Below are 57,671 nucleotides of genomic sequence, written 5' to 3' on the forward strand. Positions count from 1 at the left end.
GCAACGTGCTGCCGGAAGAAATCGGCAGCAACGTGGTCGTGTCGCCTTACTACGGTATTAACGGCGGCTTTTTTTACGAATCCAGCCTGCTTAGCCTGGCGGTAGTGAACGACCGGCCCGTCGGCGGGGAACCCGGCGCTTACGGCTCCGGCGGAGAGAACGTCAAGTACGCGCGCGGCACGCTCGTCTGGGACGGAGCGACGGACCGGCTTGGCGTTCAGGTCGTCCGGCAGGCGTCGGAGCTGCAAGTGACGGACCGCGGCCGCTATTGGGCGCAGGGCGGCATCAGCATGAGCCTCGGCCGGGACGATGTCTGGGCGGAGCAGGCCGCCCTGGAGAACGCGCCGTATCCGGATGAGGACCGGCTCCGCTCGGCGGCCGTTTACGACCGGGACGGCAACCTGTATCTGGTCGTCAGCAGCAGCAAAGGGACGCTGGCCGCCTTCCGCGAGGCCATCTTGGCATGCATCGGCAACGGCGGGCTGGCGGACGGCATTTTCCTCGACGGCGACGGCTCTTCCCAGCTTCGCAGCCGCGAACGGCGCTTAAGCGGCGACAATCGCCCGGTGCTGCAGATGCTGCGGATCGTTCGATGACGCAGGCCGGCTTGACGGCGCTTTGGGAGCGCATGAGCGCTGTCCAGGGGACCTGAGCGAGTAACCGGATTGCTCACCTAAGCGATAATCGGCGCGGCAGGCAAAAGAGAGCAACCGGAATACTCACCTAAGCGATAACCGGCGCTGCATCCTTAAGCCTTCGCCGCATAAGCTTCCGCGGCCGCGCACAAATAATACGCGAGCCCGGTCTGCTGCGATTCGAGCATGCCGCGATGGAAATCGTCGTCGAGGAAAAAGCGGCATTGGCCGGCGTAGACGGCCGCGTTCGTCTCGTGTCCGTGCCGCCGCTGGAATTCGAGGTGGCGCTCGATCCGCGCGCCGACCTCCTCGCTCGACGCCTTCGTTCCCGCCCGCAGCGCCGCCGCCATATCGGCCATGAACCGCGCCGCCTCGGCCGCCTGCTCGTTCATGTCCGCCACATCGATCGGTTCCCGGTCCTGCCGCGGATCGAACCCGTACGTTTTCTCCAGATGCTCATCCTGATCCTTCAGCGCTTCCCGCCACTCGGCTTCCGTCGCGAAGCCTTCGAACAATTTCTCCTGATCCATCGGTTCTCCTCTCCGCTCGCTGTCCAGCGATTCATCCAGCGTCCGAATGAGGCGCTCCAGCCTCCGCCTGCGATCGTCCAGCAGCTTCCGCTGCCCGGACAGAATGGACTGCCGTTCCGGCCGCTCGTCCAGCAGCCGTTTGATCGTCGCCAGAGGGAGGTCCAGCTCGCGATAAAATAAAATTTGTTGAAGCTTCTCCAGCTCCCGGCGGCCATACAGCCGGTACCCGGCATCGGTGATCCCGCAAGGCGCGAGAAGCCCGATCTTATGGTAATGATGCAGCGCTTTGACCGTGACGCCGGACAGTTCCGACACTTCTTTGACCGTGCGAAGCAAGCTGTTTCCTCCTTTCGGCTTCAACGATAAGGGCTCCCCCAAGGGGAGAGTCAACCGTCCGCTCCAGGAAAATTGTGTTATGATGAGATTAACCGATTAGCGGACAAAAGCAACAGGAAGGAAGCAGACGATGGAATTTCCGTGGCGAAAAAATTTGTACGTGCTCTGGCTCGGCGTTTTTTTCTGCAGTTCGGCGTTCTCGATCTCGATCCCGTTCATCCCTCTGTTCCTGCACAACGACCTCGGCATCGACAGCCATCTGTCGGCCTGGTCGGGCGTCTCGTTCGGCATTACGTTTCTCGCAAGCGCTTTGATCGCTCCGTATTGGGGCTCCTTGGCAGACAAGTACGGGCGCAAGCCGATGCTCATTCGCTCGGGCTACAGCTTGGCGGTTCTTTACTTGGTGACTTACTTTATTTATGACCCGTACTCATTCCTGGTTTTGCGCATCTTTCAAGGGCTGCTGGCGGGCTATGTCCCGGCGTCGATCGCGCTGGTGGCGACGAACACGCCGGAGAAGCACACCGGCTACGCGCTCGGCATCATGGCGACGGCGGGCGCGACGGGCGGCATCGTCGGACCGCTCGTGGGCGGCGTGATCAGCCATTATACAAGCAACCGCGAGGCGTTCCTGTTCTCGTCGGGGGTCGTGCTGGTAGCGGCTTTGATCGCGACGTTCTTCGTCCGCGAGGAAAATTTCGACCGCAAGGCGAAGCGCCAGTCGATTCGCGAGGACATCCGAACCGCATGGACGAACAAGACGTTCGTCACCTTGCTCGGCCTGGTGGCGATCAGCACGTCGTCCGTCATGATTCTCGAACCGCTGCTGACCGTCTACGTCATGCAGCTTGGCTCCAATCCCGACGAGGCTTCCCTGCTGTCCGGCATCGCGTTCTCGGCCGTCGGCATCGCCACGCTGATCGCAGCGCCTCAATGGGGGCGCATCGGCAGCAAGATCGGCTTCGTGAAGGTGCTCGTCATCGGCCTGCTCGGCGGCGGCATCGGCAATCTGCTGCAATTTTTCGTCGGAAGCTTCGCGGAGTTCGGCGTTCTGAGGTTTGTGTACGGTTTATTCTTCGCAGGCGTGTATCCGGGACTGAACGCCTTGATCGTCAAAGTGACGGAGCCGGAGTTCCGGGGCCGGGCGTTCAGCCTGAACCAGTCGTCGACGCAGCTGGCGACGATGATCGGGCCGATGCTCGGCGGCGTGCTCGGCGGCTGGATTCCGATCAAGTGGGTGTTCGTGCTCAACGGCTCGATGCTGATCCTGTCCGCGCTGCTGCTGCTTCGCAAGCGCAAGCTCGAGGTGCAGCGGGCATGAAGCGACGCCGGAGGCGAGCGTGGGGCGCGGCTTCGCTGCTGCTGGTCTGCGCCATCCTGCTGGCTTCGTGCGCGAAGGGCGAAGCGCACTTGACGGTCCATGCCAACGGCACGGCGGATCTGGACCTGGACCTGTCGATCGACGACGGGACGCTCGGACTTATCGGGCGAAGCGGGCTGATGGACGAGCTGGCGGATCGGCTGAAGTCCAGCGGACTGAACGTTCGAACCTATAGCGAGGAAGGCCGGGAAGGGTTGAAGGCGAACCGCCGGTTCGATCTGCGGGACATGGATCGCGGTCCGCTGAGCTTGCCGGATGGCATCGAAGCGGAGCAGTCGGGAACCGCGCATTTTTTCTACTCCACGCAGCATGCGGTCGTGACGGTCGACATGGATCGGCTGCTGGAGAGCGGGGGGAGCGAGTGGGCGCAGAAGCTGACCGGGCTGTCCGGGCTGGCGAGAAAACTTCTGCAGTCCCAGCTCGATCTCGATTTCGCGCTGACCGCCCCGATCAAGCCGCATTCGAGCAACGCCGACGAGACGCGGGACGGCGGGCGGACGCTGGTGTGGCATCTGCCGCTAAGCGGAACGAAGACGTTCGCGGCGGCCTATGACGTGCCGAACGTGCGGCGCATCGCCTATGCGGCCGGCGGCCTGGCGGCCCTCGCTTTGATCGTGGCGCTGCTGCTCCTATACCGGCGGAGAAAAAGAAAAAACCGGTAATCCGAACGGGATGGCCAAGTTTCTTCCGCCCCCAGGTCAGGAAAGAGAAGATGGTACATATACATCGTAAGAGGCAATAGCGACTCGGCAACGGGCCGTCCATCCTTCGATCCAAAGGAGCGGGCTATGGTCGAACTTTCGGTGGTGGTACCTGTCTTTAACGAGGAAGAGAACGTGGCCAGGTTGTACGAAGCGGTCTCGGAAGCGGTCCGGGGAAAAGTAAGCGACTACGAGATCGTTCTGATCGACGACGGCAGCACGGACGGCAGCGCGCCGCGGATGGACGCGATCGCGGCGGCGGACGCGAGAGTGAAGGCGTATCACTTCGAGCGGAATTGCGGCCAGACCTCGGCCATCTGGGCCGGGCTGCGCAAGGCGGACGGACGCTACGTCGCCCTGATCGACGCGGATCTGCAGACGGATCCGGCGGATATTTTCACGCTGATGCCTTATATGCGGGAATACGATCTGGCCAACGGGATGCGGACGGAAAGGCGGGATACTTGGCTGAAGCGGGTGTCGTCCCGGATCGCCAACGGGTTCCGCAACTGGGTGACGCAAGACCGGATCCGCGATACGGGCTGCCCGATGAAGCTGATGAAGAAGGAAGTGGCGAACAGCTTCTATTTATATGAAGGGTTCCACCGCTTCCTTCCCACTTTGGCCCGAATGAACGGGTTCCGGGTGATCGAGGTCCCGGTGCGGCACCGGCCAAGGGAATACGGTTCCTCCAAATACGGGATGTTCAATCGCCTGTTCGTCAGCCTGATGGACGCGTTCGTCATCGGCTGGCTGAGACGGCGGGTCATCCGGTACCGGATCCGGGGCGAGTAGCATGTGGGCGCAACTGACCGGCCATCTCACCGTGCGGGAGCTGCTCTGGATCGTCTTCGGAATGATCGGCCAGGTGATGTTCACCGGCCGGTTCGTCATTCAATGGATCGCCAGCGAACGAGCCAAAAAAAGCGTCGTCACCCGCTCGTTCTGGCTGTTCAGCATTCTCGGCAGCAGCATGCTGTCGGTCTATGCGATTTACCGTCGCGACCCGGTCTTTATTATCGGGCAGACGCCGGGCATCTTCATCTATTTCCGCAACCTGGTCATCATGCGCAACGAAGAGAAGCGCCGAGCCGAACCGGCTGCGGAGACGTCGGCTCCGCCCGCCGCCGGGGCTGTTCCGCTGCCCAAGGAAGAGGCGTAATCCGCCGCCCGGCATCATATCCATGGAAGGAAAGGAACCTTCCACGGATCGGAGGTGGCGCTACATGGCGATACGCCCGCCCGCGCTGCGCCAAGGCGACACCATCGGCATCGTCACGCTCGGCAGTCCGCTGGACGCGAACGTCATCGACGAGCGCATCGCTTATTTGAAGGGGATGGGCTTCCGGGTCAAGATCGGCCGGCACGTGTACGATGAGAACGGATACTTGTCCGGCACGGACCGGGAACGGGCGGAGGATCTGATGGGCATGTTCGCCGACCCGGCGGTGAAGCTCGTTCTCCCCTCGCGCGGCGGAGTCGGAGTCGAAGGCATTCTTCCTTATCTGGATTACGCGTTCATTCGCCGCTTCCCGAAGCTGATCAGCGGCTACAGCGATATCACCGTGCTGCTCAACGCCTTATACCGCCGTTCCGGCTTGATTACGCTGCACAGCCTGCTTCTCATCGACTTCAAGGCGGAGACGCCGAATTACAATTTCGAGCAGTTTTTCTCGGCGGCGTCTTCGCTCGCGGCTCCTCGCCCGATCGCGAACCCGCCGGAGGTGCCGGCCATGGTCGGCAAAGTGCCCGGCAGCGCCTGCGGGCCGATCGTCGGCGGCAACCTGACGTCGCTCGTCGGTTCGCTCGGCACGCCCTACGAGGTGAACACCGACGGCAAGATCCTGCTGCTGGAAGAGACCCATGAGCCGGTCAACACCGTTTACCGCTACGTCGAGCAGCTAAAGCTGGCGGGCAAGTTCCAAAGCTGCAAGGGCATCGTCATGGGCGAATGCACGAACTGCGTGGACGCCTACGGCAAGACGTACGAGAATTTGATCGACGAGACGATCGTTCCGCTCGGCAAACCGCTGCTGACCGGTCTGGCATCCGCACACGGCAAGTACAAAGCGGCGGTTCCGATCGGCGCCTGCGTCCATCTGGACGCGGACCGGGGCCGGCTGACGCTGATGGAGCCCGCGGTGCAGGGCTGACAGCCGGGCTAAGGGCAATCGGCAGGCGAAACGGTATAGCGGTAGCCCAAGCGCAGAAAGGCCGAGCCGGCTTGGCGCGCATGCGATGCAAAACATGGCATGCGGAGACGTCTGCGGCAGAACGCCGCGACCATGCGATCCGAAACATCGTATCGCATGGTCGGGTTTCGGCTTTTGCCGCATGAGGTACACGAATCCCATTTGAGGCGGCTGCAGCCCGATGAGTCACCCTCAATTGACGAAATCCAAAGCTGCCAAAGGCTGCAGCCGTAAACTTGGGCAAGCGCGGGGCGGCAAGATGACACATTCTTATCTACGCACGAACGGCGCCGGTCCGCCGCCTACTCGTTCAAATACGTGCGGACTCGGTTGGCCACGGCTTTCGCCACCGCGTCCGACGACTTGCCGCCTGAGAAGTAGGAAGCGGTCTCTTCCTTGATCATGCCGATCACTTTGTCGTCCTTGCGCTCGTATTTGCCGACGGAAGGAAGCAAGGCGAGCGCTGTATTCATCTGATCATCGGTAATGGAAAGCGATTGCGCCGGCCCATTGGCTGGCTGAAACATCATTTTGTCACCGCCGCTTTGCAACTCCTTGGAGAAATCATCCATCCTCGTCTTGGCTGCCACTTGATTGACTGGGAACGCCATCATCGATGCAGAGGATTGGATCTCTTCCGAGAGCAGGAATTTGATGAATTCCCAAGCGGCCGGCTTGACCTTGGAGCGGTCGTTGAGCGCGAACGCCAGATCGGAATCGAAAGGAAGCCCTTCATCCTGGCCTGAGCCGGGCGGACTCAGCACTTCGCCGTCGCCCCCTCCGACGACCTTTGGCAGTATGGCCAAATCTTGAATCATCTGCATGGTCATCGGCGAGAACACCTGACTTGTATTGCCGAGGTTGCTTGATGCGGCGCCGCTGTCATACAGTTGCTTCACTTGCTCCAGGTATCCCTTGAATGCCGCTTCGTCAAACGACGAGATGCTGCCCTGCTTGGTAACGAGCCGATCGTACACTGTCGTCGTCAAATAGACGAGCACATCTTCCGGCTTAAAGCCTCCCAACGCCTGCGGCGTCGTTCCGTCCGCGTTAGGCGTGGACGCGATCTTCTGGCATAGGGCGATGAACTGCTCCCACGTCCATGTCTTGTCGTCGACACCGCCCGCCTGATCGATTGCCGGCTTGTTCCCGATCAAGACGTTGAGCGTGTAATCGATCGGAATCGCGTACCAGCCTTTGTCGGCGTCGGTAATACCCTGCAGAACATGAACGTAATAATCGCCCATGTTGAAGTCGGTATCTTGGCTGACGATCGGGCTCCAGTCCGCGAACATGCCTGTGGCCAAGTATTTGTCCACGGGCAAGTAGCTGATGGAGATCAGGTCCGCGGCGTTGCCGGACAAGAGCGCCGTGCCGACGGAGTTGACATATTTGTCTCGGTCCGCCGCCGGAGGTCCTTCTTCGCCGGCTCTCATCTTACTCGTCCCTTTGCCGTCGCTCGTGTCCATCGGCACCGATTCCCGGATTTGTACGTCGATGTCCGGATGTGCCTTCTCGAACCGATCGACGGCATCCTTCAGGAAGCGGTCTTCGGTGAGCGTAGACACGGCGAGCGTCTGCTTGCCGTTCACATCGGATGAAGCCGACGCGGCGGCGGAAGCTGTGCCATCCGTTGCGGCGTCGGGATCGTTGACGCCGGAGCAGGCTGTAAACACGGAGACGATCAGCGCCATCGATGAGGCGCCGGCCGCCCATTTGATTAATTTCTTTCTCATATTCGTTCGTTCCTCCTTCAGGTGAAATGCAAGATTATTCTAATCGAACGCGATCGCCGTCGCTGAGCGGCTCGCTTGCGTCGGTGACGACGCGTTCGTCGGGACCGAGGCCGTTCAAGATAAGGACCGTATCGTCGGTCTGCTCCCCGGTCGTCACGTAGGCTTTCTCCGCGAAGTAGGACGAGCCGAGCGGACCTTCCTTGTCGGTGACGGCGAAAACGTACGTGCCGTTATCATCGGACTTCAGCGCGTCCGTCGATATTTTGAGACCGGGGCTTTGGCTCTGCCGCGGTATGTAGGCGGTCGCTTTCAGGCCCGGCGACAGGTCGGTTCCACTGATGTCGACCGTCACCCGCTTGGCGTCCGAATCGGCGCCGTCCCCGCCCTCCTCGATGGTGGAGATCGTCCCTTGCAGTTGGCGGACATCCGGGCCTGAGAGCGCCTTTTTGCCGCGCACGCCCGCCGCGGTCTGCGTCTGCGGGGCGTCCGCGCCGTCGACCTGCACGGTGACTTTGTCCCCGATGCTCAGGGCGTCTCCGGCATCGCCGGAAGCGGAGATGACGAACTGATAGCCGGAAGCGTCGCTGGCGATCGTGCCTACCGGCTGGCCGGGCGATACGTTCGCGCCCGCCTCGACGTTCAGCGACTCCACGACGCCGTCCGTCGGCGCGCGCAGCACCTGACCGTCGCTAATTTGCCGCTCCAACTCTTCGACTTTGCGCTGCTCCATGTCCAGGCTCAGCTGCTGCGACTCCATATCCCGCTTCTGCCGCTCGATGGCGTCTTGGTCGTCGCCCCTCATCAGCAGCTTCAAGGCGTCTTGCAACTGCTCCAATCGGATTTGCTCCTGCTTGCGGCGCGCCTGCTCGTCTTCGAGCGATCGCTGCGTCGTTGTCGTGTCAAACGTCACTATGGAATCGCCTTTCTTGACGCGGTCGCCCTTCCTGGCCTTCACTTCGCTGACGGTCCAGCTGCCGAGCGGAATCAGCTGCGCCGTATAAGCGGGCTGCAGGTAGCCTTCCGCATCGACGCTCAGGTCGAGGCTGCCCGTGTCCGGCGTCTCGACAGCCACCTTCGGCAGCGTCAGGCTCTGAATGGTGTTGGACAGAAATGTCAGCACAAGCAAACTGCCGAAAAACACGCCGATGGCCCAGCGCAGCGCGATTTTTCTCCGATGCATCGCTTCCTCCTCTCCTCCCGCCGGATCATCCTTTGACCCCGGATCGCTGAATGCCTTCCACGAATTGATCTTCGCCATACAGGAACAGCAGCACCATCGGTGTCATGTACAGCACCGAAGCGGCGAATGCGACGCCCTGGTCTCCTTCGGCGATCTGCGCCAAATAGATGGACAGCGGCTGACGGAACGGCTCCGCGATAAACAGCAGCGGCTGCTCGACCATGTTCCAGTTGTCCGTGAACGCCAGCAGCATGAGCGCGGTCATGCCCGGTTTGACGAGCGGCAGCACGATGTGGACGAAGGAGCGGAAGTGTCCGGCTCCGTCGATCCGCGCCGCCTCCAGATACACGTCGAGAATGCCGGCCGTGAACTGGCGCATCAGGAAGACGCCGAACGCGGCGAACACGCCGGGCCAGATGATGGCGCCGTAGGAGGGCAGCATGCCGAGCTTCTGCGCGACCAGGTAGTTCGGGACGAGCGTCACCTGGAATGGCATGAGCATCGTCAGCAGATACAGGAAGAAGAGCTTGTCTCTTCCCGGCCACGCCAGCTTGGCGAAGGCATACGCGGCCAGTGTGCCGACGACCGTCTGCCCCAGCACGATCGGTGCCGTCAGCTTGACGGAATTCCAGAACAAGGTCAGAAACTTGGCGTGGTTGAAAAGCACGTCGCCGAACGCTTCCAGCGTCGCGCGCTCGGGAATCCAACGAATCGACACATGCTTCGTCGGCATCGCCGAGGCGTCCTTATCGGCGCTCGTATCCCCGCTGTCCGCGAGCGCGCCGTAGTGATGCGATATTTCCCGCTCCGACATGAAGGCGTTCGTCACGGTCAGGGCGATCGGGAACAGGGTGGCGGCGCACAGCGCAATCAATATCGCCAGTTTGGCGCACGCACCGGTGCGGCGCAGAGAGGCGGTCCAGGCCATCATCCTTCCGCCCCCTCACGGACGTGCCGCTCCGCTCGGAACAGCAAATAGACGGCGGCTCCGATGACGATCGCGAGCTGCAAGGCGGCGGAAGTCAGCTTGGAGTAGTCCAGATTTTGAAAGCTGTTGTTCATGAAGTGCTGCAGCGTGTAGATCGCGTCGTTCGGATAGGCGCCGGCGACTAGATACGTCTCCCGGAACACCTTGAACGAGCCGACGATCGACATGACGACCGCGAAGAAGGAGACGGGCGCCAGGCCCGGCCAGGTGATCGACCAAAACCGCCGCCAAGGTCCGGCGCCGTCGATGGCCGCGGCTTCGCGCTGATCCACCGGAATATTGGCAAGTCCGGCGAGGAAGAGCACGAGGTTGTAGCCGACGTTTTTCCAGATATAGACGGCCACCATGACGGTGAACGACCAGCGAGTGTTCATCCAGTCCGTCGGCCGCAGCCCCCATTCGGCAAGCGCGCCGTTGATCGCTCCGTTCCAGTGGAACAGCGCCTGCCAGACGAGCGCGATCGAAGCGACCGGCACGACGAGCGGCAGCAGGAACACCGTACGGAACGTTCGCCGCAGCGGCAGGGCACCGCTCAGCAGCAAGGCGAGCGCGAGCGAGACGGCGAACAGAATCGGAACGCTGACGCCGGCGAAGGCGAGCGAGTTGCCGAACGCCTTGCGAAATGACGCGCTCTCCCACAGCAGCCGGTAGTTGTCGAATCCGACGAAGCGGCTCCGCACAGGCGTGTCGACGAACGAATAGTAGACGACCGCGCCGAACGGCACGAGATAGAACAGCAGGAAGCCGGCCAGACTGGGCCCGAGGAAGGCGAGTATGGAGGCGGCGTTCCGAAGCGAATGCGGACGAAGCTTGAGCAAGCGGTTGCCTCCTTTCCAAATAGGGAGCCCAAACGGTCGCCATCGCTGAGCGGCTCTCTTGCGTCGAAAGTGAATCCATAACTCAGCCGGCATTTATTATGTTTAAATTACTAAGTTTGACTGAATATATGGGCGTTCATAATCAAATGTCATCCTGGATTCCCGAACCGCCTATCCTCGTTACGCAACTCCGGGAATCAAGGAGATATCGCCAGATCGATCCCTCCACGCCTGAGTCCAAGTGAAGCAAAAATGGTTCCTAATGCCATGAATATAACCCCTGTCATACTAAACATTTGGCGGTCCATATCTTGTGAAAAAATGAGTTGCGGTGCATGGGATATGATCATAATAATAAAAACGATTGCTAGAACCAACGAAATGATCATACTTAATGAAATTATGATTTTAGGGATGAACACCCATTTCAGTTCCGACAATATGAATTCGGTTCTTGCAATCATTTGCGATACGGCAACGGTGCCGACTGCAATAAAGAGGAGAGCAAAAAGCATAAGAAATTCATTTAATAGGGAGGGTTGAGGAGTCCGCATTCCCCAAACTGCCGTTACCGCAAATAAAATCAAACACACGATCGCAATCCCGAAGCGTTTTAAAATATCACTTTGCTTACCGGTGACGCCTCGCCTTACCGACATATAAATCAAAAGCAATCCACCCGCCAAAAAAGACACGCTCGCCATACACCCCAAAATGACGATTGCATCAAACACGAATCCAATCGCCGGAAAAGTTGAGGCTTCTTGCTGGAAGATCGGCATCGGATCGGCGATTCTTTGAAGCAAGCATCCACCCGCCCCAAATAACAAGAACGCCCAAAAAATCATCAGGATCCCCGATCGTACGAGGTTCGCCGTCTCGCTTTTCCCACCTTCGACACGGCGGTAATTCAAATGCGCATCTACCGCGCCAATCAACAGATCAAATACGGTAGCCGGTGTGATTTTGTGATCCTCAAGCATCGCCAACATTTCTTCTTCGTAGCGCTCACGCCAAATACGGGGATAAAGACGTAGTAACCAATGCATTATAATCCCTCCAGAGCAGACAAACGGTTTTTCGCTACGGAAACGACTTGTTCCAGCGTTGCGACTTGTTCGCGAAGAACCGCTGCGCCATCTGTTGTAATCCGATACGGCCGCCGTCTTTCCTCTGAAGGAAGGGGTTCAATCCAACCTTGCTTTTCCAGCCGCGATATAGCCCCATAAAGAGTGCCAGGTTCCAATTGCGTACCACTAAACTGCCGTATGTCTTCCATCATGGCGTATCCATGCTTTGGGCCGCTGGATAGGCTTGAAAGAATGAGATACGATGCATCCGAAAACCGTCCAAGCTCCTTTTTTTTCATTCAGCAAGACCTCCCATTTTGCTAAGTTAAAATTACTAATTTAAACTTAATAGTAGGGCGCATTCAACGTTTTGTCAATGAATATGTCAGTCTTAAGAGTCGGTGGAGCGTTGGACCTTGCGGTACTTACGCGGATGCTGGGAAATGTCCCGAAACCTAAATAATGCCCTCAGCCGTTCCTACTGGAGCGACCAAGGGCTGCTGAGTCTAACTTCTCGATATCTTGAAATTCGTTAACCTTTAGGAACCGCCGTATGCGGGCCCCCCCATGTACGGTGATGTGAGAGCTCGGGGGCTAGCCGCCCCCTCGTGCTCGATTCGCTGCGCCATTAAGGCACGTACTGCTGAACGACCTTGACGATCTTGCCGTCCTGAACGGTCAGATGGTACGGGAAGCCCATCATGATCTCCTTGTCGCTCGGCGTGAACAAGGAGACGAACTTCGCTTCGCTGACCCGTTCGTTCCAGTTGATGTCGGCCTCGCTCCATTTGCCCGTGGAATTGTAGTATTGCAGCTCCACCACGGCGTCGGGAGACAACTCGTACGTGTGCGGGTCGACGACGTCGTTGACGATATAGTAGCCGTCCGGCGCCTCGGTCATGTCCGGATCCTGTTCATGTTCGCGGAACGCCTGGTTGGCGGCTTCGCCCTCGTACCACTGAATCGGGTCGGCCGTTACGTAAGTATGGCCGTCCTTCGTCTCGATATCGGTTATATAAACGGTCTGCGTGTCCGGAGTCTGCTTCGTCGGCTGATAGCGGCTGTCGTCGGCCACGACCGCCTGCAGCGGGAGCAGGCAAACGGCGGCTAGCAGAATCCCTCCCCAAAGCTTCTTGCGCATCTCGTACAGCCCCTTTCGGATCGCTTGCTTCTTACATTAATAGACGTTCGGGCGGGCCTAATGGTTGCCGCATACGGAACTTTTTTTCAGATCCGGATGGAACCGAAGAGAACGGATGAACGGCGGCAGATGAGAAAAAGCGTTATAAAGTTTTAACCGTCTCCTCAGGTTTCTAATCAGCCAAAGGGACAATTTGCCCTTGCGGATTTTACTCGCGGCGCCGGGTCCTACACGATCGGCCGAAAGAACGAGTCTCAAGAACCAGATGGGACGGGGCGTCCTCAAACGCCCGTTCAAAATGAGAACTTCCTTAGCCGAGGTTAAGAAACTCTCAGTGTGAAAGCCGCGGGGCGCAGGTATAGTGATTACGTTGTGCTAAAGACGTTGGACAGGAGTGATCGGTTTTGTGCGGAATTATCGGTTATGTCGGCGGCAAGCCGTCCGAGCGTATTCTGGTTGAAGGATTGAAAAAGCTCGAATATCGCGGTTACGATTCCGCCGGCATCGCGCTGTGCACGGAGCAGGGAATGAAAGTGGTCAAGGCCAAGGGAAGGATCGCCGAACTGGAACGCCTTCTCGGGCGGCAGACGCTCCCGCCCGGAACGATCGGCATCGGCCATACCCGGTGGGCTACTCACGGGAAGCCGTCCGACGCGAACTCACACCCTCATACGGATACGTTGATGAAAATATCGGTCGTACACAACGGCATCGTCGAGAACGAGACGGAGCTGCGCAAGGAACTGGAAGAGCAAGGGGCGGTTTTTCGGTCCGAGACGGACACGGAAGTGATCTCCCACTTGATCGCTTTCCATTACGCGGGAGACATCGTGCAGGCCGTGCAGGCGGCGACCCGGCGGATGCGCGGCGCCTACGCGCTGGCCGTCCTGTCCGAGCTGGAGCCGGACAAGCTGGTCGCGGTGCGGCTGCACAGCCCGCTCATTATCGGCATCGGCGACGGAGAGCACTTCGTCGGCTCGGACATTCCGGCCATCCTGGAGCATACGCGGGACGTGTACATTCTGGATGACGGGGAGATGGCCGTGCTGACCCGCGAGGAAGCGCGGCTCATGACGATCGAGGGCAATCCGATCGCCAAGCAGCGGTTCCGCGTCAATTGGGATCTGGCGACGGCGGAGAAAGCCGGCTACGACCATTTCATGTTGAAGGAAATATACGAGCAGCCGAAGGCGTACCGCGATACGTTGGAAGGGCGCCTGTTCCCGCGATATCCGTGGACGTATTTGCCCGAGCTGTCGCTGACGCCGGAGCGGCTGAAGCAGTTCCGGAACGTTCACCTCGTCGCCTGCGGAACGGCCTATCATGCGGGTCTCGTCGGCAAAATGGCGATCGAGCGCTGGGCGCGGCTGCCGGCGGAAGCGGACGTGGCGTCGGAATATCGCTACCGGTCGCCGCTCGCGTCGCCGGAGACGCTCGTCATCGTCGTCAGCCAGTCCGGCGAGACGGCGGACACGCTGGCCGCGCTTCGCGAGGCGAAGCGGCGCGGCGCCCATACGCTCGCCGTCACCAACGTCGTCGGCAGCACGGCGGCCCGGGAGGCGGACGACGTGCTGTTCACGCGGGCCGGCCCGGAAATTTCCGTCGCTTCGACGAAGGCGTACACAACGCAGCTTCTTGTGCTGTATGTGCTCGCGCTTCATCTGGCGCGCGTTCGCGGAACGCTGCCGGACGCGGAGATCGAACCGGTCGTCCGGGCGCTCGGAGAGCTTCCGGAACAGGCCGAGAGCGTACTGCAGCAGGCCGGGGAGATCCGGGGGTACGCGCAGGAGATCGCCTCGCGCGAGCACCTGTTCTTCCTGGGTCGCGGATTGGACTTCGCGGTCGCGCTGGAAGGCTCCCTCAAGCTGAAGGAGATTTCCTATATCCATTCGGAAGCGTACGCCGCCGGGGAGCTGAAGCACGGGACGCTGGCGCTGATCGAGGAGGGCACGCCGATCGTGGCGCTGGCGACGCAGCCGGAGCTGATGAGCAAGACGGCGAGCAACGTTCGCGAGGCGATGGCCCGCGGCGCCGACGTGCTCGGCATCGTCGGCGCGGGCTCGCCCTCCCTGTCCGAACGGCAGCTGACGCTTCCCGATACCCATCCCGCGCTCATGCCGGCGATCGCGGTCGTTCCGCTGCAGCTGTTCGCCTATTACGCGGCGGTCGCCCGGGGCTACGACGTGGACAAGCCCCGCAATCTGGCCAAGAGCGTCACGGTCGAGTAGGGGGTTCCGGCGATGAACGGAACCCGAAGAAGGCCGTGGTGGAGAAAGCGCCCCGCCTTGATCACAGGCGTCGTCGTGCTGGCCGCCTTGCTCGCCGGAGCCGGCTTCTACGCCCGCGAGCGCGCCGTCTTCGCCGTTCCGTCGGTGGAAAGCCAGAAGCTGGCGGACGGCACGCAGCTGAAGTTCAAGACGGCGGGCGAGAACGTCGAGGTTTACCGGGACGGAAGCTGGCAGCCGTTCTTCGCCCAGGGCGTCAACCTGGGCGCGACGCTTCCGGGTTATTTCCCGGGAGAACTGCCGATCGCGAAGAGCGATTATTTGCGCTGGTTCGGGGAGATCAAAGCGATGGGCGCCAACGTCATCCGGATCTACACCCGGCACGAACCGGTCTTCTATGAAAGCTTGGTCGAATACAACCGGAAGCACGCGGACGATCCGCTTTATTTTATCCAAGGCATCTGGTCTCCGGAGGAGGAGCTGATCTCCAAGCAGGACGCCTACGATTCGGACATCGAATCGGCGTTCCGTCAGGAGATCGAGAACGACGTCAAGGCAGTCTACGGGGACGTGACGCTCCCCGAAGCGCAAGGTCAAGCGTCAGGGACGTACAAAGCGAATGCGGGGCCGTACCTGCTCGGATGGAGCGTCGGCACCGAATGGGACCCGGAGATGGTGGCGAACACGAACAAGAAGCATCCCGACAATGCAAGCTATGTCGGTCCGTTCTTCGCGACGACCGCCAAGGCGACGCCGTTCGAGGCCTGGCTGGCCGAGATGGTCGACTACGCGGCCAAAACGGAGGCGATTTACGGCTGGCGCCACCCGATGAGCTTTACCGACTGGGTGACGACCGACGTCCTGTCGCATCCGAACGAGCCGCTGTTCACCGAGGACATGGTCAGCGTGGACGCCACGCATGTGAAGCCGGTCCAGTGGAGCGCGGGCTATTTCGCCACGTATCACGTGTACCCTTACTACCCGGACTTTTTTCGCTATGACGACAAGACCGGGAAGACGGACACGTACGCCGCATATCTGCAAAAATTGAAGGCCTACCATAAAGGAATGCCGATCATGGTGACGGAATACGGCGTTCCTTCGTCGGCCGGCATCTCGCACGCCGCGCCGCTCGGACGGTCGCAGGGCGGCCAGAACGAGACGGAGCAGGGCAAGGTCGACGCCGAGCTGACCGGACTCATTCACGATTCGGGTTACGCGGGCGCGATCCTGTTCATGTGGCAGGACGAATGGTTCAAGAAGACGTGGAATACGATGCCGATGGAACTGCCCGAGGATCGGAGAGCTTATTGGCTCAACGTGCTGACCAACGAGAAGCAGTTCGGCGTGCTCGGCATGTACTCCGGACTGACGGGCAAGCTCATTCTCGACGGCGAAGACGGGGACTGGGACAAGCTGAAGCCGGCGGACAAGACCGAGCTGAAGGCGGACGTTCCCGGCATCGTCAAGCTCGAAGCGGCCCACGATGAAGCTTATGTCTATCTGGGGATTCATCTGGACCACCCGTTCGACCCGGCGAAGGAGAAAGTCGAGATCGGAGCGGACACGCTGCCGGGCGGCAACCGCCACGGATCCGAACTGCCGGACAAGACGCTCGACGAGGGTTTGGAGACGCTGGTCACGATCGGCTCGGATCGGGAGACCGGGGTGAAGATCGCCGCCAGGTACGATATGGAGAAAAGGTTGTACGGCTACGTCTACGGCATGATCGACATGTCCAAGCAGGAGCTTAAGGACGACTCCGGGCTGTTCAACGACTGGAAGCTGCCGGTCAGCCTGAAGATGGAGCCCCCGGATACGAAGTACGCCCATCCGTTCGAGGATTCGAACGCGGGCAAGCTGCGGCGGGGAACGGACAATCCGGCCAGCGCCGCTTACGATTCGCTCGCCATGTGGCAGTACAAGGGCGGCTTCATCGAGCTGCGCATCCCGTGGATGCTGCTCGGCATGGCCGATCCGAGCTCGCTGCAGGCGGTCAGCTACGACATGCCGCAGAAGGAATTCAAGACGACGAAGATCGACGGCATCCGCTTCGTCCCCTGGATCGTCGACAAGGAGACGAACGAGGTGAAGGGTCTGGAGGCCGAGACGGCCGAAGGGACCTATCCCGCGACGAAGCTGCCGAAGTATACATGGAAAGGCTGGGACACGGTCACTTATATGGAACGGCTTAAACCCAGTTACGACGAGATGCGCGACGAATTCGAGAAAATCGGCGGGAAGCCGAAGACGGGGGGTTAGCGGGAGATGCATTCGAACTTGCAGATCGCTTACGGATTCATCGGAGTGCTGGCCGGCATCATCTTGCTCGGCTTGATCGTCCTGTACTCGCTGAAGCTGCGGGACGTTCGCCGCCGCCGCGCGGAGGAACGCTGCTCCGCGAAGCACGGCGACTGGCTCGACTACGTGTTCGCCCATCTGGACGGGGAGGATCCGCTGTACCCGCCGCCCGAACCGCTTCAGGGAGCAGAGAACCGGCTGGTGCTGGATCGTCTGATCGCTTGGATCGAGCAGTTCCGCGGCGAACCGCGGGAGAAGCTGATCGCGCTGTGCGAGCGGATGGGATTCGCGGAGCGGGAGCTGAAGCGGCTGGACAGCCCGCTTCAATGGGTGAAGCTGGACGCGGCCTACCGTCTGGGCTGCTTGCGGGCGCACGAGGCGGTGCCGAGGATGCTGGAGCTGCTCGGCCGGATGCGGAGCGGGCCGCTCGTGTTCATCGTGGCGCGGGCGATCGCCAAGTGCGCCCGCGATTCCGGGGAGCTGCGCGAAATGGCGCATCTGCTGCTCGCGCATAAGAAGGAGGCGGAGCCGCTCATCGCCGACATTCTGCTCGAATCGCCGCTCGATTACACGGCGATGCTGCAGACGTTTCTGCGCAGCGGCGACCCGGAGCGGATTCGGCTCGCGCTCGCCGCGATGCGGAAGGTCGGACCGGCCGGCTCCGGCGACCGGCTGTTCGAGCTGACGCGCTCGGAGCATGCGGCCATTCGCCGGCAAGCGGCGAAGCTGCTGCTGCGGGACTGCGCTTCCCTGGCGGAAGCGCGAATCCGCAGGCTGCTCGGCCATGCGGACCCGGAGATCCGGGCCGAAGCGGTGCAGGCGGCCGGCGGGCTGCGGCGGCGGGAATATGCGGGGCTGCTTCGCGCTTCGATGAACGACCCCGACTGGCAGGTCCGCATGAACAGCGCCTTCGCCCTGGCGAAGCTGGGCGAGGAGGGGCTCGCCGTCCTGCGCGATGCGGCCGACCGGGGCGCGGAGGCGCAGGCGGAAGCCGCGCGCGCCGCGCTGAGGGAGAGCGGCCGCCGGCGCGAGGCCGGATCGCTGCGCAGAGGCGCCGACTGGGTGCCGGTGCGAAGCGTATAGCCGGAAGCCTGGCCGGGAGCCGGCGGCATCGGGGCGATCGCCTCGGGCAAGCCGCGGGCTCGCTCGGCCGGGCCTTCGGGCCGAACGAAGGAACGGAGGATTTTTGCCATGAGAGAGTTGCTGCTCGTCTACGGAACCGTCGCCATGTACGCCGTCATGACGGTGACCTTGATTTATTTTACGATTCTGTTTTTCTCGTACAAAGGAATCTACGCCATGATCAAGGGAGCGTCCTACTCCCGATTCCGCTCGCTGTCGGGCTCGGAGTCGGCGCCCCCGGTGTCGATGATCGTCCCGGCCTACAACGAGGCGCTCACGATCATCGACAACGTCAAATCGCTGCTGACGCTGAACTATCATACTTACGAGGTTATCGTCGTGAACGACGGCTCGAAGGACGATACGATCCAGGTGCTGATCGAAGCCTTCGGGCTCGTCCCTAAGGAAGACGAGACGATCCGATACGCGATCGACTGCACGCAAGTTCGCCATGTCTATCACAATCCGGCGTATCCGAACCTGTACGTCGTGGACAAGCCGAACGGCGGCAAAGCCGATTCGCTGAACGCGGGCATCAACCTGTCCCATTACCCGCTCATCTGCTCGATCGACGCCGACTCCTTGCTGGAGAAGGACGCGCTCATCCGCATGGCCCGGGTGTACATGGAGAACCCGGCCGAGACGGTCGCCATCGGCGGCAACGTCCGGATCGCCAACGGCTGTACGATCCGCGACGGCGTCGTCGCCGAGGTTCGCCTGCCCAAAAAGCTGTGGCCGATGATGCAGACGCTCGAATACATGAAGGCGTTCCTGGGCGGCCGGATCGGCTGGAGCCATATCAACGGCCTGATCATCGTCTCGGGCGCGTTCGGGATGTTCCGCAAGGACGCCGTCGTCGATGTCGGCGGTTACCGGGACGGTTATCCGGGCGAAGACATGAACATCATCATCAAGCTTCACCGCCAGATGCTGGATCTCAAAAAACCGTATCGCGTCGCCTATTGCCCGGATGCGGTCTGCTGGACCCAAGCGCCCGACACCTACCGGATTCTGAGCAGTCAGCGCAAGCGCTGGGGACGCGGCAATCTCAAGAACATGCTGGAGAACCGCGACCTGCTGTTCCGGCCGAAATACAAAGTATTCGGACTGCTGACGGTGCCTTATAACATTCTGTTCGAGACGCTCAATCCGTATTTCAAGCTGACCGGCCTGCTGGCGCTGATCGGCTACGTCGCCTTGGACATGACGCAGTGGCCGGTGTTACTCACCTTCGCCGGAATCAACTTCCTGAGCGGCTACTTGCTGGCGATCGGCTCGCTGGTGCTGGAGCAGCTGGCGTTTCGCCGCTATCCCCGGATGAAGGACCTGGTCAAGATGACCGTTTTCTCGGCGCTCATGTTCCTCGGCTATTACCAGCTCGGCGTACTGTGGCGTTTCCAGGGCCATATCGAGTTCCTGCGCAAAAACAATTCGTGGGGCGTCATGACGCGGCAGAGCTGGAACCAGGAGTCGTCCGCCGCCGTGAATCAAACGCAATAAGAAGGGGGTACCGTCCATGGGCATCGATACGAGACCGGAACCGACCCGCTGGCACGAGCGGATGTATCAGGCCGTGCTGGAGCGTTATTGGAAGCAGGGAGAGGGGAGCGGTTCCGAGGAGCTCCGGGAGCCGGCCTCCGGCGAAGCGGCGACGGAGCCGTTCGGCCTGCTGCTCGTCCGCTTCAACCCGACGGATGACGAGACGATGCGGCGCGTCGTGACCCGGATCCGGGACGAGCTCGAACTGGAACCGGAGCCGGCCGGCGCGCTCTCGGCGATCTACGATCCGGCCGGCCGGCAAGCCGCGCTGCTGCTGTTCGGCTTCACCCGGAGCCGGACGCACTATGCGGCGCTGATGGCCAAGCGGATGCTGCTCGAGCTGGCCCCCGGGCCGTTCGCGCTGCTGGCGGCCGAGGCCGGGGCTCAGCCGGAGCGGGACCCGCTTTTTTTCGAGAGGCTGGCGGACCGGTTCGCCGCGCAGCCGGAGCAATCCGGGCTGACGGTATGGAATGAGCCCGATCCGGCGGACGAATCGACCGGACAATCGCTGCTGCTGGTCGACGGGGACGAGGACATGCGCCGATTTTTGCGGCAGCGGTTCAGCCGGAAAGGGTACCGCGTGCTGGACGCGGGAGACGGGCCGGAAGGGCTTCGCCTGTTCCGCGAGATGAAGCCGGACGTGGTCGTGACCGACCTGAACGTGGCCGGGATCGACGGCTACCATCTGCTTACGCTGCTTCAGGAAGAGGACCCGGAAGCGCGGAGCAAGATCGTCGTGTTCACCGATATCCGGACCGAAGACGCCGTTCGCCGCTGTCTCGGATTGGGCGCGGACGACTACTTGACCCGGCCCTTTTCTCCCGTCGAATTGGAAGAACGCATCGAGAAACTGCTGGCTTGATTTTCGGCCAACACCCGCTTAAAGGAGGAAGATGGATGAACATTTATTCCGCGCGCTTGCACCGGATGATCGAGAATAAAGAAGCGAAGCTCGGGGTCGTGGGCCTCGGCTACGTCGGTTTGCCGCTGGCGGTGGAGATGGTGCGCCAAGGCTTCGAGGTGCGGGGGATCGACCTCGATGAGCGGAAAGTGGAACGGCTTCAGCAAGGACGTTCGTACGTGAAGGACGTCTCCGACGAGAGGCTGTCGGCGGCGCTGGCCAGCGGCCGGTTCGTGCCGACCTCCGACTACGACGCGCTGTCCGAGGTGGACGCCGTCTCCATCTGCGTGCCGACGCCGCTCAGCGCCAACCAGGATCCGGACACCTCCTACATCGTCAGCGTCGTCTCCGAGATCAAGCAGCGCTTCAAGAAAGGGCTGCTGATCGTGCTCGAGAGCACCACGTACCCGGGCACGACCGAAGAGCTGATCCAGCGCGAGCTGGAGCGGATGGGGCTGACGGCGGGACGGGACTTTTTCCTCTGCTTCTCCCCCGAGCGGGTCGATCCGTCGAACGAGAAGTATGCCACCTATAACACTCCCAAGGTGCTCGGAGGGACGACGCCGGAATGCCTGCGGCTCGGCTCTCTTCTGTACGGCAACATCGTCGAAAAGGTCGTGCCCGTCTCGTCCCCCAAAGTGGCGGAAATGTCCAAGCTGCTGGAGAACACGTTCCGCAGCGTCAACATCGCTTTCATTAACGAGATGGCGATGATGTGCGAGCGGATGGGCATCGACATCTGGGAAGTCATTCAGGCGGCAAGCACGAAGCCGTTCGGCTTCATGCCGTTCTACCCGGGACCGGGCATCGGCGGCCACTGCATTCCGCTAGATCCGATGTATCTGTCCTGGAAGGCCAAAGGGTACCGGTTCTACAGCAGCTTTATCGAGCTGGCTCAGTCGGTTAACACGAACATGCCGTATTACGTGTTCAACAAGACGGCGAACATCCTGAACGAGGATTCGAAGTCGCTGCGCAATTCGCGCATCCTGATGCTCGGCATGGCTTACAAGCCGAACGTGGACGACCTGAGGGAGTCCCCCGGCCTCAAGGTGTACGAGCTGTTCCGCGAAGGAGGCGCGATCGTGGACTATTACGACCCGCATGCGGCAACGTTCCGCGATACCGACGGGGAGACGGTTCGCTCGGTTCCCTACAACCTCGAACAGTTCCGCGCTTACGACATCATGGTGCTGATCACCGATCACGACGCCTTCGCCTACGGCGATCTGGCCGCCTTGGGCGTCCCGATCGTGGACACGCGCAACGCGATGCGGTCGATCGGCCTGCCGCACATTCACAAGCTGGGCGCGCCGGTCGAACGGACCCCCGAGGCGGCTTCGGTTCAGACTTCGGCGGGCTGACGCTCGCGTTCCGAGCCTGTCGTCCGGCTGAGCCGGCTATGGCCGCCGGCTTTGGCGGGGGAAACGGGAAAAACTCCCTTTATTCGCTACTGCTGAGACGAATTATGCTTACGAACGGGAAAACCTCCCTCTATTCTGGCGGTTTGGCCTCATTTCGGCCAATTCGGGCGCCATGAAAGGGAGGTTTTCCTTTTATTTTGGAAAATAAGCGTTGCGGGGTCAGAATAAAGGGGGATTTTCCCTTTAGGGTGTTCGATGTGAACGTGCGGGGGGCGCTCCTGCGGCGGGGGGAGACAGAATAAGTGCCGGAAAGCAACAACTCGAGCGTGAACGGGGCGTGGCGGGCATGCCCGGCGATACGGCAAAAAGGAGCTCGCATCCGATAAGCGAGCTCCTTTTTGCTTAGGGCTTGTCCCGCTCCAACGCCATCCAGGCGTCCAGGTCGTGGACGGCGATGCCGCCGAATGCGGAGGCTTTGCCATAGGCGCGCCGGATCTGGGACGATACCCGATTGAAGGGAGCAATCCCTTTGTTCTTGAAAGTCAGTTTGGCGTCCGTGTCCGCGGCTGCGTTCAGCCCGATATAGACGCGGCAGTCCGAGTCCGCCGCCGCATGCTCCATTTCTTGGCGGACGAGCGCGAGCACGCCGTTGTCCCCTTCCGCTTCGGTGCGGTAAGACATCAGCGCGACGGAATCGCTGTTCGCCATCATCCACGCGTCCAGCGTTTTCGCGGAATCGCCGTCCGACCCGGCGGGAATGCCGTCCAACCAGAACGGCAAGTCGACGCCAAGCGCGAGCGAGTGCGCCCATGCGAACTCCCGGGCCGTCGAGACGACGCTTTTCCAATTCCGGATCACGTCGCTTTGATCGCTGTCCCACTCGGGCAGCGAGTACGGCTCGACGTCCAGATGGACGCCCGTAAACCGGGCTTCGGCCGGCACCGAATCGTTATAGTCGGCCACTCGCTGAAGGAATGCCGTCAGCCCGGGGCTTTGCTCCTTCAGCGCCCATTCCCGTTCCCCGCCCAACGCGTGAACGTCGATGTTCTGCCCGCGCGCCGCTTCGATAAAGGAGCGGTACAGCGGAAGTTCCGCAGACTCTACGATAGACCCGGGGGCGTATAAATAAACGGCGACGACCTGGTGCTCTTTCAGAAAAGAGACCGCGGAATCAACCTTGGCCGAGTCGCCGCCAAGCAATCGGTTCAAGTCCCAAACCCAAGTCACGCTGTCCGGGCGCTCGTCCGAATGGCTTGTCCGGAAGGAGATCCAACCGGCCGCGATCACGGCGAGGATGATGATCGCTCCAAATACAAGAAACGTATAGCGATAAATTCTCATAATATCGATTTACCCGTTCCGGAGGCGGCGCAAACCGGCCAAATAAAGGAAGCTCCCGAAGCGGAGCGCTTGGGAACTTCCTTGTCCGGTCGCGAGGCTGCTGCATGCGCCTGCTCGCTTCGGTATGACCTTTAGCAGGCGCTCAGTGATTGTTGCCCGAGCCGTTGCTTTTTTTGTCGGACGATTTGGTCTGGGTGTTCTTGACCCCGTGTCCTTGCTGCTTCGCCATCCGCGGGTTCCTCCTTCCATCGCCGGATGGAGGTAGTTTGTCAAGCGCAGAAAACGTTATGCAAGAGGACGGCCGCCGGCGACGACCTGCCAGTTGTCGTTCACGGACGCACGGATCGTTCCCTTCGCCAGAATGTGGTTCGCCAGCAGCTCCGACACGTCGATCTGGATGTCCCGAACGAGCGGCTTGTCCTTGAACATCGGATACTCCCCGCCGCCGACCGCGCGGTAATTGTTCATGACGACGTCGTACGTTCCGTTCGGATCGAGCGGCATTCCGTTCCGTTCCAATCGGACGACTCGCTCTCCGACCGGACGCGCGATATCGAGCGTATAATCGACGCCTTCCCACATGTCGTAATTGTAATGCTGGGGCTTCGGATCGGAAAAAGCGGCGCTTACCCGAACCTCGCCGCCTTCGCCGAGTTCGAAGTAAGCGGCCGAGCGTTCCAGAGCGTCCTGAATGTCGCGGCCGGACACTCGCAGCACCTTGAGCGTGTTCGGATAAATATAGTTGGCCACGATCTCGCGCATCGTGATCCGGCTCCCGAAGCCGGGAGACAGATTGTCGAACAGCGCCGTGCAGCTGATGTCCGCCCCAGATGCCTCCATCTGCACCCGGTTCAAAAATTCGATATACGGATGTTCCCGCAGCCGGACATTCATCGGATCGTCGATCGTCATCTCGCCCTCTACAAAGCCGATCGGCTGGTCGAGCCATTGCTGCGTCTTTTCCTCGTTGTCCTTGACGATGTCGAGCACGGCGGGGTCGAGCGGCGCCGATTCGTCGGGGAGCAATAGATCCGATTCGGTATCCGCCACCTGCCAGCGGTCGCCCTGGCGATCCAGACGAACGAGCACTCTGCCCAGGTGCTTGCCCATCCCCCCGGCTTGGATCACCCGTACGCCGTTTATCGTCGCGCCTGCAATCTCCCGGTGCTGGTGCCCGGTCAACAGTACGTCGATGCCAGGCACTTCGCGGCACAGCTCATAACCTTGATTTTCCCCGGTCATCTGTTCCGTCGGCTCGCCCGTCTCCAAGCTGCGCTCGAAGCCGCCGTGATACGCGACGACGAGCAAGTCGACCCGTTCCCGATCGCGCAGAACCGGGACCCATCGTTTGGCCGCCTCCGCGGCATCCTGGAAGACAAGCCCTTTCAGGTTGCCGGGATGCTCCCAATTCGGAATGTAGTGCGTCGTCAGCCCCAGCACGCCGACTCGCAGTCCGCCCTCGAATTCCTTGACCAGATAGGGCGGTCCGAAAAAGGGCTCTCCCGTCTCCGCGTCGACGATGTTGGCGGACATCCACGGGAAGGCGGACTCTCGGACGGCAGCGCCCAGGAAATCGAGCCCGTAGTTGAATTCATGGTTGCCGAGCACGGCCGCATCGTAACCAAGCTCGTTCAGAATGCGAATCATCGGATTGGGCGCATCTCCGCCGAACCGCGCGAAATGATATGAGAACGGGGTACCCTGAATGAGATCGCCGTTGTCGATCAGCAGATGATTCCGGTGGAGCTCCTTCTGCCGCCGGATCAGCGGCGCCAGCCGAGCGAGGCCGGTCGGGCTGGGGCCATTGTTCGCATAATGAATCGGCAATACGTTGCCGTGTACGTCCGTCGTGTAAAGAAGCGCGACCGAGACCGAATCCCGGGATGGTTCCATAAGGCAGCATCCTTCCGCTTAATAGGTTCATTCTCGATCATACAATAAATAAACCTTCGCGGCACCCCGATCAGCTCTAAAACATTCGCCAAGGTCGAGGTACGGAGACATCGGGAGTTTGAGGAGGATTGATCCTCCAATTTTTTTTGGCTCAGCCCTGCTCCGGGCGCAGTGCCGCCTCAAGCAGCGCGGCTCCTTTGGCTCCGAGCCAAGCGTCAAACGTCATCAGAGCCGGGTGAAGACGGCGAAGCTCGTTGAAATTCACTTCGTAACTATCCCCGTTCAGCCACTCGTATAGATCGGCCAACGTTTCGTTCCGGCTGCGGATCGCTGCGATCGGAACATTGGCGTAGCGGACCGGCCGTCGAAGGGCCTTGGAGATCGAAGCCGCCATTTCAAGGGGCGTCGGCGCGTCGCCGGCGAGCTCGATCGTTCGCCCGACGAATTCCTCCGGCCGCTCGAAAGCCAGCGCGGCAAAGGAAGCGACGTCGTCGACGGCGATCAATTTGACGGGAACGTCCGGCTTCGTCGCTTCCGCCAATATTCCATCGTTCAGGCCGAACAGCGGATTCGCGTAGCTCTCCATGAAGCCGGCCGGCCGCAGCACCGTCGCCCGCAGTCCGATCTCCCGGATATGCTTTTCTATCTCCCATTTGGCCGAATAGCGGAAGCGCGCTTGCCGGTCCGCGCCGCCGACCGACGAATAAACGAAGTGCCGAACCCCTGCCTGCATTGCGGCGTCGGCCACATTGCGGCCCAGTTGGATCTCCTTATCGGTCGCGGCGTCGCTCGGGTCCCACTCGGGCGGCTGAACGCTGAACACGCCGTACGTCCCCTCCATGGCCGCATCCAGCGCATCGCGGTCGTTCATATCCCCGGCGCAAAGCCGGGCGCCTTCCCGGGCCAACCGCTGCGCGGCTTCGTCTGAAGGGGCGCGGGTAAAGGCCCGAACGCTCCACCCGTCCGCCAGCAGACGCCTCGCCGTCGCTCCGCCTTGCCGCCCGGTTGCCCCCATCACCAAGATCGTTTTTCCCGCATTTCCCATTGTCTCTTCCTCCTTCGGTTCATTTATGGCAAGCTTAGAAGAAGCGAGCGGTTTTGATAAGAACGCAATTCATTTCGTCTTACTTTCAAAAAGAAAGCAAGGGGGCGATCTCATGAGCTCTAGCGAGGATTCCATGTGTCGGGCCGCGGTCGACGAGGCGCTGCAGACCGTAGGCGGCAAATGGTCCTATGACGTCATATCCCGGCTCTATTACGGTCCGCAACGCTTTAATCAGCTTCGCCGAGCCTTGGGCGGCATCACGGTCAAATCTTTGACGGACGCTTTGCGTCAACTGGAGCGGCAGGGAGTCGTCCATCGCGAGGTCATTCCGACCTATCCCGTGAACGTGGAATACTCCTTGACGGAGAAGGGCAGAGATTTCCGCGCCGTTTTGTTCCAGATGCGCGCCTGGGGGGAGAAGTGGCTCCCCGGCGAAAAGGATGAGAAGGCGGAAGGCTGAGCTGAGTTCCCGCCTGCGCGGCAAAGGGACACGGGCAGACGGAGACGCTCGCGATCCCATAACCGCCATCCTTCATTCGGGCCCGAACTCGGGTCGGATTCGGCATCCCTCCGCGGATTAGGGTCTGAATCCAATCTCTGCTACAATGAGGATTAAGCACAAAAAAAGACTGCGCAGGGAGGGAAATGCCATGACTGACGTCCATTCCGAGCAAGACCGATATGAGGTGGCGACGTTCGCCGGGGGCTGCTTCTGGTGCATGGTGACGCCGTTCGAGGAGATGCCCGGCATTATCCGCGTCGTATCGGGATATACCGGCGGACATACGAAAGCTCCGACCTACGAGGAAGTTTGTTCGGAGACGACCGGCCACGCGGAAGCGGTGCAGATTACGTTCGATCCGGAGCTGATGCCGTACGAGAAGCTGCTGAACATCTACTGGCAGCAGATCGATCCGACCGACGAGGGAGGCCAGTTCCACGACCGGGGCTCCTCCTACCGGACGTCGATCTTCTACGCGAACGAGGAGCAGCGCCGCAAGGCGGAGCAGTCGAAGGAGGAGCTGGAGCGAAGCGGGCGCTTCGACCGGCCGATCGTGACGCCGATCGTTCCGTTGCAAGAGTTCTATCCGGCGGAGGATTATCATCAGGATTTCCATAAGAAAAATCCGCTTCGCTATAAAATGTACCGGAGAGGGTCCGGGCGGGACGACTTTATCGCCGCGCACTGGAACACGGCGAAGGACAAGGAGAAGCTCCGCGGGAAGCTGACGCCGCTCCAATTCGAAGTGACGCAGAACAACGCCACCGAGCCTCCTTTTCGCAACGAGTTCTGGGACCATCACGGCGAGGGCATCTACGTCGACGTCGTCTCGGGAGAGCCGCTGTTCAGCTCGCTCGACAAGTACGACTCCGGCTGCGGCTGGCCGAGCTTCACGAAGCCGATCGACAAGGGAATCGTCAAGGAGAAGGAAGACTACACCCACAACATGATCCGCACCGAAGTGCGCAGCGGCGAAGCGGACTCGCACCTGGGACACGTGTTCCCGGACGGCCCCGGACCGGCGGGCCTGAGGTACTGCATCAATTCCGCCGCGCTGCGTTTCGTGCCGAAGGAAGAGCTGGAGCGGGAAGGCTACGGCCGCTACAAGAAGCTTTTTGAATAAAGACAAGACCGCTTGTCGGCCCGCCAACGGCCGGAGCGGTCTTTTATTATTAATCAATCTAATTAAGTCCCGGGGTCCCCGCAAAGTACCTGGGTAAGCTTCGAAGCCAAGCCCTACTTTGCGGGGGGATCTTACCGTAAAAATGCACACGCTTTGCATGGAACGGCACCCGACGGGGCCGGGACGAATGGGATATGATGGAGGGGATAAGCGAACGGAGGGAGCTGACCATCATGCCCCAAGTAACCGATAAAGGGCAAATCGAGCAACGGTTGAAACAAGTGATCGCGCAGTTCGACGAGGCGGGACGGAATCACTATATGCTGCGGAACTTCGACGATTATCTTTTTCATCGCAGGCATTTGGACCGGCTTCTGTACATGCTGGAGCTGCTTCTGCCTTATTGCGGAGCGGACAAGCGCATCGCGGATCTGGGCAGCAACATCGTGTTTCCCTATCTGGTCAAGCTGTGCTCGGACGCGGAGGCTTGCGACGGCGTTGCGAAAACGTTGGAGCGCAGCGAGTACTTCGTGTTCCGGGAAGACGGTTCGACGGTCGTTCGGCCGCTCGAGTACCCGTTTACGAACATGGCGTCGGAGCCCGGCGGCATTGCCGTTCCCCTGATCCATTGCGATCTGTCCAGAAATCCGCTTCCCTACCGGAACGCCTCGCTCGATGTCGTGACCTGCTTCGAAACGCTCGAGCATCTTCACAGCGATCCGATGAACCTGATGGCGGAAGTCAACCGGACGTTGAAGCCGGACGGAATCTTCATGCTGACGACTCCCAACGCGAACTCCATCTCCAATCTGAAACGGTCGATCCGCCACGAGTCTCCGAATTTTTATCCGCCTTTCATTCGCAATATGGACTTTATCGAGCATGTGAAGGAGTATTCCGTCAAAGAGATCCGCTTGCTATTTCAAAGCGCCGGCTTCGAGATCGAGCGGCTGGAGACGTTCGACCATGTCCGTTCGGACGAGTTCAATCATTACGAGGCTTATCAGATCGACTATGCCGACGCCGACGAAGCCGAGCTCAGCCGCCTGAGGGAACGGGACGCCGAGCTGGAAAAGGCCGTCGTAAAGCTGCTGGAACGGGATGAGGGGGCGAGTCTTTACCGGGGGGATTACGTTCTCGTTTTCGCCAGAAAAGTCTCGGAAGTCAACAACCGTTATTGTTTTCCGGTTTACGAGAAGTTCGAACTTTAGTCTGCGGCGCCCGCTGCGCCCGCCTTCCGGACCGCCCATCGTAGAAAATCGTCCCTTCGAAGGAGTTGATGTACGTTGACTTCGGAAGGAAAGTTGAGTATACGTAAGAAGATGACTTGCATGAATAAGAGGCGAGAGGTGCAGAGCGAGTGGCGATTCGTTACGATGAGAAAAATCGGACTTTTTATCTTCAATCCGGCAAGACAAGCTATGTGATGCAGATCGTCAAGGACGGCTACCTGGCGCATTCCTTTTGGGGACGGACCATTCGCGGCACGGCGATCCACGGCATGACGCCGAGCGCCTACCGGCCTTCCTTCAACCCGAATCCGTTCCCGGAGGACGAGCGGTTCACGCTGGATGCGCTGCCGCAGGAGTACCCGGGCTACGGCACGAGCGACTTCCGCTCCCCGGCCTACCAAGTCCGGCTGGCGAACGGCACGACGATCGCCGAGTTCAAGGTGAAGGAGCATCGGATCGTGGCCGGCAAGCCGGCGCTCGCGGGGCTGCCTTCGGTATATGCCGAAGGGGAAGACGAGGCGCAGACGCTGGAGATCGTCCTGGAGGACGAAGCGGCCAAGCTGCGGCTGATCGCCCGCTATACGGCGTTCCAGGACCATGACGCGATCGCCCGTTCCGCCGAGATCGTCAATCTCGGCGACGAGCCGGTGCGCGTGCAGCGGCTGCTCAGCGCCAGCGTCGATTTTCCCCGCTCCGACTACGAGGCGGTGCATCTTTGGGGAACGTGGGCCCGGGAGCGCCATGTGGCCCGCCGCGCGTTGATGCCCGGCATCCAGGCGATCGAGAGCCGCCGGGGCTCCAGCAGCCACCAGCACAACCCGTTCCTCGCCGTCGTCTCCCCCGACGCGAACGAGGACCATGGCGACGTCTACGCGTTCAACCTGGTATATAGCGGCAGCTTCCTGGCGCAAGCGGAAGTCGACCAGTTCGCTACGACGCGGGTATCGATCGGCCTGAACCCGTTCGACTTCGAATGGCTGCTGGAGAGCGGCCAGTCTCTGCAATCTCCGGAAGCGGTGCTCGTCTACTCCGCGGAAGGGCTGGGCGGCATGTCCCGCTCGTTCCACAAGCTGTACCGCACCCGGCTGTGCCGCGGCGCGTTCCGCGACAAGGAGCGGCCGATCCTGATCAACAACTGGGAAGCGACCTACTTCGACTTCAACGCGGAGAAGCTGATGAACATCGTGCGCGCCGCGAAGGAGCTCGGGCTGGAGCTGTTCGTGCTCGACGACGGCTGGTTCGGCCGGCGCAACGACGACAAGCGCTCGCTCGGCGATTGGTTCGTCAACACGGACAAGCTTCCCGAGGGACTGGACGGGCTGGCGGCGCAAGTGAACGGGCAGGGGCTGTCGTTCGGCTTGTGGGTCGAGCCGGAGATGATCTCTCCGGACAGCGACCTGTACCGCGCGCATCCGGACTGGTGCCTGCACGTGCCGGATCATCGCCGCACGCTGGGCCGCACCCAGCTGATTCTCGACTTCTCCCGTCAGGACGTCCGGGATTACATCACCGAGCGGTTGACCGCGATTTTCTCCAGCGCTCCGATCGCTTACGTCAAATGGGACATGAACCGCAACATGACCGAGATCGGCTCCGCCCTGCTGCCGCCGGAACGGCAGCGCGAGACGGCGCACCGCTACATGCTCGGCCTGTACGAGGTGCTGGAGAAGATTACGTCCTCGTTCCCGGACATTCTGTTCGAGAGCTGCTCGGGCGGCGGCGGCCGCTTCGATCCGGGCATGCTCTACTACATGCCGCAGACGTGGACGAGCGACGACACGGACGCGATCGAACGGCTGAAGATTCAATACGGGACGAGCCTCGTCTATCCGGTCAGCTCGATGGGCAGCCACGTGTCCGCGGTGCCGAATCACCAGGTGCACCGGACGACTTCGCTGACGACGCGCGGGCACGTCGCCATGTCCGGCAACTTCGGCTACGAGCTGGACCTGTCCAAGCTGCCGGAGGAGGAGAAAGCCGAGATCGCCCGCCAAGTCGAGGAGTACAAGGGACTGCGCGGACTGGTGCAGCAGGGCGACTTCTACCGGCTGCTGAGCCCGTTCGAAGGCAACGACACGGCTTGGCAGTTCGTCTCGGCGGACAAGTCCGAGACCTACGCCGTCTTCGTCCGCACGCTGGCCGTGCCGAACGGCCCGCTTACCCGGCTGCGGCTGAAGGGACTCGACCCTAACCGCGATTACAAGCTTCGCGGCACCGACCGGGTATACGGCGGGGACGAGCTGATGTACGCGGGCCTGCCGATCGAGAGCCTGCACGGGGACTTCAGCAGCCTCGCGTTTTATTTGACGAAGGCATAATATTTTGCAACCGAAAGGCCCGGCCGCGGATCGCGCGGTTCGGGCCTTTTTTCCTATATTGTCATTCCTCCGATTTGCATGTACGATGGGCTCAAACGACTAAACGAAGGCAAGGAGCAACGAGAGATGACCCTGCGAACGAATTCCGAACCCGACAACGTCGTCGACCCCGCCCTCTGTCCGCTTTGCGGGCAGGCGAACGGCTGCGCCCTGACGGCCGGACGGACGATCGACCATTGCTGGTGCGTGCAAACCCTGATACCGAAGGAGCTGCTCGAACGCATTCCGCCGGAGCGCCGCCGCCGGGTCTGCGTCTGCGCCGATTGCGCGGCCCGCGGATGATGCGCGTTTTTACGGATATCGTGCGCGATGCTACCGAATCTTCTGCATGCGCTTACTTGGCGGAAAAGAATTCTTCATACTGGTAAAGGTTCAAGATCCGGGGGTGCGCCGCCTTGCGCAAGCTGCATATCCACAATCCGCTGACGAAGATGAAGCTGAACCGGCAGCTCATTCTGCTGTTCGTCATTCTCGTCAGCCCCGTGTTCCTGCTCAACTGGTACGCCAACAACCAGACCGAGCACATTCTCAAGCGGCACGTCACGAACGCTTATATGGAGCTCAACAAGCAGAACCATCTGCTGATCAACCGCGATATCGATACGGTAAACCGGGTGATGACGAACATCATCATCAATCCGGTCGTGCAGCAGCTTCAATCGGGAGCCGGCCAAGTCTACGACGAGGCCAACCAGTACGATCGGGTGAAGCTGTACGAGACGGCCGACAGGCTCATTCCGACGTTCTCCATCGGCATCAGCGGCGGCGAGGCGGTCGGCTACTATTTGTACGTGTACGACCCGCTCGACCGGTACGACTTCGCTCCGCTCAACGCTTCGCGGTTCCGCAACGGGGGCGTCTACTTTTATACGGACCGGACGAAGCCTTCGTGGGCAGACGAAGCGATCTCCCGCAAGGGCAGGGGATTCCTGAAGATCGTGAACGGCATCGGCGGCGGGCGAACGGAGACGCTGGCTTACATCCGCGCCGTGAACAGCACGATCAGCGGGAAAATGATCGTCGGCGTGCTGGTCGCCAGCAATATGGATAAGAAGATCGAGCAGTCGCTCCAGTCGGTGTCCCTGCCCGACAACGGCGAGATGTTCCTGACCGACTACGACAACACGATTCTGGCTTCGACCTTGGACGGCAGCATGGGACGGAAGCTCGATCTGCCCCCGAGCATGGTCCATGGGACGAAGGGAGAGGAGACGACCGACGCCATCTACGGAGATTCCATCTACGTTCAGCATGCCGATTACGAGATTCAGCAGAAGCTGGTGTACCGGATCTCCGCCGCTTCGCTCTTGCGGCAGCAGAGCGAGCTGAAGCGGGCGATCCAATGGATCTCCATGGCGTATTCGCTGTTCGGCATCGTCGTCATGGCGTATTTCTGGCGGTCTTTGCTGTCCCCCTTGCAAAAGCTGGCCGGCTTCGTGCGCGGCTACGAGCCCGGCCGGAAGGTTCCGAGCTCGGAGGCGGTCGATCGCAACGACGAGGTCGGCGTGCTCATTCACGCGATCTACAGCATGGCGCGGCGGCTCAATTCGCTGATCGAGGACCGCTACATGATGGATATCAAGCAGAAAGAGACGCAGCTGCAGGTGCTGTACCAGCAGATCAATCCTCACCTTCTCTACAACACGCTGGAGAGCATCTACTGGAAGTCCTCGCTGGAAGGCAATTCGGACTCGGCGGAGATGATCAAGGAGCTGTCGAAGCTGATGCGGATCAGCCTGAGCAGAGGGCGCGAGCTGATCACCCTCGAGGAGGAGCTGGAGCATGCGACGGCTTATACCCGCCTCCAGCAGAAGCGATACGAATACGAATTCCAGGTCCGTTGGGAGACGGAAGAGGAAGCGTTGACGAATCCGATTCCGAAGATCACGCTTCAGCCGCTGATCGAGAACGCGATCTTCCACGGCGTCCGGAACATGGGCGAGGACGGCCTCATCGTCATCCGCGCGTTCCGGCGGGACGGGCGCGTCGTCGTCGAGGTCGAGGACAACGGCTACAAGCCGGTCGATCACGAGGCGCTCAACCGGTCGATTCGCGAACCGCGCACCGACGACCGGCAGGGCTACGGGATCCACAACGTTCACGAACGGATCCGGCTTCATTTCGGAAGCGATTACGGAATTCATTATTCGATGCCCCCGGGCGGAGGCACGCTCGTCTCGATCGAGCTGCCGATCCGTCCGGCGGAAGAGGCGCCGGCGCCCGCCGAGGCGGGATGATCCGGCGCGGGGAGAGGTGATTGGATCGATGTATACGGTGCTGATCGTCGACGACGAACCGCTTATTTGCAAGGGGCTGAGCTATCTGCTGCAGAACTCGGGGCTGGCGATCGGAACGATACTGACCGCGGGCAACGGGCAGGAGGCGCTCGATTATTTGCGCCTGGAAGACGTGGACCTGCTCGTCACCGATATCCAGATGGGGACGATGAGCGGCATCGAGCTGATGCACCAGGCGAAGATCGTCAAGCCGTGGGTGGAGACGATCGTCATCTCCGCGCACGAGACGTTCCAATACGCCCAGATGGCGATGCGCCTCGGCGCCAAGGATTATCTGATCAAGCCGCTGAACAACGATCACTTCCTCGATATCGTCCGCAACGTGCTGCTGAAGATCGAACGTCCCGTCCGTACCGGAGAAGAAGAACTGTCGTTCATTCGGACCGGCTTCCAGATGGAGCAGCCCGACGAGGAGCGCAGCGCCTGGCTGAACCGGCTGATCGCCGGCGAAGGGCAGGAAGCGGCCGCGACCGCGGCGGAGCTGAAGGGGCGGTTCGGCATCGAGATCGGCGGGCCCTACTTCGCCGTCATTCGGATGCGGCTGCCTCTGCAAGGGGACATCGACAAAGACAAGCGGCTGATGCAGTACGCCGCGCTGAATATCGTCAGCGAGCTGCTCGGCCAGGATTGGAGCCACCAGGCGTTCTATGCCCCGGACTACGAGCTGTGCGTGCTGCTCGATTGGAGCGAGCGGGCGTACGAGGAGACGAGCGCGAACCGGATCGAGCAGCTGGAATTCGTCGGGCGCAGCCTTTTTTTCAATATCGAGAAATATTTGCATTTGAAGTGCGTCGTGGGCATCAGCCAGATCCTGCGGGACGCGGCGTTTATTCCGCTGCTCGGCCTGCAGGCGCGCAAGGCGATGAAATGGAACGAGGAGCATCGCGACCATTATATCTTCTACTATGGCGACTTTAAGTGGGCGATGAACGAAGAGACGTCCACGGAGGACGAGTGGGTCGCCCAGAGCAACGTCATCGTGGAGCAGGCCAAGCGCTACATCGACGAGAACTTCGCCCGCAAGGGCATTACGCTGAACGAAGTCGCCCAGCAGAACCACGTCAGCCCGAACTATCTGAGCTATCTGTTCAAGAAGTACATGCAGTGCAACCTGTGGGAATACGTCATCAAGCTGCGCATGGAAGAGAGCAAGCGCCTCATTCTGAACACCGACCTGCGCCGCTACGAGATCGCGGACCGGGTCGGCTACGAATCGCCGGAGCATTTCAGCAAGATTTTCAAAAAATATTACGGCGTCAGCCCGAGCGATCTCAAGAAGTAAGATCGAACACGATCGTCATAGAAACGCACATGTTCACTCCTTCCTCCCTTTCCTACAATAGAAAGGCAGACAGACATAGAGAAGGAATGAGGGAAGGACATGGAACACACCGCAGTCTCGACGGCCGGTCCGCCGGCGGCGACCGGCAGAAGCAAACCGTCCAAGTGGAAAAAGTACAGATCGGGGTACTTGTTCCTGCTGCCGGCGACGGTTTTGTTTATTTTGTTTTTATGGGTTCCGATCGTGAAAGGGATCGTCTTCAGCTTCGAGAACGTCGATTTCGTCAAAGGGAATACGTTCGTCGGACTGGATAATTTTCGCACGGTGTTCCAGGATCCGGAGATCGGCGTATCGGTCAAGAACACGCTCTACTACATGGGGCTCTGCCTCGTCATCGGCTTCTGGGTTCCGATCCTGTTCGCCGTCATCATCTCCGAGATCCGGCGGTTTCAGGGCTTCGTCCGCATTGCGGCCTACCTGCCCAACGTCATCCCGCTCGTCGTGCTGTACGGCCTCTGGCGCTGGATCTACGATCCGGTAGGGCCGATCAACGCCGCGCTGCAGTGGCTCGGGCTCGGCCAGGTTCTGTTCATGACGGACACCCATTGGTCGATGGCTTCCCTGGTCATCATGGAGACGTGGCAGCAGTTCGGCTCCGCCATGCTCATCTACCTCGCGGCCGTGCTTAGCGTTCCGAAGGATTGGTACGAAGCGGCGGAGATCGACGGAGCCGGCATCTGGGCACGCATTCGCCACATTACGCTGCCGTCCATCCGGAACTTGATCGGACTGCTGTTCATCCTGCAGCTGATCGCCACGTCCCAAGGCTACCAATCCCAGCTGGCGATGCTGGACGGCGGGCCGATGAACGCCACGATGACGTACGGGCTTAAGATCGTCAAATATGCCTTCACCCAGCAGAATTACGGCGTCGCCTCCGCCATGGGCGTTCTGATGTTCATCGTGCTGGGCTTCCTGGCCGTCATCCAATTCCGAATGAACAACCGGGAGGACCGATAACGATGAAAGCGATCGAACGTGGGATTCTGTCCTCTTACGATTACAAGAGATCGTCGACGCGGGTCTTGATCGTCATTCTGTCGATCGTCGTGCTGGCGATGGTGCTCAGCATGCTGTACCCGATCGCCGTCACGTTCCTGAACTCGTTCAAATCGACGGTGGACGTCAATACGTTCCCGCCGAAGCTGCTGCCGCGGGACTGGATCGGGACGAACTACAAGGAAGGCTGGAACTTCCTGAACCTGCCGCTGTTCCTGCGCAACTCGATTTATATTTTCGCCGGCAACCTCTTCGTCTCGGTGGCGGCGCTCGGCGGGGCCGCCTTCGCGCTGTCCAAGCTGAATCTGCCGTACCGGAAGCTTATCTTCTTCTTCTTCCTGATGACGCTGTTCATTCCGCCGTCCACGTACATCGTGCCGAACTTCGTCAACCTGAAGGACCTCGGGCTGATGAACTCGTTCTTCGCCTTCTGGCTGCCGGCCGGGGCGAGCGCGTTCAACATGCTGCTGCTCAAAAGCTTTTTCGACGACATCAACAACGAGCTGTTCGAAGCTTCCCGCATCGACGGAGCCTCCGACTGGTACGGATTTACGAGAATCGCGCTGCCGCTGGCGCTTCCGATTATTTCGACGCTGGCAATCTTCATCTTCTCGGCCGCCTGGAACGATTGGTTCTGGCCGTCGCTCGTCATGCACGGAGATAACCGTTATCCGATGGCGACGGGGATTTACAAGCAGGTCATTCAGGCGAGAGGAATCAAGCTCAACATCAAATTCGCGATCTTGTCCATGGTCTCGATCCCTCCGATGATCATCTTCCTGGTATTCCAGCGGTTCATTCTGAGAGGGCTGCATCTGGGCGGAGTCAAGGGCTGACAGAGTTCGAGCGAATCGTAAACTTGCACACGATGCGAATAGGAACGCACATCGCCTTCGCAAGCGGGTATCCATTATGATGAAGCCGTAGCACTTCATTCCATGAGATAAGGGGAGTATGTATGCAAAAGAAAAAATTGCCCGCGCTGCTGCTCAGCGTAGCCATGCTGGGCGCGCTGGCGACGGCTTGCGGCAGCAACAACAACAATAACGGCGGATCGTCGGACGCCAGTCCGTCCGCCTCCAGTCCGCCCGCTTCGTCTCCGGCGGCTTCGCCCTCCTCCTCGGAACCGGCTTCGCCGTCCGCGAGCGCTTCCGACGAGAAGGTGACGATCAAGATCTATTATCCGACGGCCGACAAGCCGGAGCTTCGCGCGATCGAGGACGCCAAGATCAAGCGGTTCGAAGCCAAGTATCCGAACGTAACGGTCGTGCCGGACGACTGGCAGTACAACGTCAACGAGATCGGTCCGAAGATGGCCGCCAACGAGGCGCCGACTTTCTTCAACACGTTCGCGACGGAAGCGAAGATGCTGGTCGAGAAAGGCTGGGCCGCCGACATTACCGATCTGTGGAACAATTACGAGCATAAGGACGACATCAATCCGGTTCTCCAGAATCAATTCAACCTGGACGGCAAAGTATACGGCGTCACCCAGAACGGCTACGTGAGCGAAGTCGTCATCAACAAGAAGATGCTGGCGGACAAGGGCGTGGCGATGCCTTCGTACGACTGGACCTGGGACGATCTGTACAATATCGCCAAGCAAGTGGCCGATCCGAAGAAAGGGATCGCCGGCATCGCGCCGATGGCCAAAGCGGGCGACGGCGGCTGGAACTGGACGAACTTCCTGTTCGAGGCGGGCGGCGAGATTCAGACGGTTGCCGACGGCAAAGTGACCGCGGCGTTCAATTCCGACGCCGGCGTGAAGGCGCTCGACTTCTACAAGAAGCTGCGCTGGGACGCCAACGCGGTGCCGCAGGACTGGGCGCTCGACTGGGGCGGAGCGACCGGGGCGTTCGCGCAAGGACGCGCCGCCATGGTCATCGCCGGCGCCGACGGCCCGCTGCAGCAGGCGCTGCAAGCCGGCATCAGCCCGCAAGACCTGGCCGTCTATCCGATGCCGGCCGTGCAAGCCGGCGGCAAGCATACCGGCGTTCTCGGCGGCAACTATCTCGTCATCAATCCGAACGCGACGAAGGCGGAACAGCAAGCCGCATTCAACTACATCGTGTTCGACTACTACTCCGACGACGCGCTGGCCTCGCTGGAGAAGAGCATTCAAGATTTGAAGACCAAGGGCCAATATTACGTTCCGCCGCACATGGACTACTACAAGCCGGATTCCGAATACGGCAAGAAGGTTCAAGACCTGCTCGCCAAGTACGACAACGCGTTCAAGTACGATCCGTCGGAAGCCGCCCTGCTCGACGGCAAGCCGGAAGCGCAATACAACACGCAAGACTACTACAGCACGATGACGAACGTCATTCAGGAAGTGTTCTCCAAGAAGAACTCGGACTCCAAGGCGGTGCTCGACAAGGCGGCCGCCGACATGCAGAGCAAGTTCTACGACAACATCAAAGTGCAATAAGACGGGCGGAATGCCGGTCGGAACAAAACGGGACGGAGCGGACGGGAAGGTCCGTTCCGTCTCCGTTTTTTATGAAGACGAAGAGGTGATGCCAGATGTTGACCAGCGAGGCCATCCAGCCGGGAGACGGCGGCCGGGAGAAAGGACCGGGCGACGCGACCGTTCATCGTATCGGCCGAATCGCGAGAACGGAGACCGGCTCCGGCACGGTCCGGGTTTACGGAGAAAAGGCCGATTTGGCGCTAGATTTCTATACGGAACGAATGGTTCGAATCCGGGTCCTGCTCGCGGATGAGCCCGACGGGAGCCCGACGCCCGCCGTCCTTCCGCAGCAAATGGAGCAGGTAGTCGAGACCGCGAAGGACGGGGACGAGTTCCGCTTTCGCTCCGCTAACGGGCTGACCGTCTCGGTGGATGGGGAACGGGGCGTTTTCTCGGTTCGGAACGAGCGGGGAGAGGAGCTGCTGACGGGTCTCGACCTTGCATGGGACGCCCGGCGCCAGCTAACGCTGACGGCGGCGATGGGGGCGGATTCGCATTTTTACGGGCTCGGAGAGAAGACAGGCTTCCTGGACAAAAAAGGCGAGCGCTACGAAATGTGGAACAGCGACGTCTACGAGCCGCACGTGCCGGACACGGATGCTCTCTACCAGTCGATCCCGCTGCTGATCCACTACCGGTATGGCGCTCCGGCATGCGGGGTGTTCCTGGACGATCCCGGCCGCACCGTTTTCGACATGAGGACGAACGGCGACCGGTATGCGATCCGGTCCGAGAACGGCCGGCTCGATCTATACGTCTGGGAAGGACCAAGCTTGAAGGATGTCGTGCGGCGCTATACCGCGCTGACCGGACGGCCGCCGCTGCCGCCCCGCTGGGCGCTCGGCTATCAGCAGTCCCGCTACAGCTACATGGACCGGGCGGAGCTGCTGGACGTCGCCCGGACGATACGCGCGAAGCGGATCCCGTGCGACGTGCTGTATCTGGACATCCACTACATGGACGAGTACAAGGTGTTCACCTGGCACCCGGACCGGTTCCCCGATCCCCGCGCCATGATGGAGGAGTTGGCGGGCATGGGGTTCCAAGTCGTCCCGATCGTCGATCCCGGCGTCAAAAAGGATCCGAAGTATCCGGTCTACCGGGAGGGCGTGCAGGAAGGTTATTTTTGCGCGAAGCTCGAGGGTGAGTTGTTCATCGGCAGCGTCTGGCCGGGGCCGAGCGCTTTCGCCGACTTCACCGACGATCGGGCGGCGCGGTGGTGGGGCGACTTGCACCGCTTCTACATCGACAGCGGGATCAAGGGCATCTGGAACGACATGAACGAGCCGTCCGTGTTCGATACGGCCAACAAGACGATGGACCTGGACGTCTTGCATGCGAACAACGGCAACCCGAAGACGCACGGGGAATGGCACAACCTGTACGGCATGCTCATGTCCAAAGCGACGTACGAAGGCATGGTCCGCGGGCTTGACGGCGAGCGGCCGTTCGTGCTGACGCGCGCCGGCTATGCCGGCATCCAGCGTTATGCCGCCGTCTGGACCGGCGATAACCGCAGCTATTGGGAGCATATGGCGATGAGCATCCCGATGGTGCTGAATCTCGGACTTTCCGGCGTGGCGTTCGCGGGCCCCGACATCGGCGGCTTCTCCCATCACGCGACCGGGGAACTGGTGGCGCGCTGGACGCAGCTGGGGGCGCTGCTCCCGTTCTGCCGCAACCATAGCGCCATCGATACGTCGCGGCAGGAGCCGTGGCGGTTCGGCGAGCGAGTGGAGGCGGTCTGCCGTGAGGCGCTGAACCTGCGCTATCGCCTGATGCCGTATCTGTATTCGCTGTTCTACGAAGCGTCGGCGAGCGGCCTGCCGATCGCGCGTCCCCTGCTGCTCGAATATCCGGACGACCGCAACGCCGCGAACTTGTGCGACCAGTTCCTGCTCGGTCGCGATCTGCTCGCGGCGCCGATCGTACGCCCGGGGGCGACGGCGCGGGCCGTCTACTTGCCGGCGGGCGTCTGGTACGACTATCGCACCGGGGAGCGGCTGGAAGGCGGCCGACACGTCCTCGCGAATGCGCCGCTCGAGACGATGCCGCTCTACGTTCGCGCGGGGGCGATTCTTCCCGAGCAGCCTCTGCGCCAGTATGCGGACGAAGCGATCGGCGGGGCGCTCACGCTGAACGTATACGCGGGCGGGGAAGGCAGCTTTCGGCTCTATGAGGATGACGGCCGCACGTTCGGCTACGAGCAGGGGGCCTATCGGCTGCGCGAATTCGGCTGGACGGAGTCCGGACGCGAGGGCGTCTTGAAGCTGCGCACTCTTCATCAAGGCCTGCCGGATGGGGGAGAGCCGCTGAAGATCGTCGTTCACGCGCTGCCTGCATCTCCGGTGGACGTACTCTTCCCGGATGGGGAAAAAGCCGCCCGGTGGCGGTATGACGAAGCGGCGCGGCGGCTCGAAGTCGAGCTGCCGGAGACCGCGGAGTTCGCGCTTCGCATCGTTTGGTAGAACGGGCTCGGTCCGGTTCGCGCCTCTCGCGGCCGGGCCGGCTTCTTTTCCCGAATCGAAGGAGGAATGACGCCATGCGCCAAGCCCCGTCTCGGCAATCTTTGAACCTTCCGCTGCAGAACGAAGTCGTCTCTTATTTGAATGTGGCCTATCCGCTGATTTTCCTATTGGCCGAGCCCCGGCTGCGAGGATGGTATTTGGAGCGCTTCGTTCACATCTTTTCGCAGATTTGGTTCGGCAATTACTTGCGCACGGACTATACCGATTCGAGCCGGTATTTCGGCGATCTGCTGGAACGGCAGGCCGTTTCGATGGAGGAGGCGCGAGCTTTCCCCGGCGAAGGAGGGCCGATCGCCCTGATTCGGCAAGCGATTGCGGACGGACGGGCGGTCAACGTGTTCGCGCTGGACAAGTACTATTTGCCGGAAAGTGCAGAATACCGGACGGAGCATGCGATCCACGAGACTCTCGTCGACGGCTACGACGAAGCGGAGCGGAAGCTGTTCGTCATCGGTTACGGAAGGAACGGCCGTTTCGCCCGGCTGTCGTACGATTACGGCGATTTCGAGAGAGCGTTCGAAGCCGCCGTCGCCGCCTCCCCCGCCCATCTGACCGACGCGCTTCACCTGATCAAACCGCGGTCTCTGCGCAGGGAGTATCCGTTTGAGCCCGGCCGCTTCGCCGGGGAGCTGCGCAAGCTCGTCTTCTCCGAACGCGACGACGCCAAGCTGTTTTTCTCGCTGGCGGACGAGGGTGAGGCGCGCTTCGGGTTTGACGTTTACGAGCATATTTTGACGCAGATGCGGCTGCGGATCGATGGTTGTCCCGCGGCGATCGTCAACTTCACGGCCATTCATTTTATCGCCGAACACAGCAAGTTGCTTGGCGACCGCTTCTCCTACTTGCAGGAGCGGTACCGCCCGGGCGTGGCGCTGTCGAGTCTGCTGGACCGCTATTCCGGAACGACCGGCCGGTACGAGAAGCTCAAGTATCATTATTTGAAGCGGGCGACGGCGGAGTCGGGTTTTCGGGACCGGTTCGCCGTCCGGGATCCGGACGCGTTCGAGAGCGTTTATCGAATGCTGAAGGAGATCGTTGAGGGGGAAAAAGAACTGCTGACGGAGACGGTCGGCGCATTGGAACGGGAATTCGGTTGAAAGGAAGGAAACCCTCCCGATTGCGGGGAGGGTTCTCTTTTCTAAGACGGCAGAATGAATGAATACTTCCCGATAACAGTATACAGTACCGCTCTTCGGACATCGGGCCGCCGGCGACCATAGCGGCACCGCGTGCCGTTAAGCCCTTCGGGCAACGGGCTGCAGGTTCCTTCCGTTTCGTTTGTCAGTTATGTCCTCCTATTTTTTTTCAGGAGCGGCTGGCCGGCGCCGGCGTCAGCCGCGACAACTCTGCGATCTCATCGGACAAATAACGGAAGGGATCGGGGCCGAACCATTCAAGCGACGCGTCGAGGCCGGGGGCGTCGGCGGCGATCGTCGGCAGGAGGCCGGCGTAATCGACCGCCCCTTCCGATAGCGGGACCATGCCGGTACGGTCGCCGCTCGGGGAATAGACGTTATCGGGCGCGAAGACGCTCGGCTGGCCGGAACGGGCGACGTTTTTCAGGTGAAGGTGCCGCACCCACGGCTTCAGTCGCTGCCAGGCCGCGAGCGGGGACGTACCCGTCTCCCACAAGTGAAGGAAGTCCAGGTTGATCCCGAGATAGGGGTGGTTCGCTTCCTCCATCAAAAGGGCGGCGGTGTCCAGCCGGTCGGCGTAGGTCTGCGGGTGGGTTTCGACCAGTGTGAAAATACCGTGTTCCGAAGAAAGTTCGGCCAACAAGCGCAGCCTGCCGACGACCGTCGCCCAGTCCGCGGCGGACGCTTCGAGGCTGCCGCCGCTGCCGGCGAAAATGCGAATCTTGGCCGTCCCGAACGTTCGGGCGAGCCGAAACAGCTCCCGCCACTTCTCCGTCACGGTCTCGAATCGGGACGCGTCGGCGTTCAGATCGACGTAGTCGCTGATCATCGCGACACCGACGCCGAGCCGGCGCATCTCCCGGATCAGCGGCGGAATGTCGGCAGGACGCTGGCGCAGCAACGCCCGTCCGTGCGGGCCCCACAGCTCGAAACCGGCGAAGCCTCGCCGTGCGGCGAAGGGCAGCAGTTCTCCGAGCGATACGAGCTCATGGCGGAACGAGATCGTGCAAATATGGTAATTCATGCGGGAGAGCCTCCTTCCGCCACGGCGTGCAAATCGTATAGGAACGCTTCCTCCGCGCGCCGCAGCTTCTCCATGCGAGCGTCAATCTGAACCGCCAACGCTTCGGGATCCGGAGGATGGCGGCCCAGCTTGAACAGCAGCAGGTTGAGCTGGGTCCAGCCGGCGACGATCGGCGCGAACGCCGCTTGTGCCCGCGCGCGGTCGTCTTCTCCCCAGCATCCGACGGCGGCGAGGCTGTGCCACACCAGCTTGCGGTTCTTGATGACGGTCGCCACCGCCACGTTATTGCGGCTCGCCCAATCGTCCAGCTCGGCGGCAGAGCCTGCTGCGAAACGGCGAAGATCGGCCCGAAAGCGCTCGAAGGCGGGTCCGTTCAGGGGACAACGCCGATAGTTGCCGAGGCAGGCGACGCGCAACCGCTCCGCTGCGTCCGCCGGCCGAACGCCGGGATCGGCCGCAAGCTGCCACAGGCGAAAGCCGCCGTCCGCTTCCGGATTCGCCCCGGCCAGCTCCTCGGACGAGAGCTCACCCGAGAAGCCAGCGGTCGGGTCCGCGACCTGAAAACGGTCGCGCGCCTCGTCGTAGCCGCGAACGATGATGAAGTGCTCGAAGCCGCGCTCTTCGAAGGCAAGCAGCTGCCGCGGAAAATAGGGGAGCCGGGAAGCGAGCGTAACCAGCAGCAGGCAGGTTCTCGCCGGGACGGCGAGCTTGCGGCAGTCCTGCAGCGAAACGCCGTCCAGCCGGCGCTTGCTCACGCCGAACGGAGCCAGGTCGATCGCCTTCAGGTTCCTACCCGCGAGCAGCGTGCCGGATTCGTAGACGAGGTTCCAGTAATCCATGAAAAAGGAACGGTAATCGAGCCCGCATTCGTCCAGGAAGGTGGCGACGCAAGATTCCGCGCAAGTCATCGGCCCGAACGACACGAGCGACGAAGCGCGCGGCGGGACGGACGCCCCGTTCATCGGCCGGCGCTCCCTTGCTTTTTGGATAGGAGAAAGTCGTGCAGCACCAGGTGGTCGAGGTCGATTTTCAAAAAGCAGGCGACCGCGTCGGCGGGAGATTCGACGATCGGCTCGCCGTTGTCGTTGAACGAAGTGTTGAGCAGCACCGGCACGCCCGTAAGTTTGCGGAAGTCGTTCGTCAGCTTGTGCAGCTTCGGATTCAACGCCGCGGACACGGTCTGAACCCGGCCGGTTCCGTCCCGGTGGGTAACGGCAGGAATGACCGAATGCTTGTCCTCCCGCACCTTCGGCACGAGCAGCATGTAGTAGGAAGGATGGCTCAGCTCGAAATACTGCTCCTGATCCTCCTCCGGCACGATGGGAGCGAACGGCCGGAACGGCTCCCGGTGCTTGATGCGCGCGTTGATGACGTCCTTCATCCCGGCGCGCCGGGGATCGGCCAGGATGCTGCGGTTGCCGAGCGAGCGCGGGCCGATCTCCGAGCGTCCCTGGAACCAGCCGACGATCCGGCCCTCGCTGAGCAGCCGGGCCGTCTCCTTGCAGATGTCGTCCGGCCGGACGATGTCCAGACGGTCCCGAAAGGGCGCTAGCGCCTGTTCCACGTCGGCGTCGTCGTATTCCCGCCCGAGGTACGGATTGAACGAGGGCAGGGAAGCGGCATCGCGCGGCTGACCCAGCAGGCTGTGCCAGCCGTAAAGCGCGCTGCCGATCGCCGTGCCGTTGTCCGAAGCGGCCGGCTGGACAAAGAGGCGCTCGAACGGCGTCCGCTCCAGCACGATCCGGTTCGCCACGCTGTTGAGCGCGACGCCGCCGGCCAGGCACAGGTTGCGCGAGCCGGTCGCGCGGTGCAAATAGTCGCAGAAGGCGACGAGGATGCGTTCCAGATGGAACTGCAGCGCGTAGGCGATGTCGGCCTTGATTTGGAACAGCTCGTCCGCGCCGCGGCTCGGCCGCAGCAAACGCAGCTCGAACAGCGTCCGGCGGCGGGCATGCCGCTCGTCGCACCGGAACCGCCCATCCTCCGTCAACTCGTAAAAGTCGTAAAAGTCGCGGACGTAGCGGTCGGTGCCATACGCGGCGAGGCCCATCGTTTTGCCCTCGTCGAACCGCTTGAAGCCGAGCGCCTCCGTCACGGTCGTGTACAGGCCGCCGACCGAATCCTGCACCTTCGGGTAGGGAGACACCTGCACCGCTTTTCCTGCGTCCTTGCGCAGTTCCCGGATATTCGCATTCTCTCCGCAATAAAACGTGACGGTCTCGTTTAGCCCCTGCTCCGGATCGATCAGGCTGCCGGAGCCGTCGACGACGAGAATCGCCGCTTCTTCGAAATCCGACGGATAAAAGGCGCTGGCGGCGTGCGCCAAATGGTGGTTGATCGCGCGAACGGGAATGCCGGCCCGCGCGAGCGAACGGCCGTAGCGCGGGTCCAAAATATCGTTGCCGACGAACAGATCGACGTCTTCGGCGGACAATCCGGCGGCGTCCAGGCAGTAGCGGGCCGCCAGGCCGCTCGCCAGCGCCGCCGCGTCCAGGCCGTCGGAATGCTTGATCCGGCTCAGCCGCTCGTCTTCGACGGCGAAGCGGATCGTCCCGTCCGAGACGAGACAGGCGGAGAAGTCGTGCATGGACCCTCCCAATCCCAATACGTTCATGACAGGCCTCCCCGGTGGCGAATTTTTTTGAACCGTTCGGTATGCAGCGGCTCCCGCCGCACGGCGACATACACCGGAACCTGATGGCGCTCCAGCTTGCCGCGGCAAAACTCCCGGATTTGCCGCTTGAGCTCGGCGGCACCGATCTCTTCGCGGACGTTGACGACCGCTTCCGGCACTTGGCCGAGCAGCGGGTGCGGGCGGCCGGAGACGACCGCGTCGGCGATCTGGGGCATGCGCAGCAGCACCTCCTCGACATCGAGGGGATGTACCTTCAGTCCGCCGACGTTGACGATCTCCGATCGCCGGCCGACGATCCGAATGGCATCGCCGCTCACGACGACCTCGTCCTGCGTGTTGAACCAGCCGTCCGGGTCGAACGGGTTCGGCGCGTTCAAATAGCCGAGCATGGCGCTGTCCGAACGGATGTGGAGCAGGCCGTCCACGATTCGGGTCTCGATGCCTTCGCCGCCTACCTGCATCCAGAGCGAGCCCGGACCGCACGGTCGGACGCGGAGAATGCCTAGCTCGGACAGACCGTACGTCTGCCGGAAGCTGACGCCGGGGAAGGCGTTCAGCAGCTTTTCCAGCGTGCCGTCGTGCATGACCTCGGTTCCGTATGTGACGATCTTCAGCGTCGACAGGTCGAAGCGCCGGTGCGCCTCCGTCATCAGCAGCAGCTGCAGGAAGCTGGGCGTGGCGGGCAGCAGCTCGACCCGGTGCCGCTCGATGGCGGCGGCGACGTTCTGAGGCGCGCGGCCGGCGGGGCAGACGAGCGTGCCGCCGTTGGCCAGCGTATGAAGCAGCGTGTTGATGCCGCCGATGTGGTCGAACAGCAGCAGCGACAAGGTGCGGAGCGCTTCCCGCCGCCTCCGGTACTTCGCCAGCAAGCGGCCGAAGTCATGGACGATCGCTTTCGGCGTGCCGGTGCTGCCGGAGGTGAACAGGACGAGGCCGGGGCGGCCGGCCCCGGCTAACTCGCGCAGCAGCTCATGCCGGGCCGTGCGGCCATATTTCTGTACGCGCCAGCCTTCTCCGTCCGGATGCAGCGATACGCCGGCTTCCGCCAGCTCCATCCATTCGGCGTCCCGCTCCGGGAGACCCGGAGACCAGGGCACGACGATGGCGCCGCCGGCGATGAGCGCGAGCAGAGCGGCGCACGTGCCGGGACCGTAATCGCCCTCCAGCCAGACGACCTCTCCCGGCCGGACGCCGCAGCCGTGCAGCCGGTCCCGCCAGTCCCGGGCGCGGTCCAGCAGCTCCCGGTACGAGCAGGGGCGGTCGCCGACGATCAGGGCGTCGCGCTCCGCCGTCTCGGCCATCCGTTCGAGCAGCCAGTCCGCGATCGTCATGCGTCGTCCTCCGGCGGGGCGGTCCGCGCCCGCGCGGCCACGTACGATTGGAACTTGTCATAGCGGGTGAGCAGACTCAGCGTCTCCTCGCTGGCGGGAATGTCGACGCCGAATTCCTCCTCCAGATCGGCCAGCAGGTTGGCCAGCGCCAGAGAGTCCATGGCCAGATCGTTCAACAGATCGGTATCGTCGCGAATGTCCTCCGGGGTTCGGGGGACGGGCAATTGGCGAAGAATAAGCTCCTTCAGCGCAAGATCGGTCGGCATGGCAGATTTGCCCTCCTTTTACGATTCGATTGCGGCCGGCTCGACTTCCTCGTTCGGTCCGGGGAGCGCGTCGCCCGCCTCGCATAGCCAGCGGAGGAAGCCGTGCTCCCCGTCGCGGATATCGTCCAGCAGCGGGGCGATATCCGCCGCCGCGTCGACGCCGGCGCGCGCGCCGGTGCGATAGACGTGCAGCCGGTAGTTCAGCGACTGCCAGAGCCGCACGATGCGGCGAACCCGGTCGCCGCCCTCCCGAAGCTGCGGATCCGTCATAACGCCGAGATCCGCGAAGGCGTGCCATACCTGGGAGCGCAGCTTCCAGACGGAGGCGATCGTCAGGTGGTGGCGCTCGATCCAGCGGTCGACCGCCGGTCGCGGCCACTCCCGCGTCGCCTCCAGATCCTGGCGGAACCGGTCGAACGCCCGGATGCCGCCATTGCGGCCGGCGAACCATTCCGCCCAGGCCGCCCGACGGTCCCCCGGCCTGCCCGGTTCCTCCGCTTGCAAAGCACGGTCTGTCTCGGCGGAAGCAGGCTCGCCCTCCCGCTCGAAGCGGACCAGGTTCCGGCGGCTGGCGTGCCGGAAGATCCGGGCGGGGGCGGGAGGCGCGAAGCCGGCGGGAGGCGCGCTGAGCGTAAAATAGTGCAGCTCCTCCCGGCCGCTCCCGCCGTCCGGCTTGCCTGCGAGCTCCAGCTCCCGGCAGGCCAGCTCGCCGACGAAGTCGGCCATCGGATCGGCGATCTTGCAGCGCTCCCGGTCCGGATCGAGCCCGAGGAGCAGCACGCAATGCCGGAAACCGGCCGATTCCAGCCCCAGCATCGACGGCGGAAAATAAGGAAGCCTGGACGCCGAGCAGAGCAGGATGGCCGCGCGGTCGGAGGAAAGCTCCCCGTACAGGCTCCGGGAACCGCCCCTCTCGAACGCCAGGCGGATGCCGTAGTGGAACTCGAGCGTCATCTGCCGGTAGTCCAGGCTGGAGAGCAGCGTCCGGAATTGGTAGCTCAGGTTCCAGTAATCGGGCGGGAGCCGGGGTCCGGACGGTTGAACCATCCGGGCGTAAGTCAGCGCGCAGGAAGCGAAGCATTCCATCGCCGCCAGCTTCACCAGGTCTCCGGGCGAGATCGCCCGCTCGAATGCGTTCATGACGTCTGCCCCCATTCGGTCAGATGGTATAAGTCTCGGGATCCTCAAAATGCCGGAGCCAGCCGGTTTCGGAGGAGTCAAGCTCCGCATGGCGCGGAGCTTTTATCCCGCATAAGTCGGCGAGCGCTCCGGGTCGTGCCGGTATGCCTCCGCCAGCAATTCCCGGTACAGCGGGCAGCGTGCCGCAAGCTCCTCGTGCGTGCCCGCGTCCGCGACGCTGCCCTTGTCCAGCACGTAGATAACGTCCGCCGCCCGAACCGTTTCGACCCGATGGGTGGACATCAGCACCGTCTTCCCTTTCATCCGCTCCCGCAGGGAAGCGAGCACTTCTTCCTCCGTCGCCCGATCGAGCGCGGACGTCGGCTCGTCCAGAATGAGCAGATCCGGCCGTTTCAACAGCGCGCGGGCGATCGCCACCCGCTGCCGCTGACCTCCGGACAGCTGCAAGCCCTGGTTGTCGATGCGCGTCCGCAGCCCGTGCGGCAGCGCGTCGACAAACGGCTTCAGGCCGGCCAGACAGGCGGCCTCGTAGATTTCCTCTTCGGCGGCGGACAGCCGGCCGATCGCGATGTTTTCCAGCAGCGTGCCGGCGAACACGAACGTCTCCTGGAACACGACGCCGACCCGCCGCGACAGCTCCCGCCGGGTCCAGGCCGCGAGCGGGCGCCCGCCCAGCAGCAGCTCGCCGGAATCGGCGCCGGCGAGGCCGAGCAGAGCTTTGAACAGCGTCGTCTTCCCGGAACCGCTGCGGCCGACGAAGGCCGCGAACTGTCCGGGGCGGACCCGGAAGCCGACGCCGCGCAGAATGTTCGCGCCGTCGCAGGAGACGCGCAAATTCCGCGCTTCAAGGCCGATCGGCAGCCCGTCTTCGGAATTGTCGGGCTCTCTCTCGTTCGAGGCACCGGAGTTGTTCCCCGCAGAGGCCGTCTCGGCCGGGATGCGCAAGAAGTCCTCGATCTTGTCTAGCGCCACCTCGCCTTGCTTGATGTCGCCGAAATAGTTGCTCATGATCGTGATCGGATGCAGCAGGCTGTTGAAGTATTGGATGGCGGCGACGAGGCTCCCGACGGTCAGCGCGCCGCTCTGCACCTGGCCGCTGCCGAATCCGTAGAGGAACACGATGACGGCGCCGATCGCCAGCACGCTGGTCTGGCCGGACAACGTCCGGAAGACGGCTTCCCTCGTGCTGTTGGCGACGAGGTTCCGGTACATGCTGCCGTTGCGCTCCGACTCCCATGCTTCCAGTCCGAACGCGCGAATCTCCCGCGAGCCCTGGATCGTCTCGTACATGAAAGCGCCGATCTCCTCGTTGTGGGCGCGCAGACGCCGGGCATAGCGGGAGATGGGCTTCCCGTACAGCCGCGGCACGAGCACGAGCAGCGGCGCGCTGAGCAGGGCGGCGATGCCGAGGCGCCAGTCCATGTAGAAGATCATCGCCAGCGCGAACGCCATCGTCGCGCTCTGGAACGCCAGCTCGACGAGCACGTTGTCGATAAAGTTGGAGACGGTGGCGGTGTCCCAGCCGAGCAGGGCGGAATATTTGCCGGGGCCGTGCTTCTCGATCTCCGGAAGCGGGATCCGGCGAAGATGCGCCAGTACGCGCTCGCGCAGATCGAGAATGTGCTTGACGCCCAAGTAGCGGAACGCAGCTCCCCGGGCGATTCCGAGCAGGGCGCCGGCGAGCGCGAACAGGAACGACAGCGTCAGGAGCGGCGCCAGCCACTCCGTTCGGCCCCCGGTGAGCACTTTGTCGATGAGCAGCGAGAACAGCATCGGCTGGGCCGTGGCCAGGGCGATTCCGAGCAGCATGCAGAAGTAGCCGAGCGCGACAAGGCGCCGGCGCGGCGCCAGCAGGGGAAGCGCCCGTCTCAGCAGCTTAAAGCTGTGCATAGTCGCTCCTTCCGGCGAAGTGGCCGATGATCGGCCGGACCAGCGGCATCCAATCGGCCGGCGGCGTTCGCCCGTTTTCCGACAGGAGGGTCAACAGCGAGTCTCGGCAAAAAGGAAGCTGGCGAACGAATTCCAGGCGATAAACGTCGGGAAGCTCGATCGGCGCGGAGCGGGCGAGAGCCGCCGCGTCGCGGATAGGGGCCGCCGGGAATGCCCGGCTCTCGGCCGTCGCTTGCACGATGCGGGGGAATACTTGCCGGACATCGTAGGCATCCGCGGCTTCGAAGGCGCGTCTGGCCATCGCCTGGCGGCAGCCCGAATCCCGGAGCAGGCCGACGATCAAGCGGACCGCCTGGTCCCGATCGATGGCGGGAACGCCGTCTTCCTCCCAGGTACAGTCGACCAGATAGCCGTCCTCTCCGTGCCGCACGAGCTCGCGAAAGCCGTCCCAATTCGTGCATACCGCAGGAAGCCCCCACGCCTTGGCTTCGACGAGATTGAAGCCGAACGTTTCGCCCGGATCTGTCGACAGGTTGACGAGAACGTCCGAGGCGTGGAACAGCGCTTCTTTCCCGGCTCCGTCCACCGGTCCCGGAAATTCGACGGCGTCCGCCAGACCGAGACGGGCGACGAGTCCGTCCAGCTTTTCCCGATACGCCTGGACGCGGTCCGGCGCCGAGCCGGTGAATTCTCCGGCTACCGTCAAACGGGCATCGGGGACCTGCTCGCGAACCGCTGCGAACATCTCCAGCAGCAGATGGATGTTCTTGACGTCTTCGATGCGGCCGATGGCCAGCAGCCGGCGGCCCGTCCGTTCCGCGGCGATCCGCTTGAACGCTAGGGTCCGGTCCACGGTTAGGCCGAGCGGAATCGTCCGGGCGCGAGCGTAGGCCCCCGAGATTCGCAGCAGCGCCGCGCGGCTCGTCTCCGTGCCGGTCAGCAGCGTGTCGCGGGCGGTCAGCCAGGGAGCCAGGAAGAGCCACTGGCGCAGCCACGGCTCGGAGCCGACGCAATGGGCCAGGAACAGGAAGCCGACGTCCAGGCCCGCATGGCTACGCGCCATCATCCAATAAGGCAGCAGTGCCGGCAGATTCATATAGATCGTGTCGATCTTCCGCTCCAGGCAAAGGGCGCCCAGCCGTTCCGCCAGCTCGTCGAGCGAAGACGGAAACCGCGCCTGCCAGTCGCCGGTCGTGCCGCCGAGCAGCTTGAACGCCGCCATAGGAGAGATGGGGACCGGCTCGGCGAATTCGCTCAAGCCGCGCAGCCATTCACCGTCGATGACGCGTTCGTTGACGCGCCCGGGCCGGCCGGCCAAAAATCCGATTCGCATCCGCAGATCTCCTTTCGTCCTGCGCTCAGACTTGGACGGCTCCCAGCACGGCGCGGATTTCCCGCGCGACGGTCTCGACGGCCGCTTCATCCATCGCGATGTGCATCGGCAGCGACACGATTTCGCCCGCGAGCCGCTCCGCGTTCGGGAAGGAACCCGCCTCGCCGCCCAGATGGGCGAAGGCGGGCGTCCGGTGTACGGGAACCGGATATTGCACGGCGGTCAAGATGCCTTTCTTCTGCAACTGCCGGCGAAGCGCGTCCCGCGCGTCCGGATCGACCCGGACGACGTACAGATGGTACACATGGCTGTCGTCCCCCCGGTCGGACGGAAGCAGGACGGAGCCGGTTCCGGCCAGGCAGCCGCCATACAGGCGGGCGATCCGGCGGCGGTGCCGCGACCATTCGTCCAGATGCGGCAGCTTGAGCGACAGCGCGAGCGCCTGCAGCGGGTCCAGCCGGCTGTTGAAGCCCGGCACGTCGTGCCGGTAACGCGTCTCGCCGCCGTGATTGCGAAGCTTGCGCAGCTCCGACAGGAGCGACGGGGAGGAGACGGCGACCGCGCCGCCGTCTCCCAGAGCGCCGAGGTTTTTGTCCGGATAGAAGCTGAAGCAGCCGAGGACGCCCCAGCTCCCGGCGGGCCGGCCCCGCAGCCGCGCTCCGGCCGCCTGCGCGCTGTCCTCGACGATGGAAATGCCGCGCGCCTCCGCCCAGGGAAGCAGCGGCTCCACGTCGACCATCTGGCCGTACAGGTGGACGGGGATGACCGCTTTGGTGCGGGAAGTCGTCTTCGCTTTGACGTCCTCCAGATCGATCAGGAACGTATCGGGGTCGCAATCGGCCAGCACCGGCGTCGCCCCGGTATGATGAATCGCCTCCACGGTGGCGATAAACGTGTTGGCGGCCGTGATCACCTCGTCGCCGACGCCGACGCCCAGCGCCTTCAGGGCGAGGAACAGCGCGTCCGTGCCGTTGCCGACGCCGACGGCCGCCCCGGTTCCGAGAAAGGCGGCGAACGCCTCCTCGAACGAGATGACGGCGGGGCCGCCGACGAAAACGCCGCGGCGGCCCAGTTCCCGCACGGCATCGAACCAGGGCTCCCGAATGAGCTCGAACTCGGCCTGAGGCCCGGAAAATAAAACGCCCATCGCACACCTCCTATAGATGACGCTCGTTCAGCGCCTGCAAATCGCCCAGCGCCTTCATCGTTTGCGCCGCTTCCTCCAGGGTGACCGCCAGCGGGCCGCCTCGCAGCAGACAATCCGCGAAGCTCTCGTAAATCCGCTGCGGCCCCAAGGCGCGCTTGGCCTCCTCGGGCTCAAGGACGGCGTGGCGCGGCGGCTTGCCCTTTTCCAATATCGTCGCTTCCCCATTCGGCAAAATCTGCAGCGTGGCCCGGTCGCCTCCGACGATCCAGAGGGGAGGCGAGGCGGCGGAGCCGAAGTTGACCTCGAAGCTCAGGAGCACGCCGCTGTCCAGCCGGAAGCTCGCTTGCACGTAATCGTCCGCGTCCCCCTGCTCCCAGCGCAGCGAACCGATATGGGCGGCCAGCGGCCGTTCGTACCGGCCGAGCCCGAGATGAAGCAGCTGATCCGCCAGATGCACGCCCCAATCGAGCAGCGCGCCGCCGCCGAATCGGCGTTCGTTGCGCCATTCCGGCCGGAACGATTTGACGCCGAACCAGGCGCCGGAGCCGAACGAATGATGGCGCCGCTCCGCGAACAGCACGCGGCCGAGCGCCTCGTCGCGAAGCGTCTGCCGGACGAGCAGGGCGTCCGGATCGAAGCGCCGGTTGTGGAAGACGCCGACCGTCCGGTTCGCTTCGGCGGCCAGCGTCAGCAGCCGCTCGGCTTCCTCCGCGGTCGGAGCGACCGGCTTCTCGATCATGACGTGCAGGCCGCGCCGCAGCGCTTCCGCCGCCGCCGCGAAATGGCTGCTCGGCGGCGTGGCGACGAGCACGGCGTCCAACTCTGCGCCGAACAGCCCGTCCAGCGAGTCGAACGCGGGAAAACCGCGCCTGACCGCCAGCTCCCGGCGCTGCGGGGTCAGATCGTAAATGCCGCGCACGGCGAATTCCGAAAGCTTCCGAAGCGTCGGCAGGTGGACCAGCTCGACGATTCGGCCGAAGCCGACGATGCCGAGACGGATCGGGGCGTCCATCGGCTTAGGCGACCGCCGCGAGCAGACGCTCGATGAAGGAGACCAGTCCGCCCAGCGTCTCGAACGAAGCGGGATCGATGTCCTCGTCGGGCACCGCGACCCCGAACGACTCTTCGACGTAAACGAGCAGCTGCAGGGTCATGATCGAATCGATGTTCAGATCGTCGTACAGGCGGGCGGATTCGTCCGTCTCCGCGGGCACGGACAGCTCCAGATTTTCCGCGATGATAAGCTTGAGACGGTTCAAAATGTCGGAACGGGTCATCGCCTTTCCTCCTCCAATGTTTGCAATAGCCGCCGGCTGATTTTGCCGGACGGCAGCCGGGGAATTTCGTTCGTCAGCCGGATCGCGCCGGGGACCTTGTACGCAGGCAGGCGCTCGGAGCACCAGGCCCGGACGTCCTGCTCGCGAAGAGCGCCGTCCGCCGGAGCGATCCACGCCTGGACCGCTTCGCCCCAGACCGGATGCCGGCTTTTGCAGACGACGACCTCGCTTACGCCCGCCATGGCCGTAATGACGCTCTCGACTTCCGACGGCATCACTTTGAGGCCGGACACATTGATCAGATCGTCCGCTCTCCCCGACACGAACAGCGAGCCTTCGGCGTTCAGGAAGCCGATGTCGCCGGTGCGGACGACGGTCCGCGCCGAGGCGGCGACGATCTCCGTCAGAGGCTCTTCCGAGCGGCTGCCGGGAAGAGGCTCGCAGCTCACCCGGAAGCGGCGCAGCGGACGCCCCATCTCCTGAGGAGAGGAGGGGGCTGCGCCCAGCGCGATGCAGCCCGCCTCGGTGCAGCCGTACTGCTGCCAGATGCGGCTCGTCTGCCGTTCCAGCCGGCGCAGAAGGGGTTCCGTGAGCGGAGCGCCGGAGCTGACGACTTCGTTGAGCCGCACCTCGTCCTTGCCCAGGGCCAGCAGAAGATGCAGCAGGAACGGAACCGCATAGGCGAGCGAGCCCGCCGTATCGCGGATCTCGCCTAGGATTCGCTTCGGATTGCGGCCGTGAAGCAGGTTCGGCTCGACTCCGCGCGCGATCGCGGCGAGCGTCCCGGTGATTAGTCCGAACGAATGGAAGACGGGAACGAGCACCTGCGTCGGAAGCTCTGCGGCGCCCGCTGCGGCGAGCCGCTCGTTGTAGCCGGCGATCTCTTCGTCGATGTCCTCCCAGGTTCGGCGGACGAGTTTGGGAGCGCCGGTCGTGCCGGAACTGAATTGGCAGAGCGAAGCGGGCTGGGATTCGGTCATGAAGGATACGGCTTCGAACCGCTCGGCCGTTCCGTAGACCAGGTAAGCCGCGCCGGCCAGCCGTGCCGATTCGCGAGCGCGTTCGTAAGGCGTATCCTCGTGCAGCAGCAGCGCGCCGGCGCCGCGCTCTCGCAAATAAAGGCACAGGCCGACGATGTCCGCCGGCTGCTTGACGCACAGCGCATACAGCTTGCCTTCGGCGTTCCGGCACTCGGGCATTCGATCCCATTGGCCGAACAGCTTGTCCACATCGTCGCGTTCGTAACGCACTTGGCCGACTCGGAAAATAAACACGCCCCCTCTCGCGCCGGCGATCCTCTCGGGGATGCCGTCGATCTGCCTAGAAAGTAGCACGATCTTGGCGTTTTGCGGAAGAAGCTGGAGGAGATGGCGTAAGATCGCTCACACATCGCTTAGAAACGCACATACAGGCAGCGCCGAACTGCGTAGAATCCCACCTAACTCTTATAATCTTGCACATCGTTCGCGGCAGCGCTTCCATTTTATGATAAACGGGTATGGACATTTCTCTTAGGGGGAACAGGCATGAGGAAGCTGAAAACGTGGCTGGCCGGCCTTGCGGCGGCGATGCTGCTTTTCTCCGCAGCTCCCGTTTATGCGGACGAGACGCAGCCGGCGGATCAAGGGACGGGCCCTGCCGTTGCGGAAGCCGCGGCCGATGCGGCACCGTCCTATGTGCGCATCAAGAACAGATGGCAGAGCAACTATCTTTACGAAGCGTCGGACCATCGGGTGCTGTACGGCAGGACGGCTCCCGAGGACGCATCCTCCCATTGGATCGTCGAGGACGGCGAGAACGGCGCCAAGCGGATCAAGAACGTCAAGACGGGCGACTACATCACCCTCGACGGCGTCGCGCAGCGCCGGGACGCGCTGATGGCCCAGCCGGCGGAGACGAGCTCGCCTCAGGATCAATGGTATATCGAGAACGCGGTCAACGAGGGCTTCGTGCTGATCAAGAGCGCGGCGGTTCCGTCGTCCGCGAACCTGGTCGTTCACGAAGAGGACCAGCTCGGGTATGCCGAGGTCAGCAACGATATCAACGTGACGTTCGACAGCCCGCAGTGGGCGCTCGAGCCGGAGGGAACGGCTTCGGAGATCGCGCCGGTGCGGATCGTCAACTTCACGACAGGAGCTGCGGGCACCGACTATTTGTACGAGGATGCGAGCACCGGGGAGATCAAGCACGGAGATTTGTCGGCTGCGGATTCGGATCACCTCCTTTGGAGGCTGGAGGATTACGACGGGAAAAAGCGCATCCGCAACGTCGCCACCGGCCATTACGCGACGGCGGGCGATCCGGCGTTGGGAACGGCCGGCACGTCGGACGCCGCGAAGGACGACCAGTGGACGATCGTGGAGTCCGAGCAGTATGACGACTACGTCGCCCTCCAAAGCGTGTCCGATTCGACCCGATATTTGAACATCGGCGGCGAAGATGGCCTTGCGCGTTCCGGCAGCGTCGATCCGAATTCGGACGCGGCGCAATGGATGCTGGAGGACCCTGCCGCGGCAGCCCAGCCCGAATATGTCCGGATCAAAAACGAATGGCAATCGTTTGTCCTGTACGAGGACGAGAACGGCGACCTGAAATACGGCAACGAGCGGACCGACGGGCGGGATCAGTGGCACATCGTCAAATACGACGGCCGCAAGCTGTTTGTCAATCGGGCGACCGGCCACTATCTGTCCATGCCGGGTACGGACGGGCGCCTGAAGGTCGTGGCGCACGACCCGGCCGCGGCGCCGGCGCCGGAACTGATCTGGAGCGTCAAATCGATGGGCGGCGCCTCGAAAATCATCCGCAACGTCGGCGATCCGCTGCCGGCGGGAGACAACGCGCGGCTGATCAACCTTCAGAACTTGACCAAATACGCGGAGTATTCGATCATCAACCGCAACTGGGGCAGCCCGAAGTGGGACTTCATTCCGGTGACCGACAGCGGGCCTGCAACGGTCCGGTTCGTAAGCGCGGACGGTTCGGCGCTGTACGAGAAGGCGACGGACAATCCGGACGTCGGCATCGTGCAGTACGGCGGCGTTCCGGCGTCGGACCGAACGTCTCTTTGGCTGCTTGCGGCGACGCCGGACGGAGCCTACTGGGTGCAGAACGTCGCCACCGGCCATCACCTGTCTCTGCAGAACATTGCAGACAACCCCGCTGCCGCCGACGATCCG

General features: G+C 62.2%; 48 protein-coding genes (2 of these 48 only partly in view). 25 read left to right on the top strand and 23 right to left on the bottom strand.

Going from position 1 to position 57,671, the window contains the following annotated elements:
* Positions 1-596 carry the 3' portion of a hypothetical protein gene (locus H7C18_RS03460; protein ID WP_185127607.1) on the top strand. It extends 220 nt beyond the left edge of the window, so only the last 596 of its 816 coding nucleotides appear in the window; its start codon lies beyond the left edge, outside the window; the stop codon is at positions 594-596.
* Between the two features lie 152 nt (positions 597-748).
* Here H7C18_RS03460 and H7C18_RS03465 read toward each other — a convergent pair whose 3' ends face one another.
* Positions 749-1,501 carry a MerR family transcriptional regulator gene (locus H7C18_RS03465; protein ID WP_185127684.1) on the bottom strand — a complete coding sequence of 251 codons (753 nt, stop codon included), beginning with the start codon at positions 1,499-1,501 and terminating at the stop codon, positions 749-751.
* Positions 1,502-1,631: 130 nt separating this feature from the next.
* On the opposite strand from H7C18_RS03465, the gene H7C18_RS03470 reads away from it, so the two are divergent.
* The 5 genes from H7C18_RS03470 to H7C18_RS03490 all read left to right on the top strand — a co-directional run bounded on the left by H7C18_RS03470 (position 1,632) and on the right by H7C18_RS03490 (position 5,736).
* Entirely contained in the window at positions 1,632-2,822 is a 1,191-nt protein-coding gene (locus H7C18_RS03470) for an MFS transporter (RefSeq protein ID WP_185127608.1), read from the top strand.
* Positions 2,819-3,544: a hypothetical protein gene (locus H7C18_RS03475; protein ID WP_185127609.1), complete on the top strand. Its 726-nt coding sequence runs from the start codon at positions 2,819-2,821 to the stop codon at positions 3,542-3,544. Before H7C18_RS03470 ends, H7C18_RS03475 begins: the two co-directional genes overlap by 4 nt.
* Positions 3,545-3,670: 126 nt before the next feature.
* Positions 3,671-4,378 carry a glycosyltransferase family 2 protein gene (locus tag H7C18_RS03480; RefSeq protein WP_185127610.1) on the top strand — a complete coding sequence of 236 codons (708 nt, stop codon included), beginning with the start codon at positions 3,671-3,673 and terminating at the stop codon, positions 4,376-4,378.
* A gap of 1 nt (position 4,379) precedes the next feature.
* Positions 4,380-4,745 carry a lipid-A-disaccharide synthase N-terminal domain-containing protein gene (locus tag H7C18_RS03485; protein ID WP_185127611.1) on the top strand — a complete coding sequence of 122 codons (366 nt, stop codon included), beginning with the start codon at positions 4,380-4,382 and terminating at the stop codon, positions 4,743-4,745.
* A gap of 64 nt (positions 4,746-4,809) precedes the next feature.
* The gene (locus H7C18_RS03490; protein WP_185127612.1) at positions 4,810-5,736 is read left to right on the top strand and encodes a S66 peptidase family protein; all 927 of its coding nucleotides are present in this window, start codon (positions 4,810-4,812) and stop codon (positions 5,734-5,736) included.
* Between the two features lie 341 nt (positions 5,737-6,077).
* Here H7C18_RS03490 and H7C18_RS03495 read toward each other — a convergent pair whose 3' ends face one another.
* The 7 genes from H7C18_RS03495 to H7C18_RS03525 all read right to left on the bottom strand — a co-directional run bounded on the left by H7C18_RS03495 (position 6,078) and on the right by H7C18_RS03525 (position 12,708).
* Positions 6,078-7,511, bottom strand: coding sequence for an ABC transporter substrate-binding protein (locus H7C18_RS03495; RefSeq protein ID WP_185127613.1), 1,434 nt, complete (start codon positions 7,509-7,511; stop codon positions 6,078-6,080).
* A 34-nt stretch (positions 7,512-7,545) separates the two neighbouring features.
* Positions 7,546-8,691: an efflux RND transporter periplasmic adaptor subunit gene (locus H7C18_RS03500; protein ID WP_185127614.1), complete on the bottom strand. Its 1,146-nt coding sequence runs from the start codon at positions 8,689-8,691 to the stop codon at positions 7,546-7,548.
* A gap of 25 nt (positions 8,692-8,716) precedes the next feature.
* A complete protein-coding gene (locus H7C18_RS03505; RefSeq protein WP_337912820.1) occupies positions 8,717-9,622 on the bottom strand; it encodes a carbohydrate ABC transporter permease in 906 nt (301 codons plus the stop codon).
* Entirely contained in the window at positions 9,619-10,497 is an 879-nt protein-coding gene (locus H7C18_RS03510; protein WP_238357439.1) for a carbohydrate ABC transporter permease, read from the bottom strand. The genes H7C18_RS03505 and H7C18_RS03510 overlap by 4 nt, the downstream gene beginning before the upstream one ends.
* Before the next feature lie 197 nt (positions 10,498-10,694).
* Complete coding sequence (locus tag H7C18_RS03515; RefSeq protein WP_185127616.1) at positions 10,695-11,546, bottom strand: hypothetical protein; 852 nt, start codon at positions 11,544-11,546, stop codon at positions 10,695-10,697.
* The gene (locus H7C18_RS03520) at positions 11,546-11,866 is read right to left on the bottom strand and encodes a PadR family transcriptional regulator (protein ID WP_185127617.1); all 321 of its coding nucleotides are present in this window, start codon (positions 11,864-11,866) and stop codon (positions 11,546-11,548) included. The genes H7C18_RS03515 and H7C18_RS03520 overlap by 1 nt, the downstream gene beginning before the upstream one ends.
* A 329-nt stretch (positions 11,867-12,195) precedes the next feature.
* Positions 12,196-12,708: a hypothetical protein gene (locus H7C18_RS03525; protein WP_185127618.1), complete on the bottom strand. Its 513-nt coding sequence runs from the start codon at positions 12,706-12,708 to the stop codon at positions 12,196-12,198.
* A 404-nt stretch (positions 12,709-13,112) separates the two neighbouring features.
* Between H7C18_RS03525 and glmS the strand changes: the two genes are divergently transcribed.
* From glmS to H7C18_RS03555, 6 genes are all read left to right on the top strand, one after another.
* A complete protein-coding gene (glmS, locus tag H7C18_RS03530; RefSeq protein ID WP_185127619.1) occupies positions 13,113-14,936 on the top strand; it encodes a glutamine--fructose-6-phosphate transaminase (isomerizing) in 1,824 nt (607 codons plus the stop codon).
* A gap of 12 nt (positions 14,937-14,948) precedes the next feature.
* Positions 14,949-17,195 carry a hypothetical protein gene (locus H7C18_RS03535; protein WP_185127620.1) on the top strand — a complete coding sequence of 749 codons (2,247 nt, stop codon included), beginning with the start codon at positions 14,949-14,951 and terminating at the stop codon, positions 17,193-17,195.
* Positions 17,196-17,201: 6 nt separating this feature from the next.
* Positions 17,202-18,317, top strand: a complete 1,116-nt coding sequence (locus H7C18_RS03540) for a HEAT repeat domain-containing protein (RefSeq protein ID WP_185127621.1) — start codon at positions 17,202-17,204, stop codon at positions 18,315-18,317.
* 108 nt (positions 18,318-18,425) lie between these two features.
* Positions 18,426-19,856 (top strand): glycosyltransferase family 2 protein, encoded by a 1,431-nt coding sequence (locus H7C18_RS03545; RefSeq protein ID WP_185127622.1) that lies wholly within the window; start codon positions 18,426-18,428, stop codon positions 19,854-19,856.
* 16 nt (positions 19,857-19,872) lie between these two features.
* Complete coding sequence (locus tag H7C18_RS03550) at positions 19,873-20,757, top strand: response regulator transcription factor (RefSeq protein WP_185127623.1); 885 nt, start codon at positions 19,873-19,875, stop codon at positions 20,755-20,757.
* A 35-nt stretch (positions 20,758-20,792) separates the two neighbouring features.
* Positions 20,793-22,160, top strand: a complete 1,368-nt coding sequence (locus H7C18_RS03555; protein WP_185127624.1) for a nucleotide sugar dehydrogenase — start codon at positions 20,793-20,795, stop codon at positions 22,158-22,160.
* A 402-nt stretch (positions 22,161-22,562) separates the two neighbouring features.
* Here the strand turns inward: H7C18_RS03555 and H7C18_RS03560 are convergent, their stop codons facing one another.
* From H7C18_RS03560 to H7C18_RS03570, 3 genes are all read right to left on the bottom strand, one after another.
* Positions 22,563-23,501, bottom strand: a complete 939-nt coding sequence (locus tag H7C18_RS03560; protein ID WP_185127625.1) for a hypothetical protein — start codon at positions 23,499-23,501, stop codon at positions 22,563-22,565.
* A 285-nt stretch (positions 23,502-23,786) separates the two neighbouring features.
* A complete protein-coding gene (locus H7C18_RS03565; RefSeq protein WP_185127626.1) occupies positions 23,787-25,394 on the bottom strand; it encodes a bifunctional metallophosphatase/5'-nucleotidase in 1,608 nt (535 codons plus the stop codon).
* 151 nt (positions 25,395-25,545) lie between these two features.
* Positions 25,546-26,439 (bottom strand): NmrA/HSCARG family protein, encoded by an 894-nt coding sequence (locus tag H7C18_RS03570; protein ID WP_185127627.1) that lies wholly within the window; start codon positions 26,437-26,439, stop codon positions 25,546-25,548.
* Positions 26,440-26,551: 112 nt separating this feature from the next.
* Between H7C18_RS03570 and H7C18_RS03575 the strand changes: the two genes are divergently transcribed.
* From H7C18_RS03575 to H7C18_RS03630, 12 genes are all read left to right on the top strand, one after another.
* Positions 26,552-26,899, top strand: a complete 348-nt coding sequence (locus tag H7C18_RS03575) for a winged helix-turn-helix transcriptional regulator (protein ID WP_185127628.1) — start codon at positions 26,552-26,554, stop codon at positions 26,897-26,899.
* A gap of 190 nt (positions 26,900-27,089) precedes the next feature.
* Positions 27,090-28,064, top strand: a complete 975-nt coding sequence (gene msrA / locus H7C18_RS03580; RefSeq protein WP_185127629.1) for a peptide-methionine (S)-S-oxide reductase MsrA — start codon at positions 27,090-27,092, stop codon at positions 28,062-28,064.
* Positions 28,065-28,297: 233 nt separating this feature from the next.
* Complete coding sequence (locus H7C18_RS03585) at positions 28,298-29,275, top strand: methyltransferase domain-containing protein (RefSeq protein ID WP_185127630.1); 978 nt, start codon at positions 28,298-28,300, stop codon at positions 29,273-29,275.
* Positions 29,276-29,424: 149 nt separating this feature from the next.
* Positions 29,425-31,614, top strand: a complete 2,190-nt coding sequence (locus tag H7C18_RS03590; RefSeq protein ID WP_185127631.1) for an alpha-galactosidase — start codon at positions 29,425-29,427, stop codon at positions 31,612-31,614.
* A 126-nt stretch (positions 31,615-31,740) separates the two neighbouring features.
* Positions 31,741-31,956, top strand: coding sequence for a cysteine-rich CWC family protein (locus tag H7C18_RS03595; protein ID WP_185127632.1), 216 nt, complete (start codon positions 31,741-31,743; stop codon positions 31,954-31,956).
* 113 nt (positions 31,957-32,069) lie between these two features.
* Positions 32,070-33,911, top strand: coding sequence for a sensor histidine kinase (locus H7C18_RS03600; RefSeq protein ID WP_337912826.1), 1,842 nt, complete (start codon positions 32,070-32,072; stop codon positions 33,909-33,911).
* Between the two features lie 28 nt (positions 33,912-33,939).
* Positions 33,940-35,253 carry a response regulator gene (locus H7C18_RS03605; protein ID WP_185127633.1) on the top strand — a complete coding sequence of 438 codons (1,314 nt, stop codon included), beginning with the start codon at positions 33,940-33,942 and terminating at the stop codon, positions 35,251-35,253.
* A gap of 99 nt (positions 35,254-35,352) precedes the next feature.
* Positions 35,353-36,273 carry a carbohydrate ABC transporter permease gene (locus H7C18_RS03610; protein WP_185127634.1) on the top strand — a complete coding sequence of 307 codons (921 nt, stop codon included), beginning with the start codon at positions 35,353-35,355 and terminating at the stop codon, positions 36,271-36,273.
* 2 nt (positions 36,274-36,275) lie between these two features.
* On the top strand, positions 36,276-37,148 hold the full coding sequence (locus tag H7C18_RS03615; protein WP_185127635.1) for a carbohydrate ABC transporter permease: 873 nt from the start codon (positions 36,276-36,278) through the stop codon (positions 37,146-37,148).
* Positions 37,149-37,270: 122 nt separating this feature from the next.
* Entirely contained in the window at positions 37,271-38,743 is a 1,473-nt protein-coding gene (locus tag H7C18_RS03620) for an ABC transporter substrate-binding protein (protein ID WP_185127636.1), read from the top strand.
* A 95-nt stretch (positions 38,744-38,838) separates the two neighbouring features.
* Positions 38,839-41,253, top strand: coding sequence for a glycoside hydrolase family 31 protein (locus H7C18_RS03625; protein ID WP_185127637.1), 2,415 nt, complete (start codon positions 38,839-38,841; stop codon positions 41,251-41,253).
* Between the two features lie 74 nt (positions 41,254-41,327).
* Positions 41,328-42,410 carry a hypothetical protein gene (locus H7C18_RS03630; RefSeq protein WP_185127638.1) on the top strand — a complete coding sequence of 361 codons (1,083 nt, stop codon included), beginning with the start codon at positions 41,328-41,330 and terminating at the stop codon, positions 42,408-42,410.
* Between the two features lie 208 nt (positions 42,411-42,618).
* Here the strand turns inward: H7C18_RS03630 and H7C18_RS03635 are convergent, their stop codons facing one another.
* The 12 genes from H7C18_RS03635 to H7C18_RS03690 form a co-directional block, all read right to left on the bottom strand.
* Positions 42,619-43,473 (bottom strand): sugar phosphate isomerase/epimerase family protein, encoded by an 855-nt coding sequence (locus H7C18_RS03635; protein WP_185127639.1) that lies wholly within the window; start codon positions 43,471-43,473, stop codon positions 42,619-42,621.
* The gene (locus tag H7C18_RS03640) at positions 43,470-44,435 is read right to left on the bottom strand and encodes a cysteine peptidase family C39 domain-containing protein (RefSeq protein ID WP_185127640.1); all 966 of its coding nucleotides are present in this window, start codon (positions 44,433-44,435) and stop codon (positions 43,470-43,472) included. Before H7C18_RS03640 ends, H7C18_RS03635 begins: the two co-directional genes overlap by 4 nt.
* Positions 44,432-46,087 carry a carbamoyltransferase family protein gene (locus H7C18_RS03645; RefSeq protein WP_185127641.1) on the bottom strand — a complete coding sequence of 552 codons (1,656 nt, stop codon included), beginning with the start codon at positions 46,085-46,087 and terminating at the stop codon, positions 44,432-44,434. Before H7C18_RS03645 ends, H7C18_RS03640 begins: the two co-directional genes overlap by 4 nt.
* Positions 46,084-47,439, bottom strand: coding sequence for a class I adenylate-forming enzyme family protein (locus H7C18_RS03650; protein WP_185127642.1), 1,356 nt, complete (start codon positions 47,437-47,439; stop codon positions 46,084-46,086). Before H7C18_RS03650 ends, H7C18_RS03645 begins: the two co-directional genes overlap by 4 nt.
* A complete protein-coding gene (locus H7C18_RS03655; protein ID WP_185127643.1) occupies positions 47,436-47,705 on the bottom strand; it encodes a phosphopantetheine-binding protein in 270 nt (89 codons plus the stop codon). Before H7C18_RS03655 ends, H7C18_RS03650 begins: the two co-directional genes overlap by 4 nt.
* An 18-nt stretch (positions 47,706-47,723) precedes the next feature.
* Complete coding sequence (locus tag H7C18_RS03660) at positions 47,724-48,845, bottom strand: hypothetical protein (RefSeq protein ID WP_185127644.1); 1,122 nt, start codon at positions 48,843-48,845, stop codon at positions 47,724-47,726.
* Positions 48,846-48,947: 102 nt separating this feature from the next.
* Positions 48,948-50,735 (bottom strand): ABC transporter ATP-binding protein, encoded by a 1,788-nt coding sequence (locus H7C18_RS03665; protein ID WP_185127645.1) that lies wholly within the window; start codon positions 50,733-50,735, stop codon positions 48,948-48,950.
* Positions 50,722-52,068 carry a glycosyltransferase gene (locus H7C18_RS03670; protein WP_185127646.1) on the bottom strand — a complete coding sequence of 449 codons (1,347 nt, stop codon included), beginning with the start codon at positions 52,066-52,068 and terminating at the stop codon, positions 50,722-50,724. Before H7C18_RS03670 ends, H7C18_RS03665 begins: the two co-directional genes overlap by 14 nt.
* Positions 52,069-52,093: 25 nt before the next feature.
* Positions 52,094-53,215 carry a DegT/DnrJ/EryC1/StrS family aminotransferase gene (locus tag H7C18_RS03675; RefSeq protein ID WP_185127647.1) on the bottom strand — a complete coding sequence of 374 codons (1,122 nt, stop codon included), beginning with the start codon at positions 53,213-53,215 and terminating at the stop codon, positions 52,094-52,096.
* Positions 53,216-53,225: 10 nt separating this feature from the next.
* The gene (locus H7C18_RS03680; RefSeq protein ID WP_185127648.1) at positions 53,226-54,227 is read right to left on the bottom strand and encodes a Gfo/Idh/MocA family protein; all 1,002 of its coding nucleotides are present in this window, start codon (positions 54,225-54,227) and stop codon (positions 53,226-53,228) included.
* 4 nt (positions 54,228-54,231) lie between these two features.
* Positions 54,232-54,492, bottom strand: coding sequence for a phosphopantetheine-binding protein (locus H7C18_RS03685; protein WP_185127649.1), 261 nt, complete (start codon positions 54,490-54,492; stop codon positions 54,232-54,234).
* Complete coding sequence (locus H7C18_RS03690; RefSeq protein WP_185127650.1) at positions 54,489-55,826, bottom strand: AMP-binding protein; 1,338 nt, start codon at positions 55,824-55,826, stop codon at positions 54,489-54,491. The genes H7C18_RS03685 and H7C18_RS03690 overlap by 4 nt, the downstream gene beginning before the upstream one ends.
* A 192-nt stretch (positions 55,827-56,018) precedes the next feature.
* Between H7C18_RS03690 and H7C18_RS03695 the strand changes: the two genes are divergently transcribed.
* Positions 56,019-57,671: the beginning of an S-layer homology domain-containing protein gene (locus H7C18_RS03695; RefSeq protein ID WP_185127651.1), read on the top strand. 4,563 nt of this gene lie beyond the right edge of the window; 1,653 of the gene's 6,216 nt are visible here — the first part of the coding sequence; the start codon lies at positions 56,019-56,021; the stop codon falls past the right edge of the window.

It is taken from the genome of Cohnella zeiphila (genome assembly GCF_014212055.1).
Lineage (GTDB): Bacteria > Bacillota > Bacilli > Paenibacillales > Paenibacillaceae > Cohnella > Cohnella zeiphila.

Coding starts and splice junctions, on each gene's coding strand:
- H7C18_RS03470 (WP_185127608.1), top strand. CDS start 1,632: ATGGAATTTCCGTGGCGAAAAAATTTGTACGTGCTCTGGCTCGGCGTT.
- H7C18_RS03475 (WP_185127609.1), top strand. CDS start 2,819: ATGAAGCGACGCCGGAGGCGAGCGTGGGGCGCGGCTTCGCTGCTGCTG.
- H7C18_RS03480 (WP_185127610.1), top strand. CDS start 3,671: ATGGTCGAACTTTCGGTGGTGGTACCTGTCTTTAACGAGGAAGAGAAC.
- H7C18_RS03485 (WP_185127611.1), top strand. CDS start 4,380: ATGTGGGCGCAACTGACCGGCCATCTCACCGTGCGGGAGCTGCTCTGG.
- H7C18_RS03490 (WP_185127612.1), top strand. CDS start 4,810: ATGGCGATACGCCCGCCCGCGCTGCGCCAAGGCGACACCATCGGCATC.
- H7C18_RS03495 (WP_185127613.1), bottom strand. CDS start 7,511: ATGAGAAAGAAATTAATCAAATGGGCGGCCGGCGCCTCATCGATGGCG.
- H7C18_RS03500 (WP_185127614.1), bottom strand. CDS start 8,691: ATGCATCGGAGAAAAATCGCGCTGCGCTGGGCCATCGGCGTGTTTTTC.
- H7C18_RS03505 (WP_337912820.1), bottom strand. CDS start 9,622: ATGATGGCCTGGACCGCCTCTCTGCGCCGCACCGGTGCGTGCGCCAAA.
- H7C18_RS03515 (WP_185127616.1), bottom strand. CDS start 11,546: ATGCATTGGTTACTACGTCTTTATCCCCGTATTTGGCGTGAGCGCTAC.
- H7C18_RS03520 (WP_185127617.1), bottom strand. CDS start 11,866: ATGAAAAAAAAGGAGCTTGGACGGTTTTCGGATGCATCGTATCTCATT.
- H7C18_RS03525 (WP_185127618.1), bottom strand. CDS start 12,708: ATGCGCAAGAAGCTTTGGGGAGGGATTCTGCTAGCCGCCGTTTGCCTG.
- H7C18_RS03535 (WP_185127620.1), top strand. CDS start 14,949: ATGAACGGAACCCGAAGAAGGCCGTGGTGGAGAAAGCGCCCCGCCTTG.
- H7C18_RS03540 (WP_185127621.1), top strand. CDS start 17,202: ATGCATTCGAACTTGCAGATCGCTTACGGATTCATCGGAGTGCTGGCC.
- H7C18_RS03545 (WP_185127622.1), top strand. CDS start 18,426: ATGAGAGAGTTGCTGCTCGTCTACGGAACCGTCGCCATGTACGCCGTC.
- H7C18_RS03550 (WP_185127623.1), top strand. CDS start 19,873: ATGGGCATCGATACGAGACCGGAACCGACCCGCTGGCACGAGCGGATG.
- H7C18_RS03555 (WP_185127624.1), top strand. CDS start 20,793: ATGAACATTTATTCCGCGCGCTTGCACCGGATGATCGAGAATAAAGAA.
- H7C18_RS03560 (WP_185127625.1), bottom strand. CDS start 23,501: ATGAGAATTTATCGCTATACGTTTCTTGTATTTGGAGCGATCATCATC.
- H7C18_RS03565 (WP_185127626.1), bottom strand. CDS start 25,394: ATGGAACCATCCCGGGATTCGGTCTCGGTCGCGCTTCTTTACACGACG.
- H7C18_RS03570 (WP_185127627.1), bottom strand. CDS start 26,439: ATGGGAAATGCGGGAAAAACGATCTTGGTGATGGGGGCAACCGGGCGG.
- H7C18_RS03575 (WP_185127628.1), top strand. CDS start 26,552: ATGAGCTCTAGCGAGGATTCCATGTGTCGGGCCGCGGTCGACGAGGCG.
- msrA (WP_185127629.1), top strand. CDS start 27,090: ATGACTGACGTCCATTCCGAGCAAGACCGATATGAGGTGGCGACGTTC.
- H7C18_RS03585 (WP_185127630.1), top strand. CDS start 28,298: ATGCCCCAAGTAACCGATAAAGGGCAAATCGAGCAACGGTTGAAACAA.
- H7C18_RS03595 (WP_185127632.1), top strand. CDS start 31,741: ATGACCCTGCGAACGAATTCCGAACCCGACAACGTCGTCGACCCCGCC.
- H7C18_RS03605 (WP_185127633.1), top strand. CDS start 33,940: ATGTATACGGTGCTGATCGTCGACGACGAACCGCTTATTTGCAAGGGG.
- H7C18_RS03610 (WP_185127634.1), top strand. CDS start 35,353: ATGGAACACACCGCAGTCTCGACGGCCGGTCCGCCGGCGGCGACCGGC.
- H7C18_RS03615 (WP_185127635.1), top strand. CDS start 36,276: ATGAAAGCGATCGAACGTGGGATTCTGTCCTCTTACGATTACAAGAGA.
- H7C18_RS03620 (WP_185127636.1), top strand. CDS start 37,271: ATGCAAAAGAAAAAATTGCCCGCGCTGCTGCTCAGCGTAGCCATGCTG.
- H7C18_RS03625 (WP_185127637.1), top strand. CDS start 38,839: ATGTTGACCAGCGAGGCCATCCAGCCGGGAGACGGCGGCCGGGAGAAA.
- H7C18_RS03630 (WP_185127638.1), top strand. CDS start 41,328: ATGCGCCAAGCCCCGTCTCGGCAATCTTTGAACCTTCCGCTGCAGAAC.
- H7C18_RS03635 (WP_185127639.1), bottom strand. CDS start 43,473: ATGAATTACCATATTTGCACGATCTCGTTCCGCCATGAGCTCGTATCG.
- H7C18_RS03640 (WP_185127640.1), bottom strand. CDS start 44,435: ATGAACGGGGCGTCCGTCCCGCCGCGCGCTTCGTCGCTCGTGTCGTTC.
- H7C18_RS03645 (WP_185127641.1), bottom strand. CDS start 46,087: ATGAACGTATTGGGATTGGGAGGGTCCATGCACGACTTCTCCGCCTGT.
- H7C18_RS03650 (WP_185127642.1), bottom strand. CDS start 47,439: ATGACGATCGCGGACTGGCTGCTCGAACGGATGGCCGAGACGGCGGAG.
- H7C18_RS03655 (WP_185127643.1), bottom strand. CDS start 47,705: ATGCCGACCGATCTTGCGCTGAAGGAGCTTATTCTTCGCCAATTGCCC.
- H7C18_RS03660 (WP_185127644.1), bottom strand. CDS start 48,845: ATGAACGCATTCGAGCGGGCGATCTCGCCCGGAGACCTGGTGAAGCTG.
- H7C18_RS03665 (WP_185127645.1), bottom strand. CDS start 50,735: ATGCACAGCTTTAAGCTGCTGAGACGGGCGCTTCCCCTGCTGGCGCCG.
- H7C18_RS03670 (WP_185127646.1), bottom strand. CDS start 52,068: ATGCGAATCGGATTTTTGGCCGGCCGGCCCGGGCGCGTCAACGAACGC.
- H7C18_RS03675 (WP_185127647.1), bottom strand. CDS start 53,215: ATGGGCGTTTTATTTTCCGGGCCTCAGGCCGAGTTCGAGCTCATTCGG.
- H7C18_RS03680 (WP_185127648.1), bottom strand. CDS start 54,227: ATGGACGCCCCGATCCGTCTCGGCATCGTCGGCTTCGGCCGAATCGTC.
- H7C18_RS03685 (WP_185127649.1), bottom strand. CDS start 54,492: ATGACCCGTTCCGACATTTTGAACCGTCTCAAGCTTATCATCGCGGAA.